Genomic DNA, 40,400 nt, shown 5'->3' with positions numbered 1-40,400 from the left:
CGGGCACCGCCTTGGCAATGGCATCGATGGCGTTGCTGAAATGCATGGACCTTCCCGTGTCAGTGTACCTGACAGGGAAAGGTCTCATGATCAGCTTATTGAAGGTAGGCTTAACTGACTGGCATTAACCCTTCAAGGTGGCGTTTTTTGTCTTGCTTGAACCGGGAGCGATGAGCTGAACAGCCGACCAAGGGGCATTGCCGGCGGTCAGGCGTCCTCGTCGAAGCGGGCCTCGATCAGCGCTGTGACAGCCGCCAGTGCCGCCTCGGCGTCCTCGCCCTCGGCCTGGATCTCGAGGTCACTACCGCAGGGCGCGGCGAGCATCAGCAGCGCCATGACGTTAGCCGCATCGGCACATCGTCCCTGATGGTGAACGGTTATGCTCGCCGTAAAGCACTGGCAACATTGCACCAGCTTGGTCGCTGCACGGGCGTGCAGGCCGCGCTTGTTAATGAGGGTCAGTTCACGTCTGGGCATGGAGGTCAGCGTCCTTGCTGTCCTGTTGGGTCTCGAGCATGGCGGTATGGATGCCGAGTTCGCGGTGGCGAAGCCTGACGCCTGCGTGCTTGGCCGCGAAATGGCGTGCCAGCCGCTCGGCGAGATAGACCGAGCGATGCTGGCCACCGGTGCAGCCGATGGCCACTGTCATATAGCTTCGGTGGCTGGCCTGATAGGCCGGCAGCCAGCGGGTCAGCCAGTCGATGATATCGGTGGCCAGTTGATCGACGTCATCGTATTCCTCGAGAAACTCGATGATCTCCGGATCGCGGCCAGTGGACTGACGAAGCCTGGGATCCCAGTAAGGGTTGGGCAGACAGCGAGCATCGAATACCGTGTCGGCATCCAGTGGTACGCCGCTCTTGAAACCGAAGGACTCGAACGTCAGCGTCATTTCCTGCTCGCGATGTTGAGCCACTTGCTCGGCGATGCGGCCCCGCAGCTCGTGTACCGATAGGCGAGTGGTGTCGATGATGAGATCGGCGAGATCCAGAATCTCGGCAAGAGCCGTTTCTTCGCTGTCGATGGCCTCGGCCAAGGTCATTTGACTGTCGCGCGTCAATGGATGGCGGCGGCGAGTGGCCGAGTAGCGCTCAAGCAGGATCTTGGAGTCGGCGGTCAGGTAGACTACCTGGCACTGGATGCCTCGGGCCTGCAAATCGGCCAGTAGGCTAGGGAAGCGCTCCAGGGCGTGCGGCAAGTTGCGCGCATCAATACTGACGGCGCTTGACGAGCGCCGCGTCGCATCACGCTGCAGCTCGTCGACCAGCGTACCAAGCAGCATGGCTGGCAGATTATCGATCGCGTAGTAGCCCAGGTCCTCCAGGGCTTGCAGGGCAATCGACTTGCCGGAGCCAGAACGGCCGCTGATGATCACGAGCTGCATGAGGTCTCCTGCTTTCCAGGTCAATGAACGTTGGTGATCATGAAGAGGCTATCGTGGATAGGCTGTACTGGTGCGCAAGGCGTTTGTGCGACGTCTAGCCGGCACGACCATCGCTTGTATGGTGGCGTATCGCTTCCAGCAGGATGTCATACAGCTGACGCTGGGTCTCGCTCTTGCGCAGTTGCTGGCGAGTCTCGGCGTCGTTCATGATCGATGCTACCTGGCCAAGAAGCGCCAGGTGAGCGTCATCAGCCTGCTCAGGGACCAGCAGCACGAAAACAAGATCAACGGGGTCGCCATCAATGGCATCGAAGTCTACCGGTTCGCTCAGTTTGAGGAAACTGGCTAGTGGTGCTTTGCAGTGAGGGTTACGAGCATGCGGAATGGCCACACCATGTCCGATGCCCGTGCTGCCTAGCCGCTCTCTGCCCACGAGGCGACTGAACACCTCTTGGCTATCGAGGCTAGGTGTGTTCTGGGCGATGAAGGTGCTGAAAAACTCCAGCACTCGCTTCTTGCTTCCCCCGGGCACGCCGAAAAGGGCGCGCTCGGGGGGCAGGATGGATTCCAACGTCATAATGTCAGCGAACGCTGGCGCCTTGGGCGCGCGCCTGTGCTTTTTCCTTGTGCTTGACAAGCTGGCGGTCAAGCTTGTCGGCGAGGGCGTCAATCGCGGCGTACATGTCGGTGTTTTCGGCGTCGGCATGCAATTCTGCACCGGCTGCATGCAGGGTGCAGGCGGCCTGCTGGCGTTCTTTCTCGATGGACAGGGTGACCTGGACCGTGGTGATGTTGTCGTAGTGACGCTCCAGGCGAGTGAGCTTCTCGTTCACATAGTCGCGCAGTGCATCGGTCAGTTCAACGTGATGGCCGGTGATATTAACTTGCATGGCACGCTCCTTATCCTGCGGTTGGCTAATCGATTGTAACCCTTTTTGGCGCTCTGCATACCCCTTGGCGGAGCGCTTTTCCCTTACACCCACTTTCGGTGTTTTTTTCTCTTTTAGTCAATAGGTTATGCTGCGCAAGCATGATTATTTTGCCGCATCAGGTAAGGCGCTTGCGCTCGCTGGATGGTGGGATGCCCATTGCTTCACGGTACTTGGCAACGGTGCGGCGTGCGACCTGGATGCCGCTATCGGCCAGCAGGTCGACCAGTTTGCTATCGGAAAGGGGTTTGCGGGCAGGCTCGCCACCAATCAGTTTTTTCAGGCGTGCGCGAATCGCGGTGCTGGAGTGGGCATCTCCGCCTTCACCGCCGACCTGGCTCGAGAAGAAGTATTTCAGTTCGAACACGCCGCGTGGCGTATGAATGAACTTCTGGGTGGTGACGCGGGAAATCGTCGATTCATGCATGTCGACCTGTGCGGCGATATCGGCAAGGATCAGGGGCTTCATGGATTCTTCGCCCTTGTCGAGGAAGTCGATCTGGCGCGCCATGATTTCGCGACCCACGCGCAGTAGCGTGTCGTTGCGGCTGGACAGGCTCTTGATCAACCAGCGAGCTTCCTGCAAGTGCTGCTTCATGAAGGTGTTGTCGTCGCTCTTGTCGGCACGCCGGATAAGCGCAGCGTAGTCCGGCTGGATACGCATCTTCGGCAGTGCCTCGGGGTTGAGCTCGATCTGCCAGCCCTCCTGGCTGTGACGGGCGATCAGGTCGGGAATCACGTAGTCGCTGCCGACGCTGTCGAAGGCCTGGCCGGGCCGGGGATCAAGCGAGCGGATCAGTGCAATGACCTGTTCAAGCTGTTCGTCATCCAGTCGCAGCCGCCGTTTGAGCAGCTTGCGATCGTCGCTTGCCAGCGCTTCAAGAAATTGTCGCACCAGGCGTTTGGCCTGGGTGAGCAGAGGCAAGTCGGGCGGGAGGGCGCCAAGCTGGAGCAGTAAGCACTCACGCAGGTCGCGGGCAAATATGCCGGTCGGCTCAAACTGCTGGAGCCGCAGCAGGACCCGTTCAACCTCGCTCGTCTTGAGGCCATCGAGTCCTTGGGCACGCAAACCCTGAGTCAGTTCGTCGAGGCTGCTTTCAAGATAGCCACTCGTCGCCACCGCATCGATCAGGCTCTCGGCAATCTGACGTTCGGTGCCACTGACGTCAGCCATCGCCAGCTGCCAGGCAAGATGGTCGTGGAGATTGAGCCCCGCTGCGTTGCGATCGAGGTCGGGAGCCTCGCCGGACCCGCCGGATGAGGCCATGTCCTGATAGGTGTCTGACCAGTCACTGTCAGTCGACAGTTCGCTGGGAATCTCGGTGGACCAATCGTCCTCTTGTGGCTCGGCGACGTACTGTTCGCCATAGGCCTCATCGAGTTCCAGCATGGGGTTGGATTCCAGTGCCTGCTGGATTTCGTGGCGTAAATCGACGGTCGAGAGTTGCAACAGGGCGATAGCCTGCTGCAGCTGAGGTGTCATGGTCAGCTGGGTGCTGACGCGGAGTTGCAACGAGGGTTTCATGACCATGGCTTATCGCGTGTCAGGCTGAACGGGAATGAATAACTTAGCCCCTGGCCGGAAGCCATGCAAGCCGCCAGGAGAAATTTATTAGCAATAAGCATGCCATTGATAAGATTTTTGTCGCATATTTGGGACTTCCCTGTTGACAGGAGGTGTGGCAGGGGCAGCTTTGATAAGCGACGATGCCGGTACCCTAGAGCGAGTCTATAGCCTGAAATCCTCGCCAAGATAGACATCTCTGACCTTCTGATTGGCGAGGATGGTGTTGGCATCGCCTTCGGCAATGATTTCACCGTCGCCGACGATATAGGCGCCGTCGCAGATATCGAGCGTCTCGCGCACATTATGGTCGGTGATCAGTACGCCAATGCCTCGTTCGCGCAACGCGCGGATGATGGCCTTGATATCAGAAACCGAGATCGGGTCGACACCGGCGAAGGGTTCATCCAGCAGGATGAAGGCTGGTTCAGTGGCAAGGGCGCGGGCGATCTCGACGCGGCGCCGTTCGCCGCCAGACAGGCTCATGCCGATGTTGTCGCGGATATGGGTGATATGGAACTCGGCCAGCAGCTCCTCGGCCCGCGCCTCGCGACCGCGCCGGTCCAGGTCTCTGCGCGTTTCGAGGATGGCCATGATGTTGTCGATGACCGACAGCTTGCGAAAGATTGATGCCTCCTGGGGCAGATAGCCGATACCGGCCAGTGCGCGCTCATGCATCGCGGCGTGGCTCAGGTCCTGATCATCGATGTGCACCGTGCCGGCGTCGGCGCGAACCAGACCGACAATCATGTAAAACGAGGTCGTCTTGCCGGCCCCGTTGGGGCCCAGCAGGCCGATAATCTGGCCTTGGCCGATGGACAGGCTGATGTCCTTGACCACTCGGCGGCGCTTGTAGCTCTTGGCCAGATGGCGAACACTCAGGGTCTTCATGGTAGGCCTTATTGCTGAGGAGTCAGTGTCATGCGCACACGCTGGCCTTGTTCACCACCGCCATCGGCACCGCTGTTGGCTTCGACCACGCGGCGATCAAGATAGTAATCGACCCTGGCGCCTGTGAAGGTGTCCTGGCCCCGGTGAAGCTCTGCCTGACCGATCAGCTCCACCCACCTGTCCTGAACGTGGTAGATGATGGTGCGTCCCCAGCCCTTTGCCAGAGAGGCCTCCGGGCTCGGCTGCTGCTCGATGTAGGCCCGGTTGCCGGTGGCCTCGATGCGCGATACCTCGCCCTCGTCGGTGCGGCTGATCGTGACCTTCTGTCCGGTCAGCTGCATGCTGCCTTGGCGCATATCGACATCACCGGTATAGACGGCGGTGCCTGCCTGATCATCCAGCTCCAGGCGGTCGGCGACGATCTCGATGGGCGCGTTGGCGTCTCCCTCGAGCGCAAGTGTTGGCAATGACGCAAGGCTCAGCAGGGTCGTGAGCAGCAGGCCAAGGGCTCGGCGGTTCAGGTCACGTCGCATCATGGGGCTTGATCCTTTGTGGGGTGGAAGCCGTGTACGTTGCCGGTCAGGCGCATCAGGTCATCATCAAACCATACGTCCAATCTGTCGCCTCGCATGCGTTGGGGAGGCTGGGTAATGCGCGCCTCGCTATCGCTCCAGGCATGATTGGTGACCGTATCAACATGCAGGATCTCGGTATCCAGTTGCCAGCCTTCGCCGGGTGATTCGAGGTGAGCATCGCCACGCAGCACCAGCCGATTGCCTCCAGCGCCCATCGTACCTTGCTGCCCGTTGGCTAGCCACAGGTCACCATCGCCGTCGAGCAGGCGCGCCTTGGGCGTCTCGGCGCGCGTTGAGTCGTCGTCCGGAATGTGTACCAGTCTGGGGGTCACGAGGCGCTGATGGGGGCGTCCCTTTTCATCGAAGCGTGTCAGGGTGACGCCTTCGAGGTAGAAGTCAGGCTCGCCTGCGCTATCTCGGGGTATCGGCCCGGGCGTGCTTGCGTCGCGTTGCTCGATGAAGGTCAGCACGGCACCCAGTATGACCAGCAACAGCGCTAGCCAGATGCGGGGCGAGGGCCGGGGAAGGCGAATGGTCATCAGTTCTGGCCGCGATCCGCGCCGCCCTGCATGGCGCTACTGGCGGTGTACTTGTCGAACACGGCAGGCCAGTGACCCTGAATGTCGAGCAAGGTGTCGCAAATTTCGCGAACGGCGCCATGGCCGCCCCAGCGCTCGGTAACCCAGTCGGCCTCGCGGCGGATATAGGACGGGGCGTTGGGGACCGTGATGCCGAGGCCTGCGCTCTGAATGGCTGCCAGGTCCTGCAGGTCATCGCCGCAGTAGGCGGTCTGGGACAGCTCCAGATGAAGACTTGCGGTCAGTTCACGCAGGGCAATGAGCTTGTCGTCGCGATGCTGGAAGACGTGCTCTATCCCTAAGGCGGCGGCACGCTGGGTGACCATCGGGGATTCCCGACCTGTGATCAACGCGACCTCTACGCCGGCTTGGCGCAACAGTTTGATGCCGTTGCCGTCCTGGGTGTGAAAGGCCTTGATTTCTATGCCATCGGCCTGGAAGTAGAGCCGGCCGTCGGTGAGAACGCCGTCAACATCCAGGGCCAGCAGGCGAATCTGGCAGCCGCGATCGTTAAGTTCGGGCGCAAGCGTGGAATCAGGGGTCATGACCTCTCCTTATATGACGCCGCTTCTCATTAGATCATGCATATGCAGTGCGCCAATGGGGTGGCCTTGTGCGTCAACCACGGCGAGGGCGCTAATGCGGCTGGCTTCCATGATACGCACGGCCTCGGCTGCAAGCACGTCTGCGGTGATGCGTTTGCCGGGCGTGGTCATGACGTCATCGACGTTCAGGGCGTGTAAGTTGCTGTGTTGATCGAGTGTGCGACGCAGGTCGCCATCGGTATAGACGCCGGCCAGCAGGCCATCCGGGGCGACCACACAGGTGAAGCCGAGGCCTTGTCGGGTGATCTCGATCAGGGCATCGCGGAGCGGGCTGCCCAAGGGGACCTGAGGGAGGCGGTCGTCCTGATGCATCAGGTCACCCACTTTGAGGAGCAACCGCCTGCCCAGGCTGCCACCGGGGTGAGACAACGCAAAGTCTTCGGCAGTGAAACCGCGGGCTTCGAGCAGCGCTACGGCGAGTGCGTCGCCAAGCACCAGTGCGGCAGTGGTCGATGCGGTCGGCGCCAGGTCCAGCGGGCAGGCTTCGCGTTCGACGCCGGCATCCAGGTGTGCCTCGGCGTGGTGAGCCAGGGTCGAGCCGGGCCGGCCCGTCATGCTGATCAAAGGGACGCCCATTCGCTTGAGCAACGGCAGCAGGGCGGTAACCTCGGCGGTCTCTCCTGAGTTGGAAAGGGCGACGACGACATCTCCCGGGGTGATCATGCCGAGATCGCCGTGGCTGGCTTCGCCCGGGTGAACGAAAAAGGCTGGTGTGCCGGTGCTTGCGAGTGTCGCGGCGATCTTGCCACCGATATGACCGGACTTGCCCATGCCGGTCACCACGACACGCCCTTGGCAGCCGAGCAAGAGTTCGCAGGCGCGATCGAAGTCACCGTCAATGCGGGTCGCGATTGCCTCGATGGCGTCGCGCTCGATGCCCAGGGTGCGCAGGGCGCTGGCCCGATAAACCGAATCGTTGCTGTCAGTCATGGCGAAATTGTTGCCCGTTGTCAGGTTTCACTCAAGCGCCAGCCACGCTGGATTGCACCAGCAGGCCAAGATAGCCGAGGTAGATCAATGTCAGCAGGGCGCCTGGGATGCGGCCTAGGCTACCGCGACGCTGCCACAGCAGCCAGCAGCCCAGTAGCAGCGTCAAGAGCAGCATGGTGGGGTAATCGCGGCTGATGGCCTGAGCATCGACCAGCCCCGGAGCGATCAGGCCAGGCATCGGCAATACCGCCAGCATGTTGAAGAGATTGGAGCCGATGACATTGCCGATGGCGATGTCGTGGTGGCGCTTGAGGGCGCTTGCCACGCAGGCGGCGAGTTCGGGCAGGCTGGTGCCGATAGCCACGACTGTCAGGCCGATCACCAGTTCGCTGACACCAAAGGCGCTGGCAATCTCGCTGGCGCCCCAAACCAATAGCCGCGAACTTGCCACCAGCAACACAAGCGTGGCCACCAGCCAGACTAGCGCCTTGGGCAGTGCCATATCGGGGATCTCGCCATCCTGTGTCTCGTCGCTGCCACTGCTGGTGTCGGCGCGAAATAGCCACCACAGGCTGAAAACCAGCAGTGCCGCAAGCAGCAGGGCGTCAAACAGGCCGAGCTCGCCATCTGCCAGCGCGTAGCCGGCAATGCCGGTGGCGCCAAGCAATAAGGGGAGCTCGCGCCTTACGATCGAGAAGCGTACGGGTATCGGGGCGATCAGGGCCGTAATGCCAAGCACAAGGCCGATATTGGCGATGTTGGAGCCCAGCGCATTGCCGGTGGCAAGGTCGGGTGTGCCGTCAAGTGAGGCCATGATGGCGACAATGATTTCGGGGGCCGAGGTGCCCAGCGCGACGATCGTCATGCCGATCAGTAACTTGCTCATTCCCACGCGATACGCGGTGGCAGCCGCGGCTCCCACGAAGCGGTCGGCACTCCACAAAAGGCCCACGAAGCCAAGTGCGACGGCAAGCAGGGGTAGCAGCATCATCAAAATGAGTCCGTGTCGATCAGTTAAGAGCGGCCAATTAAACGCGTTGGGGCGCTGCGAATCAAGGTGGGGCCGACAAGCACCAACCTGGGTGCTGGCAGTGTCCGTGATGGTTAATGTACGATGTTCGATAATTTTCGTGTGGAGGTTACGACGCCATGGACGATTCGCCCTTGGTGGTGGTCGAAGGGCTGCGCTTTTCACGTGGTGACAGGGAGATCTTCCAGGGGGTGGATATGACGATCCCCCGAGGCAAGATTACCGCGATCATGGGGCCCAGCGGTTCCGGCAAGACGACCTTGCTCAAGCTTATTGGCGGTCAGTTAACACCGGATGCCGGTCAGGTGGTGATCGGTGGCGAGGACATCCACGCGCAATCGCGCAAGAAGCTTTTCACGTTGCGGCGCAGGATGGGCATGCTCTTCCAGAGTGGCGCGCTGTTCTCGGATCTTAGTGTCTTCGAGAACGTGGCGTTTCCGCTGCGCGTTCACACGGACTTGCCCGAAGCAATGATCCGTGACGTGGTATTGATGAAGCTCGAGGCCGTGGGGTTGCGCGGTGCTCGCGAGCTGATGCCCGCTGAGCTATCCGGCGGTATGGCGCGCCGTGTAGCGCTGGCGCGTGCCCTGGCGTTGGACCCGGAACTGATCTTCTACGATGAGCCTTTCGTTGGTCAGGACCCGATTTCCATGGGGGTGCTGGTCCAGCTGATTCGTCGCGTCAATGATGCCTTGGGGCTTACTGCAGTGGTGGTGTCCCACGATATCAAGGAAACTATGTCGATCGCCGATTACGTCTATGTCATTGCCGATGGCAAGGTGATGGCTCACGGCACGCCCGAGAGGCTGAATGTCGACCAGGATCCTCGCGTCAGCCAGTTCATGCACGGCGAGCCAGATGGTCCGGTGCCATTTCATTATCCGGCTGACGATTTCCACAAAGACATGCTCAACGCGGGAGTGAAGCGATGATCACGCGTATTACTCGCCTCGGGCGCCGCGGCTGTGATCTGGTTGAGGCGCTGGGCCGTGCCGGCATGTTTCTGGGGCAATCTCTGGTCGGTCGCCCCTCCGGAGAAGGGGTCAAGCTGTGGCTTCGTCAGATGCACTTCATCGGCGTGCTGTCGCTTGCCATTATCCTGGTATCGGGGCTTTTCATCGGCATGGTGCTTGCTCTGCAGGGCTATACCATTCTGGTGGATTTCGGTGCCGAGGATGCGCTGGGTCAAATGGTGTCGCTGTCGCTGCTGCGTGAGTTGTCCCCGGTAGTGGCAGCCTTGCTGTTTGCTGGACGTGCAGGCTCGGCACTGACCGCAGAAATCGGCCTGATGAAGGCCACTGAGCAGTTGAGCAGCATGGAAATGATCGGTGTCGACCCGCTCAAGCGAGTCGTGGCACCGCGTCTTTGGGCTGGCTTCGTTTCGCTGCCATTGTTGACTGTCGGCTTCAGTGTCATTGGTATTTGGGGTGGGCACCTGGTGGGCGTTGAGTGGCTTGGCGTCTACGAAGGCTCCTATTGGGGCAACATGCAGGCCAGCGTCGATTTCGTCGATGATATCGGCAACGGCATGCTCAAGAGCCTGGTCTTTGCCCTGGTCGTGACCTGGATTGCCGTGTTCCAGGGGTATGACCTGGTGCCTACCTCGGAAGGCATATCACGCGCTACCACAAGAACGGTGGTGTATTCCTCGCTGGCGGTATTGGGACTGGATTTCGTGCTGACCGCGCTGATGTTTGGAGAAATGGGATGAAGCGCAGCAAGATGATGGAGTTTGGCGTCGGGCTGTTCATGCTGGCTGGAATCCTCGGGGTCATCTTCCTGGGATTGAGCGTGAGCGGGATGGCCTTCAATGGTGGTAAGGAGACCTACACGCTCCAGGCCAATTTCGCCAATATCGGCGGCCTGAAGCCACGTGCAAGGGTCACGATGGCAGGGGTGACCGTGGGTCGGGTAGAAGACGTCGAGCTGGATACAGAATGGTTTGATGCCCGAGTAACCCTGGCCCTGGACAGTCGCCTCGAAGGGCAGTTGTCGCGTGATACCACGGCTGCGATCCTGACTTCCGGGCTGCTCGGTGAGCAGTATATCGGCCTGTCGGTGGGCGGTGATCCCGAGACGCTGGCTGATGGAGATACCATCAGCGATACCCAGTCGGCGCTGGTACTTGAGGAGCTGATCCAGCAATTCGTTGCCAATATGGCCCAAGACTAATCATGACCTGCCTTGAGAGACGATCCATGCGAGCACATTCGACGTTTTCCTTCCATTGGCTGTTGGCTCTGTTGCTATGGGCCTTGATTCTCCCGGCTCAGGCCCAGGCCCAGGCCGATACGCCTCACCAATCCCCCGAGGAGTTGATCCGCGAGAGCATCGACGATCTGATGGGGAAGATAGAAGGCCGTCGCGGCTATTTCTCCGAGAATATCGATGAACTCAAGACGCTTGTCGATGACAGCCTCGATGATGTCGCGGATTTCCGCTATATCGGCGCCAGCGTCATGGGACGGTATTTCCGCAACGCAAGCCCAGAGCAGCGCTCACGCTTCGCCGACGTGTTCCGCCAGACGTTGATCGATACCTACGTCAAGGGGTTGGTGACCTTTGATTACCAAGAGGTGCGGGTGCTCGATCAGCAGCAGGACTCGCGGCAGCCCGATCAGGCCAGTGTCGACATGGAGGTGGTCGCAGAGGATGGCACCGTCTACCCCGTCAGCTATTCGTTGCGCCTGAGTGATGATCAGTGGAAAGTCGTTAACGTGATCGTCAATGGGATCAACCTGGGGCTGACCTTCCGTAATCAATTCGATCAGGCGATGCGTGATAACGACCGTGATTACGACGCGGCCATCAGTGGCTGGTCACCTGATGTTGACGTTAGCGATCAAGGACAGGGTACGTGATCCGTCTATTCGACGAGCAGGGTGTGAACCTTGACGCCTTTGAGGGGGGGCTACAGGTCAGTGGTGACGTGGATTTCGATGTTGCCGCGCCCCTGGCAGCTGCTGGCGCCAAGTGGCTTGCACAACAGCCCGCAGCGACCGAGTTGCACCTTGATCTGCGCGGCATCGATCAGGTCAGTAGCGCCGCTCTGAGCGTGATGCTTGAATGGCTGAGAAGTGCGGGTAAGGCAGGTCTCGAGGTAAAACAAGTGCAGCTTTCTCCGGCTCTTGCCAGGCTTACCGCCCTGGCCGGGTTGGATTCGCTATTGCCCCAGGGTGGGGCCCGCAAGGCTGCCTCAGCCAAGTGATCACCTCATCCAGACCGTGCGGTATGTGCCTTGGCCAAGGTTTCCGGTCAGCATCCTGATCGGGTTTCTTGGTCATGGCGAGCCTGCTCGCCTTATCCGCCATCGCCATTGGCGTTGCTTTTGATTACCATGTGCCCTTTCTTAGTCTCGTGATGCGGTGATGTTTCAGCACCGCACCCTTCCCGTGTTCCCAAGGAGGCATCCCCATGCAACCCCAAGACGTCAAGGCGCTGCTCGAGACGCGTATTGCCGATTGCGATTTCCATATCCAGGGTGAAGGCTGCAATTTTCAGGTCATCGCTGTGGGCGAGGTTTTCACTGGCCTGACGCCCGTCAAACGTCAGCAGCTGATTTACGGTGCGCTCTCCGACGAGATCGCAAGCGGTGCCCTGCATGCCGTCAGCATCAAGACCTACACCCCGGCTCAGTGGCAGACCGCCGCCGAAAATGCCAGCGCCTGATTAACGGACTTTCATGGATAAGCTGATCATTACCGGCAATGGCCCCCTCGATGGTGAAGTGTGGGCCAGTGGAGCCAAGAACTCCGCTCTGCCGATCCTGTGTTCGTCGCTGCTTGCCGAAGGGCCGGTGACGCTTGGCAACCTGCCGCATCTGCAGGACATCACGACTTCCTTAGAGTTACTCGGGCGTATGGGTGTCGAGCTGGTGATGGGTGACAAGATGGCCATCCAGCTCGATGCAACCAAGGTGACCGAGTGTCATGCGCCTTATGATCTGGTCAAGAAGATGCGTGCCTCGATCCTGGTGCTTGGGCCACTGCTGGCACGATTCGGCAAGGCCGATGTGTCGCTGCCGGGTGGTTGTGCCATCGGTTCGCGCCCGGTCGACCTGCATATACGTGGCCTGCAGGCGATGGGGGCCGACATCAATGTCGAGAATGGCTATATCCGCGCTACCGCCCCGGGGGGGCGCCTCAAGGGTGCGACCATCTTCTTCGATGTGGTGACGGTCACCGGTACCGAGAATCTCCTGATGGCGGCGGCCCTTGCCGAAGGCACAACCGTACTCGAGAACGCGGCCAAGGAGCCCGAGATCGTCGATCTGGCTGAATGCCTGATCAAGATGGGGGCGCAAATCCGTGGTCACGGCACTGATACCATCACCATTGAAGGCGTCGAACACCTTCATGGTTGCTATCACGACATCATGCCCGATCGCATCGAGACGGGGACCTTCCTGATCGCGGCTGCGCTAACACGTGGCCGCGTTAAGGTCCGTCGCACGCGTGCCGATATTCTCGAGGCCGTGCTTGCCAAGCTCGAAGAGGCCGGTGGTCATTTAACGACCGGCGAAGACTGGATTGAGCTCGACATGAAGGGCCAGCGGCCGAAGGCGGTCAACGTGCGCACCGCGCCTTATCCGGCCTTTCCCACTGACATGCAGGCGCAGTTCGTGGCCATGAATGCGGTGGCCGAAGGTACCGGTCGAGTGGTCGAGACGATCTTCGAGAATCGCTTCATGCACGTCCAGGAGCTAAACCGCATGGGCGCCAATATTGCCCTTGAAGGCAATACGGCGGTAGTAACCGGTGTCGAAAAGCTTTCCGGTGCGCCGGTAATGGCCACGGATTTGCGCGCCTCGGCCTCGCTGGTGGTAGCGGCGATGATCGCCGAGGGTGAGACTCTGGTCGATCGCATCTATCATATCGACCGCGGTTACGAGTGCATCGAGGAAAAGCTGCAGCTGCTGGGCGGCAAGATTCGTCGCGTACCCGGCTAGTCATCCATGGAATTGTGAACCCCATCATGTCCAAGCAACTGATCCTGGCCCTTTCGAAGGGCCGTATTCTCGACGAGACGCTGCCGCTGCTGGCGGATGCCGGCATCTGGCCCGCCGAAGACCTGAGCAAGAGCCGCAAGCTGCTGTTCGACACCAACTTGCCAGACGTGAAGCTGGTGGTGATCCGTGCGACCGACGTGCCTACCTATGTTCAGCTAGGCGCTGCTGACTTGGGTGTTGCAGGCAAGGACGTGCTGCTTGAGCACGGTGCCGAGGGACTGTACGAGCCGTTGGATCTCGAGATTGCCCGCTGCAAGCTGATGACCGCGGGCATTACCGGGGCCGAGCCGGCGCGCGCGCGTCGTCGCGTGGCCACCAAGTTCGTCTCGGTGGCGCGTCAGTACTATGCCGAGCAGGGTATTCAGGCCGAGGTCATCAAGCTCTATGGCGCGATGGAGCTGGCGCCATTGATGAACCTGGCCGACGAAATTGTCGATATCGTTGATACCGGCAATACCTTGCGCGCAAATGGTATGGAGCCCCGCGAGAAGATCGCCGATATCAGCACGCGACTGGTCGTCAATCAGGCCGCGATGACCATGAAGCATGATCGCCTGAAGCCGTTGCTCAGTCGCTTGCGTGAGGCCGTGGCGAGTCGTCGCGGCTAAGCCCGGTCGGCCAGCGAATGGTTGTCCCTATCGTCAACGCCTTGCATGCCTGTGTCCGCGCCGGCATTGCGCGATAGCGTGAGTATCTCGGCACCATAGGGGCGTGCTGCTTGTCAGCCATTATCTGGCGCCACATGCTAATCGCCCGTCTTCTTATTTCATCGTCTGTGTAGAGAGTATCATGACCGATTCCGTTGCCGCCTCCCTCGACATCTCTCGGCTGTCCACTCAGGCAGCCGACTTCGATGCCCGTCTCGATGCGCTGCTGGCCTGGGAGGGCGTGTCCGACGCCGAGGTGCAGTCGCGAGTGGACGAGATCCTGCGCGGCGTGCGTGAGCGCGGCGATGCGGCGCTCGTCGAGTACACCAACCGTTTCGATCGCCTGTCGGCCAGGGGCATGGACGAGCTGACGCTCGGCGCTGAGCGATTGCGTGAGGCCTTCGAAGGGTTACCGGCCGAGCAGCGCGATGCCCTGGCCGCGGCCGCCGAGCGCGTGCGGCTCTATCACGAGCACCAGAAGCCCGAGTCCTGGCAGTACACCGAGGCCGATGGCACGGTGCTTGGTCAGCAGGTCAGGCCCCTGGATCGCGCCGGCATCTATGTGCCCGGCGGTAAGGCGGCCTACCCGTCTTCGGTATTGATGAACGCCATTCCGGCCCATGTTGCGGGCGTCAATGAGATTGTCATGGTGGTGCCGACCCCGGATGGCATTCTCAACGAACTGGTGCTGGCAGCGGCTCATCTGGCGGGCGTCGATTGGGTCTTCACACTGGGCGGCGCACAGGCGGTGGCGGCGCTGGCCTATGGTACCGAGACAGTGCCGCGGGTCGACAAGATCGTGGGGCCAGGCAATATCTATGTCGCCACCGCCAAGCGGGCCGTGTTTGGTCAGGTGGGTATCGACATGATCGCTGGGCCCTCAGAGATTCTGGTGATCTCCGATGGTGCGACTGACCCCGATTGGCTGGCCATGGATCTCTTTTCCCAGGCCGAGCACGATGAAGATGCTCAGGCGATCTTCGTCAGCTGGGACGCAGCGCATGTGGCGGCGGTCGAGGAGGCCATGGCCCGCCTGCTGCCGGACATGGAGCGTGCGCCGATCATTCGTGACTCACTGGCTGACCGAGGGGCGTTGATTACCTGTCGCGATCGTGACGAGGCTGTCGCCCTGATCAACCGCATCGCGCCTGAGCACCTGGAGCTCTCGCTCGAGGAGCCTGAGGCGCTACTGCCCGATATTCGTCATGCCGGGGCCATCTTCATGGGGCGCTACACCGCCGAGGCTCTGGGGGACTACTGCGCGGGGCCGAATCACGTGTTGCCGACTTCTGGCACGGCGCGTTTTTCTTCGCCTCTGGGTGTCTATGATTTCCAGAAGCGCTCCTCGATCATCCACTGCTCGGCAGATGGGGCTTCGACGCTTGGGCGTACCGCTTCGGTATTGGCGCGAGGCGAGTCGCTGACCGCTCATGCGCGCTCTGCCGAGTATCGCATCAAGGACTAACTCTCCTCCGGGCGGAAGCGCAGGCTCAATCTGCTCCGTGTGCATTACCAGAGACTAAGCTCGTGGGTGATGCGAGTTTAGAACTTCATTAAGCATTCGGTGCCTCATGAGCAGGTCCCGCCTTGGCGGGGCCTTTTTATTTGCGTTTCTCAGCGCCATTAGTGACTGCTTCAAACGTGATGTTGAGGCTCTCTATGCCCGCTTACGCTAGGCGTCTGGTGGTGGCGGACTCATCTCGGCGGTGGGGCGCTCGCCTACTTCGAGATTTACCTCCAGACGTTCGCCGTTGCGCACTAGACTTAGCGGCAGCGTGGTGCCGGGAGTGATGGCCGCGATGTCGGTCATCACTGCCCTTGCGTCTCGGATGGTGCGGTCTTTGACCTTGAGCAGCACATCGCCGGGCTGGATGCCCGCCGCATCGGCAGGGCCGTCGGGAACGACGCCCGAGATCACGATCCCAGCGACAGAGTCCAGCCCAAAGGAAGCGGCAAGCTCAGGCGTCATCTCCTGGGCCTCAATGCCGAGCCAGCCACGAATGACACGGCCTTTGGTGACCAGTTCGTCGAGAATTTCTCGGGCCAGGTTGGCAGGAATGGCGAAGCCGATGCCCTGAGACCCGCCGGAACGAGAGAAGATGGCGGTGTTGATGCCTACCAGTGCGCCTTCGGGGTTGATCAGCGCCCCGCCAGAATTGCCTGGATTGATGGCGGCATCGGTCTGGATGAAATCTTCATAGGCATTCAAGCCCAGATGGCTGCGGCCGGTGGCGCTGACAATTCCCATGGTGACGGTCTGGCCGACTCCGAAAGGGTTGCCGATGGCCAGTGCCACATCGCCTACCGCGGCCTGTGATGAATTGGAAAGGGCGATGACAGGCAGGTCGTCAAGGTCGATTCGCAGTACCGCCAGATCGCTCTCAGGATCGGTGCCGATGACCTTGGCGAGCGTCTCGCGGCCATCGCGCAGCGCGACCTGAATCTGATCGGCGCCGCTGATGACATGATGGTTGGTTAGCACATAGCCCTCATCACTTACGATGACGCCCGACCCCAGACTCGAGAGCATGCGTTGGCGACTGGGCATGTCTTTATCGGAAAACTGCCGAAAGAAGGGGTCCGACATCAGGGGATGCTGTTCACTTTCGACGATGCGCGAGGAATAGATGTTGACGACGGCAGGTGCCGCTCGCTCCACTGCCTCTGAGTAGCTGACCGGGCCGGCATTTCGAGATAGCGCGGGTGCATCACGAACCTCGGGGGCTGGGCGATTGATCTCGGGCGTATCGGTTAGCTGTTGTTCGGGCTCAGGACTGTTGGGTGGCAGCGGGAGGTCAGGCGATTGCCCACCAAGCTGTGGGAAGGCAATCAGCAGAAAAACGGCAAGCAGAATGCCGGCCACGGACGGCCAGACGAGGGGCAGGAGAAAACGACGCATGTGAAATCCTTGTCATCGCTGGCGGTCGCTGGGGGGCGACGCAGCCGGTACAATCGCTGGATTGTACCATTGCTCATGTATCGATGCCCGGAGGACTGAATGATATCTCGCGATACCCTGGTCGCCGCTTGTGATAAGCACTTGCAGGCGGCGCGCTTCAAGGATTACACCGTCAACGGGCTGCAGGTAGAGGGGCGTAGTCGCGTAGCGCGCGTGATGACAGGCGTGACTGCCTGTCAGGCGTTGGTCGATGAGGCGATCGCTTGGCAAGCGGATCTGCTGCTCGTCCATCACGGCTACTTCTGGAAGAACGAGCCGGTCGAGGTGACCGGCATGAAGCGGCGTCGGCTGGCGGCGTTGCTGGCGAACGACATCAACCTGCTGGCGTATCACCTGCCCCTGGATGCTCACCCGTCACTGGGAAACAATGCCTGTCTGGCCGAACGGCTGGGCCTGGTAGTCGATGATTGTGCCGACGGCGAACTGGGGGAGGGGCTTTTATGGTTGGGTCATCCTGGCGAAGCCCTGACCGGCGCGACTGACAACGGTCAGGACCTGGACGAGCGCGCACTGGCGAAGCATGTCAGCAAGCAGCTTGGTCGGGAGCCGCTGCTGATTGAAGGGCATCAGGGGCCGATCAAGCGTGTTGCATGGTGCACAGGTGGCGCTCAGGACATGATTACCGCCGCTCATGCGGCAGGAGCGGATGTCTTTATCTCGGGCGAAATCTCCGAGCGAACTACCCACCTGGCTCGCGAGCTGGGGATCGGCTATCTGGCAGCGGGCCATCACGCGACCGAGCGGTACGGTGTTCAGGCCTTGGGGGAGTGGTTGGCCGCCGAGTATGGCGTTACCCATCGGTTCGTGGATATCGATAACCCGGCCTGAAAAGGGCGTTTCATTGTCTGAAACTGACAGTGCCGGCGCACGTGGCCGGCACTGTCAGTTATTGCTGTTGGTTCAACCGCCAGGCGCGAGTGGGATCAATAGCGCGGCGGCTGGGCGTCAGGCTGTTCTTCGCCACGGCGAAGGCCGAAATCCTCTGACAAGGTGCCACGTCCGCCATCGGCGTAGTCGCGAGGCATGTCGGGTGACTCGCCAGATTCTGCCTCTTCGCTTTCCGGTTGCAAGCGGCGCTTGACCTGCAAGTCTTCGCAGAGCTGCTCGGCGCCTTGTGTGAGTTGTTGCTCCAGTTCGCTGGTTTGGCGTTGAATGCTGGAAACGAGATCGTGCGCACGCACGAAATGATCGTTGAGCGAATCCTTGACCTGGTGAAGTTCGAGTTCCTTCTCGGCCAGACGTTGACGCACTTTCTGATTGCGGGCCACGTTGGCATTGAGGAGATGGTAGCCCAGCGCGCCGATGCCAATGCCTGCAAGGCCGCAGGCCAGCGCCAGGATCCAATCGATATTGCTCTCGTACACGTCGTTCCCCTTAAGATTCTGTCTTCCCGGCACTGGAGCTTCAACACCGGGGTGGCGCGTTGTCGAGGTCGCGACTGGCGCCTCCCTAGGGCCCATTATATGGGGGAGAGCGAGACTCAGGTCAATGCGCGGTCATGGGGATAATGGCTGCTCTGTGCGCTAGACCTCCCAATACGTATAATATTCGCTTTCGATCACCAACGTGCGAGGTAGGCAAGACGCTGATGTGTGCGACAACGACCTCTGCTGGAACTCCAGCGTCCGCTGCGGCGGGAACGCCCCTGGCTCGTTACCAGGCTGATCTTGAGCGCGAGGGATTCGCGTACGATGAAGCTCAGGAGCAGGCCGTTCGTCACCTGCAGCGGCTCTATGATGACTTGCTGGCTATTCCGCAGCGTGCGCCGCGTCCACCTGCCAAAGAGCGTACGGGGCTCAAGTCTCGAGTCGCTGGCCTGTTCGGCGCTAAACAAACGGCATCGCCTTTCGAGGCGGCGCCTGCGGTGAAGGGACTGTACTTCTGGGGCGGTGTGGGTCGCGGTAAGACCTATCTGGTCGATACCTTCTACGAGTCGCTGCCTTTCTCCGAGAAGATGCGCACGCATTTTCATCGCTTCATGCAGCGTGTCCACAATGAGCTTGAGCACTACAAGGGGGAAAAAGACCCGCTGAAGCTGATTGCTGCCAAGTTCGCCCGCGAGGCGCGAGTGATCTGTTTCGACGAGTTCTTCGTCAAGGACATCACGGATGCGATGATTCTTGCCACTCTGCTGGAGTCCCTGTTCGAACATGGCGTGGTGTTGGTCACGACCTCCAACATCGTGCCCTCGGAACTCTACAAGGATGGCCTGCAACGGGCCCGCTTCCTCCCGGCGATCGATCTTCTCGAGCGCCATTGCGAGGTCGTCAACGTCGATTCGGGCATTGATTATCGCCTGCGTGCCTTGGAGCGTGCCGAAATCTTTCACTCTCCGCTGGATGATGAGGCCGACGCAGAGCTCGCGCGCAGCTTTCACGAGATTGCTGGCCATGAGGGCGAGCAGGATGAGCGTATTGAGATCAATCATCGCGTACTTCGTGCACGTCGCTTGCATGACGATGTGGTGTGGTTCGATTTCGCTGAACTCTGCGATGGTCCCCGCAGCCAGAATGACTACATTGAACTGGCTCGCGAGTTTCATACCGTGCTGGTTTCAGGTGTTCCGCGAATGGGGCGGGGGAGTGACGATCAGGCCCGACGCTTTATCAACATGGTCGATGAGTTTTATGACCGCGCGGTGAAGCTGCTGATGTCAGCCGAGGTGCCGGCCGAGTCGCTCTATACCGAAGGTAGCCTTGGTTTCGAGTTCGATCGCACGCTTTCAAGGCTGCAGGAGATGCAATCTCACGACTATTTAGCCCTGCCTCATAAGCCCTGAAATTCTGGCCGAACGCTTAACCTAGTGGTATGAGTCGTGTACACTGCGCGCTCGCTCGAACGTTGTCGGTCGATTTGCCTCTAGAGCAGACGCTCGACAACCAAGAAAAATAGGGATGGTAGGCAGCGTCATCAGACGTTTAGTCCTGCCCCATGCGACAATTGGTGATTCAACCCATGAAGACGTTTTCTGCTAAGCCGCAGTCCGTCGAGCGCGACTGGTATGTCGTCGACGCTACGGACAAGACCCTCGGTCGCCTGGCCACCGAGATTGCTCGCCGCCTTCGCGGTAAGCACAAGCCGGAATACACCCCGCACGTCGACACCGGCGATTACATCGTCGTGGTCAACGCCGAGAAGGTGAAGGTCACCGGCAACAAGGCACAGGCCAAGACCTACTATCGTCACACGGGTTATCCGGGTGGCCTGCGTTCCATGAACTTCGAGAAGATGATTGGTCACGCCCCTGAGCGCGTCATCGAGTTTGCCGTCAAGGGCATGCTGCCGAAGGGCCCGCTGGGCCGTGCCATGTACTCGAAACTCAAGGTCTATGCCGGTACCGAGCATCCGCATGCCGCCCAGCAGCCGCAAGAACTGAACATCTAAGGGGTAGATTGCCATGACTCAACAGTATTACGGTACCGGTCGCCGCAAGACGTCCACCGCGCGCGTCTTCCTCAAGCCGGGCACCGGCAAAATTACCGTCAACAGCCGCGAACTCAATGAGTTCTTTGGTCGTGTCACCGGTCGCATGGTTGTCCGTCAGCCGCTCGAGCTGACCGATACGCTGGATCAGTTCGACGTCTACGTGACGGTCAAGGGCGGTGGCGGCTCGGCTCAAGCCGGCGCCATTCGTCACGGCATCACTCGTGCGCTGATGCAGTACAATGAAGACTTCCGCAAGCCGCTGCGTGAAGCCGGTTACGTCACGCGTGACGCCCGCGAAGTTGAGCGTAAGAAAGTCGGCCTGCGCAAAGCGCGCCGCAGCCCGCAGTTCTCCAAGCGTTAAACGCTTCGAGGCCGCGTCGAAACGCCCAGTCCCTCTCGGGGGCTGGGCGTTTTTTTATAAGCGTTCAATGATTTGAGTCATGTATGCTGTGCCATGAAGGCGATACTGTTGCTTGTTTTCGTGCAGGCGTTTTCCTAACATGAAGTCCATCTTGCCCGCAGGTCGCGGCCGTTTCCGTCGCGGGCAAACAGCGGGTGATGAGATAGAGGGCGTGACAAGATGTCAGACAACGGCGTGAATAAGGGGCGGCGCCGCTTCCTAGTCGGTGCCACTACTGTCGTAGGGGCGGTGGGTGCCGTGGGGATTGCGGTACCTTTCGTATCCTCGTGGCAGCCTAGTGCCAAGGCGCGTGCGGCGGGAGCCCCAGTAGAGGCAGATGCATCCAAGCTTGAGGTTGGCCAGCAGATGACGGTCGAGTGGCGAGGCAAGCCCGTTTGGGTGCTGCGTCGTGAGGATGCCATGATCGAGCAGATCAAGAGCATTGAACCGGCTCGCCTGCGTGACCCTGAGTCTTCGGCGCCACAGCAGCCAAGTTATGTCGACCCGGAGTTACGTTCCATCAAGCCCGAGATTCTTGTGCTTGTGGGTATCTGTACGCATCTTGGCTGCTCGCCTACCTTTAGGCCCGAACCTGGGGTCGCCGATCTCGGCGATGACTGGCCTGGTGGTTATTTCTGCGCCTGTCACGGGTCGCGTTTCGATCTGGCAGGGCGTGTATTCACTGGTGTGCCGGCGCCCTTGAACCTGGAAGTGCCACCGCATCGCTATGCGAATGACAACATCATTGTTGTTGGCGAAGACAAGGGAGCGGCCTGATGGGGAATCCGAATCGCGCCAAGGCGGAAAAGGGCATCATGCGCTGGATTGATGATCGCTTTCCCGCCACTCAGATGTGGGAAGATCATCTGGCCAAGTATTACGCGCCCAAGAATTTCAATTTCTGGTACTTCTTCGGGTCTCTCGCCCTGCTGGTTCTGGTCAATCAGATCCTGACAGGGGTGTGGCTTACCATGAGCTACAATCCCTCCGCAGAAGGGGCCTTTGCGTCGGTCGAGTACATCATGCGAGATGTCGAATTCGGCTGGCTGATTCGCTATATGCACTCGACCGGGGCCACCGCCTTTTTCGTGGTGATCTACCTGCACATGTTCCGTGCATTGCTCTATGGCTCCTATAAGGCGCCACGCGAGCTTGTGTGGATATTCGGCATGACGATTTATCTGGCCTTGATGGCAGAAGCCTTCATGGGCTATCTGCTGCCTTGGGGACAGATGTCCTACTGGGGTGCCCAGGTCATCATTTCTCTGTTCTCGGCCATTCCTGTCGTGGGAGCCGATCTGACCCAGTGGATTCGCGGCGATTTCCTGATTTCAGGCATCACGCTGAATCGCTTCTTTGCCCTGCATGTGGTCGCGCTTCCGATCGTGATCCTCGGACTGGTCGTGCTGCATATCCTGGCGCTTCATGAAGTCGGCTCCAACAATCCTGATGGTGTCGATATCAAGGCCAAGAAGGACGAGACCGGAAAACCGCTGGATGGTATTCCGTTCCATCCTTATTACACGGTCAAGGACATCGTCGGTGTCGCCGTGTTCCTGTTCGTGTTCTGCGTGGTGATTTTCTACTTCCCGGAAGGGGGCGGGTATTTCCTCGAGAAACCCAATTTTGAACCCGCTGACCCACTGAAGACCCCTGACCATATCGCGCCGGTGTGGTACTTCACGCCGTTCTACGCGATGCTGCGAGCCATTACGTTCTCGCTCTTCGGACTGGATTCCAAGTTCCTTGGTGTGATGGTGATGGGGGCGGCGATTGCGATCCTCTTCGTGCTGCCCTGGCTCGACAAGAGTCCGGTACTTTCCATGCGCTACAAGGGGTGGATGTCGAAGACCATGCTGGCGCTGTTAGCCATCAGTTTCGTGGTGCTTGGCGTGCTTGGTGTATTGCCGTCGACGCCAGGCAGAACAATGGTGGCTCAGGCTGCTACAGCGGTGTATTTCGCGTTCTTCTTGCTGATGCCGATTTACACGCGGCTCGAGAAGACTAAACCCGTTCCAGAGAGGGTGACCGGCTAATGAAAAAGCGATTGCTCATATGGCTTGTTGCGTTGCTCCCGGTGACGGGGTTTGCCGCGGGTGGTTCAGCAGTACACCTCGACGAGATGACACCTGATCTGTCAGACAAGGCATCGTTGCAGAATGGCATGAAGCTGTTTACCAACTACTGCATGGGGTGCCATTCGCTGGAGTATCAGCGCTATTCACGGGCGGCCGAGGACCTGGAAATCCCCCAGGACCTGGTCGAAGACAATCTGATCTTCTCAGACAACCTGGCGTTCAACGACCAGATGCGCATCGCCATGCAGGAAGGCGATGCCGAAACCTGGTTTGGTGCCGCGCCGCCGGACCTGACCCTTGAGGCGCGAGTACGAGGCACGGACTGGATCTATACCTATCTGCGCACCTTCTACAAGGATCCGGAGCGTCCGTTGGGGGTGAACAACAAGGTGTTCCCAATGGTAGGCATGCCGAATGCGTTGGAGCCCTTGCAGGGGGTGCAGGAACAGGTCTGTTCCGAGACGGACAGGCCGGTTCCGGGGCATGAGCCAGATCCACTGACGGGCAAGTATCAGTCCTGTGATGTCCTGCAGGTGACTCAGCCCGGGGAGCTGGAGCCGGAAGAATTCGATCAGGCCGTTTATGACCTGACCAACTTTCTTGCCTATGTCGGCGAGCCGTCCAAGCTGCAGGCGCAGTCGCTGGGGCCCAAAGTGTTGATCTTTATCTTCATCTTCGGTGTCATCGCCTATCTGCTCAAGCGTGAGTACTGGCGCGACATTCACTGAGATAGCTCAGTGGCGGTATGAGGGCGCATGGCCAATGGTCATGCGCCCTGTCTATTTTCCATGACCCGCGTCGCGGGTCTCGACGCCTGGAAGCACGGTCAACGTGTTATCATCCAGGCTCGAACTGTTGCGAGGAATGTTACATGGGTGTTGTGGCCAAGCGGTCGTCGATGACCTTCTACTCTGGTAGCGATGATCACTTCAGTCATCGCGTGCGGATCGTGTTGGCAGAAAAAGGGGTTGCCGTCGATATCCTGGAGGTCAAGGAAGACAGTCATCCCGAAGAACTCGCGGATCTCAATCCGTACAATAGCGTGCCGACGTTGTTGGATCGCGATCTAGTGCTTTATGAGTCCAAAGTGATGATGGAGTACCTGGATGAGCGTTTCCCGCATCCGCCTTTGTTGCCGGTCTACCCGGTGGCGCGGGCGCAGAGCCGCCTGTGGATGCATCGCATCGAGCGGGAGTGGTGCCCGTTGATCGAGCAGATCCAGCAGGGCAGCAAGAAAGAGGCCGAAAAAGCACGCAAGGAACTTCGCGAAAGTCTGATTGGTATCTCGCCGATCTTCGAGGATATGCCGTTCTTCATGAGCGAGGAATTCTCGCTGGTGGATTGCTGCCTCGCGCCATTGCTCTGGCGCCTTCCGGCCTTGGATATTGAGCTCCCGGAAAAGCAGGTCAAGCCACTGATGAATTACATGGAACGGACTTTCGAGCGCGAGTCCTTCAAGGCCTCGCTGTCGGAAGCCGAGCGCGAGATGCGTACCTGATACCCCGGCCCGGACCGCGAGGTCCGGACCACAGCCAATGGAGGCCCGAGATGCTATCGAGTCGCCCCTATCTCGCCAGGGCCCTGTATCAGTGGCTCCTGGATAATGACCAGACACCACACATCGTGGTCGACGCCAATCAGCCTGGTGTTGAGGTGCCCGAGCAGTTTGTGCAGAACGGCCAGATAGTTCTGAACGTCGCGCCGCAGGCGGTTGAAGATCTGAGTCTTGAAAATGATGCCATCAGCTTCAGCGCCCGCTTTGGCGGTAAGCCGATGCGGGTGATGGTGCCGATGGATGCCTTGATCGCCCTCTATGCGCGAGAGAATGGTGTCGGCATGGTCTTTGGTCATGAGCCTGTCATGCCGGGTCATGAAGGCGAAGAGACCGCTCCCGAGGATGCTGAGCGCGAGGAGGGCGCACGTGACGAGCGCCCATCCCTGTCGAGCGTTGAGGATACTGGTGACGAGGCCAGTTCTGACGATGAGGATGCACCCAAGGCGCCACCCAAGGGGCGTCCTTCGCTGCGCGTCATCAAGTAAGGTACTGGATGACAGACGCTTCGAGTGTTCTGTAAAAGTAAAACGGCAGGCCGATGGCCTGCCGTTTTTCGTTTGAGAGACGTTGCTCACCACCAAGGGTGGCGATGTTGGCTAGTCGAGGTATTCAAATACCTTGACGATGCGCTGCACGCCCCCGGTTGATGACACCGCGGAGACGATGCGATCACTTTCGGCGCGGGTGACAAGGCCCATCAGATAGACGCTGCCATTCTCCACCACGATCTGCACACGACTTGCGTCGATGCTTTCGTTGGTTGACAGGCTGGTCTTGAGGCGGGTAGCCAGCCAGCCGTCGGAGAGACGCTGGCTTGTGGGGAGATTGGCGGCGACGGTCAGCTGGTTTTGTACCTGGCGGACGTTGCGTACTTGCTCGGCGACGTTGTTGGCCATGGTCTTGAGCTCTTCGCTTGGCACTTGTCCCGTTAACAGCACCACGCCATTGAAGACATCGACATTGACGCGGGCATCAGCCAAGCGAGCGTCGGTCTTGCCCAGATTGACGTTGACCTTGGTCTGAATGCTCTCGTCCTCGACTTTGCTGCCAAGGGTGCGTTCACCGTAGTTCTCGCCAATCGGACCATCGTTGGCGACATTGGCGATGGTGGTGCAGCCACCAAGGCTGAGCGTGAGGGCAAGGAGAAGAATGGAGACGGTACCGTTACGCATGGTGTTCACTCACTTGGGCCGAAGAGTTGTTCGTCGATCAAATCACACAGACAGTGGATGACCAACAGATGGACTTCCTGGATTCTGGCAGTCGACGTTGCAGGTACACGGATTTCGCAGTCCTCCTGGCCAAGCAGAGAGGCCATGTCACCTCCGTCGCGGCCGGTCAGGGCAACAACGGTCATGTCCCGGTCGTGGGCAGCCTGGATAGCCTGCACGACGTTGGCCGAGTTGCCGCTGGTGGAGATGGCCAGCAGTATGTCGCCGGGTTGGCCAAGCGCGCGGATCTGCTTTGAATAGACCTCGTTGTAGCTGTAGTCATTGGCGATCGAGGTCAGGGTCGAGGTGTCTGTCGTCAGTGCGAGGGCCGGTAGGCTCGGGCGCTCGCGTTCGAAGCGATTGAGCAGTTCAGACGAGAAGTGTTGGCTGTCTCCGGCGCTGCCACCGTTGCCGCAGGCCAGTATCTTGCCCTCGCTCACCAGGCACTGGACCATCATCTGGCTGGCTACCTCGATGAAGGGGGGTAACACTTCGCTGGCATAGGTCTTGGTGTCGATGCTTGCGTTAAAGTGTCCGAGAATTCGTGATTGGAAATCCATCTTGGCTTCCTGGTCCTGTAGCGATCAGAACGCTTCGAAGGCGGCCTTGACCCAGAGAAACTCGAGGTTCGGGGCGCTGCCGGTAACGGCGACCACATCGAAGCGGCATGGGCATGATAGCCCGTTGCGGGCGAGATAAAAACGCGCCGCCTTGATGAGGCGGCGTTGCTTGCTGATGGTCACGGTTTCCAGTGGATGGCCGTGGCGGCTGTCACGACGATGGCGGACCTCGACGAACACCAGGGTCTCGCCCTCGCGCATAACCAGGTCCAGTTCACCGCCCTTGGCATGCTGGTTACGCGCCACCGGGGTGAGGCCCCGGGCGATCAGCCAGTCGTTGGCCAGGGCCTCGATGGCAGCACCGCGTGCCCGGGCGTCAGCGGAGCTGGCCATCGCCCAGCTCACTCGTATCCATGTCACTGCCGCTTAAATCGCTGCCTGGCTGGCGGCTCTGCTGGTTGTTGACCGAATCCGTGTCAATCACTCGCTCGCCTTCGGCCTCCAGGGGCGGTTGCGGTCGGCCATCGATGAATTCCGCCCAAGGCAGCTGGCGTTGGATGCGCCCATCGTTCGCTGCACGCAGGGTGCCGGTAGCGCCAAAGAGTTCACTGCCGCCGATGGCCTGCAGCTGAGGGAGCCGTACACCAAGCTCATAGGCGTCGACGCCCATGGCCATCAGTTTGAGAAGCCCAGGGTCGTCGGCTTCAGCGGACAGGGTGCGGTAGCTTGCATAGAAGGGCAGGGCTTCGACGCCGCCGACGGCTGCATCCGGGATCAGCCATGGGATTTCGACAAAGCGCACACCGTTCAAATCGCTATCAGCACGCGGCTGTGGCTGCCCTTCGTACGCCTGGGAGGTGGTGTAGACCGGCAGGTCAGGGCGTTTTTGATACTCAAGAGTGGGAGGGATCTGGCGGGCATAGCTCGGCAAACCGAGTAAAAACAGCATGTCTACCTGGCCGCTCAGGCTGAGCAGGCGCTTGACGCTGTTATTCACCAGCGCCTCTGGGTCGTACTGCATCATATGACCGATTTCGCCGCCCTGATCTTCCCAGGTCTCTCGGAAGGCAGCGCCGACGCGGCGTCCCCAGTCATTATTGGGCACCATGCCCGCAGCGCGGCGGTGGCCGTCACGTGCTGCGCGGATAGCGACCTGGCGGGCTTCATCCTCGACAGAGAGGCCGTACTGGAAGAGATTTTCGGCGACATTGCGCTCGGCGGTCCCGTAGTTCAGGGCAAGGGTTGGCAGCGGCAAGCGCTGACGCTGTTCCAGTTCTTCGACCTTACGCTTGGCAAGCGGCCCGATCACGACTTGCGCTCCGCGCATGGTGGCCTCTGCATAGAGTGTGTCCAGATCTTTCTGGCTTGAGTCCATGAAGTCCAGCGCTGGCGTGGTGACGCCCTGGCGTCCGGCATGGTTGTGGCGGGTCTCGATACCCTGGCGTATCCGTCCGGCCACAGAGGCCAGCGGCCCTGATTCGGGCAGCAGGATGGCGATGCGCTCGACGCGTGTGCCGCGAAGCTCTCGCAGGGCGAGCAGCTCGGAAGGTGGCTTGCGCGCGGCCGGATGGCCACGGTTCGCGTCTCGCCAGTTGGAGAGCTTGCCAAGCAGTCGATCGATATCCCCGCTGCTCTGGCGTTGCAGTTCGAGAAGCGATAGCCAGCCGCTGGTCAGGTTGTTGGCGTCTGAGCGCAGCGTCATCAACTCTTGTGCCGACAGGCGATTGAGCTGCTCCCAGATGGCGTCGTTGGGGATATCGCTGCCGGTGGCGGCCTGTGCTTTCAGCATGGCCTGAGTGGCGGCCAGTGGCTCGCCAAGCATGCCAAGTGCCAGGCCGCGGCGGTAGAGGAGATTGTTGGCAGCATCGCTATCAAGCGTGGCGCCGTCTTCCAGCAGGTCGGTGGCCTTGATGACGCTCTGGGCATCGTCGGCTTCCAGTCCCAGCCGGGATAGCAGCAGTGCCCACTCCTGGCGACGCTCGGCGTTCAAGGCCGTGTCATCTAGCTGAGTGGCGATTTCCCTGGCCTTAGCCGCATCGCCACGACGTGCTAGGATGATGGCCGCTTCCAGGCGGCTATCGGCTGCCTGGCCGGGTGCCTGTTGTTCGGCCTGGGTTAGCAGGTCGTCGGGCGACCGCTCGGTCGACACCAGGCTGGGGCCGGCGCAGCCGCTTATCAGCAGCGCCACTAGCGCTACGGCCAACCAGCCGCGTAACGATGTATTCATGAATCCCTTCCTTAGATAACCCGCTTTCGGAATCGTAATGACAGTTTCGGCTATTGGAACATTGTACGTGGTCGCCACACCGATTGGGAATCTCGACGACCTGTCGCCGAGAGCCCGTGAAGTGCTGGCAGGCGTCGCGGTAATCGCCGCCGAGGATACCCGTCACAGCGGGCGCCTGCTGCGCCACCTGGGGCTTGAGCGGCCCATGCTTTCACTGCATGAGCACAACGAAAGTGGGCGCGTTGCCCAGCTCAAGGCAAGGCTTGCCGCAGGCGACGATGTGGCCTTGATCAGCGATGCCGGTACGCCGCTTATCTGCGACCCGGGTTTCTTGCTGGTGCGTGAGCTGCGAGCGGAGGGGTATCGGGTAGTGCCGATACCCGGTGCCTGTGCTTTTGTCGTTGCCCTTTCTGCGGCGGGCCTGCCCACCGACCGTTTTCTCTTTCAGGGGTTTTTGCCGGCCAAGGGCAGCGGTCGTCGGGGACGTCTGGCGGCCCTTGAGGAGCGAGAGGAAACGCTGATTTTCTATGAATCACCCCATCGCATCCGTGACACGCTGGAGGATATTGCCCAGTGTCTCGGGACGCGTCGTGTGGTGTTGGCCCGGGAGTTGACCAAGACCTTCGAGACGTTTCTTGATGGCGATGCGGCGTCGTTGCTTACGCGCATGGACAAAGACCCCGACCAGGCGCGCGGCGAGTTCGTGGTGATGGTGGCTGGCGCCTCGCCTCGGGCGGATGACGACGAGGCGCTGGTCGAGGCCGAATCGCTTCTCAAGGCGCTGCTATCCGAGGGCGTGGGCGTCAAGCAGGCGGCTGCCATTGCGGTGCGCTTGCTCGGTGGGACCAAGAAGGTCTGGTATGCCAGAGCCCAGGCCCTCAAGGACGAGGGGTAGACCGCGCAGTCATTGCTTGAGGGGGCACGGCTGCGCTGGTATTCTGCGCCGCTGGGAGTCAGCCAGACAGTCGCCGCCGATGGCCTCTTGAGGTCATTGGGGGAGGAAAGTCCGGGCTCCATAGGGCAGAGTGCCAGGTAACGCCTGGGCGGCGTGAGCCGACGGCAAGTGCAGCAGAGAGTAGACCGCCTACGTCTCCTTCGGGAGGCCGGTAAGGGTGAAAGGGTGCGGTAAGAGCGCACCGCGCGCCTGGCAACAGTGCGTGGCACGGTAAACCCCACTCGGAGCAAGACCAAATAGGAACCCATTGGCGTGGCCCGCGTTGGGTTCGGGTAGGTTGCTTGAGGAAGGCGGCGACGCCTTCCCTAGAGGAATGACTGTCCACGACAGAACCCGGCTTATCGGCCGACTCCCTCCCATTCCCCATCATCGGTTGGTCATCGACTGACCAGCCGGTGTTTCCTGTTCGTATCGAGACCTGCATGAGCGCATCTGAGAACCCTGCGGCCCCGTCTTCCTTTCGTCACGAAAGCGTGCTGCTCGACGGGGCGGTCGATGCGCTGCTTGTCGACCCCGCCGGCGCCTATCTGGACGGTACCTTCGGCCGCGGCGGTCACTCCCGCCTGATTCTGTCGCGCCTGGCGCCAGAAGGGCAGCTGTTGGCGATCGACCGTGATCCCCAGGCGCTGGAGGAGGCGGCGGGTATCGATGATGCTCGCTTCGCCATCGAGCGTGGCGAGTTTGCAAGGCTTGGTGAGATCGCGGCAGCGCAAGACCTTCACGGTCGGCTGGCCGGGGTTTTGCTTGATGTGGGCGTGTCATCGCCTCAGCTTGACGACCCCGAACGTGGTTTCAGTTTCCTGCGCGATGGTCCATTGGACATGCGCATGGACCCTGAACACGGAGAGAGTGCTGCCGACTGGCTAGCGCGGGCCAAGGTCGAGGATATTGCCTGGGTCTTCAAGACCTATGGTGAAGAGCGTTTCGCCAAGCGCTTGGCGCGGGCGATCGTCGAGCGCCGTAAGGCGTGCCCTTTCACACGCACCGGGGATCTGGCCGAGGTGATCAAGACGGCACATCCTGCCTGGGAAAAGGGCAAGCATCCGGCCACTCGAGCCTTCCAGGCCCTGCGTATCCACGTCAATGGCGAGCTCGACCAGCTCGATGCCGCCCTTGAAGCCGCGCTGGAGGCCTTGGCACCGGGCGGTCATCTGGTGGTCATCAGTTTTCACTCCCTGGAAGACCGGCGCGTCAAACGCTTCATCCGCGAGCACGTGCGTGGCGATACGCACTTGCCGCGCGGCATGCCGATCCGCGATGATCAGCTCAATCGCCGCCTGGAAGCCGTCGGTAAAGCGCGTCGCGCCAATGCCGCCGAGGTTGATGCCAATCCCCGTGCCCGCAGTGCCGTGATGCGGGTGGCCCGCAAGTTGAAGTAGCCGCGACGCACAAGCAGCTAAGGAGCGACATGAGCCAGGGACGAGTCTGGATGCCGGGCCTTGAGGCGAGCCCTCGCCCAAGCCTGCGTCTGGTGCTAGTGGTGCTGTTGATCATCGCCGCGTTGGCGAGTGCTGTGGCCGTTACCACGACCAGTCATTTGACCCGCGAACAGTACGCCCGCCTTCAGCAACTTGAGCGCGAGCAGAACCAGCTGCAGACCGAGTGGGGGCAGCTCCTCCTCGAGGAGAGCACTTGGTCGAGCCCGGCACGGATCGAAAGGCTTGCCAGTGATCGGTTGGAAATGCACTTGCCGGATATCGAGCGTGTGGAGGTGATTGAGCCATGAGTACGACTCAGCGCCGCTCCGCTACGCCACGTCGTCCGCCTCCCGGCGCACCTTTGGGTGTCTTCCGTTATCGGTTGATGCTGGGGCTGATCCTGCTGGCCTTGTGCCTGCTCGGTGCGCGTATTGTCTACTTGCACGTGATCGACCGCTCCTTCTTGCAGGGACAAGGTGATGCCCGCACCCTTCGCGTGGAACCGATAAGCGCTCACCGGGGCATGATCACCGACCGCAACGGCGAGCCATTGGCCATCTCCACCCCGGTCGTCAGCCTATGGGCGAACCCTGAGGAATTGCCGCCAGATGACATTCAGCGTCTGGTGTTGGCGCGCGCCCTGGATATGGACCTGGACGATCTTAATGCCCGCATTGCGCGTTATTCTGAGCGTGAGTTCATGTATCTGCGTCGTCAGATGACACCCGCCGATGCTCAGGAGATTCTCGACCTCAACCTGCCGGGTATCTATCGTCAGCTCGAATATCGTCGCTATTATCCATCGGGCGAGGCCTCGGCGCAGCTGATTGGCGTGACCAACGTCGATGATCGCGGACAGGAAGGCCTCGAGCTCGCCTACAACAACTATCTGTCCGGGACGCCGGGCAAACGCCGCGTGCTCAAGGATCGTCGCGGTCGCCTGGTGCGCGATCTGCACTTGCTCAAGGAGGCGGACCCGGGTGGCGATCTGGCGCTAGCCATCGATCAGCGGCTGCAGTACATGGCGTATCGAGAACTCAAGGCGACCGTCCAAGAGCGCAATGCTGATGGTGGCACCCTGGTCATGATGGATGCCCGCAGCGGCGAGGTGCTGGCGATGGCCAACCAGCCCTCCTATAACCCCAACAACCGCGCCGGCCTCGAACCAGGCAGCCTGCGTAACCAAGCCATCGTCGATGTCTTCGAGCCCGGCTCGGTGATCAAGCCGCTGGCCATGTCAGCGCTGTTGGAAACCGGCAAGTTTCCGCCCGATACAGTGGTTGATACCTCGCCAGGCTGGATGGTGATCGATGGCTATACCATCAAAGATATCGCCAATTATGGCAAGCTAACGCTCTCTGGGATTCTCGAGCATTCTTCCAATATCGGAATGTCCAAGTTGACCATGCAGCTGGATAAGCCGTTAGTCGCCGAGCGTTACCGAGCACTGGGGTTTGCTCAGTCACCAGGGACCGGCTTCCCGGGAGAAGCCACTGGCAGCGTGCCATCGCCGCAGGTTTGGTCGAGCAGCGCCTGGGCGGCACTGTCCTACGGCTATGGTTTATCAGTCTCGGCTTTGCAGCTCGCCAGCGCCTACACTGCCATCGCCAATCACGGTGAACGCCTGCCACCCTCGCTGTTGCGGCTCGACAATCCTCCACCCGGGGAACCGGTTATTCCTTCTGGGATAGCTGACCGAGTACTCGACATGATGGACCAGGTGGTGGCTCCGGGGACAGGCGCCCGACGTGGCCTGGTGCCAGGCTATCGGGTGGCCGGCAAGACCGGTACAGTGCGCAAAACCGGAGGCTCGGGCTACCAAGAGAATGCCTACCGCTCGCTCTTTGTGGGGATTGCCCCCGTCTCTGACCCGCGTATCGTCACTGTCGTCATGATCGATCACCCCCGAGGGGAGGACTACTATGGCGGTCTGGTCGCGGCGCCGGTGTTCTCGACGGTCGTCGGCAATGCCCTGCGTCTGCTCGATGTGCCGCCTGATCAGAATACGCTTTCATCCGCCGACGCCCCTTGATTCCAGGAGAAACGCATGCAGGTTGAGAATTCGCGCCTCCTAGCCAGCCTAGAGGCCTTCTGGCCCGGCGTCACTGCCGCGCTTGCCGACACACCTGAAGGCCCACGACGGTTGGTACAGGACAGTCGCCTCGTAAGGCAGGGCGATGTCTTCATCGCCCTGCCTGGACTCCATGTCGACGGCCGAGATTACTTGGCTCAAGCGCTTGAGGCCGGTGCTGCGCTGGTGCTTTGTCATGCGGATGCCGATTCACCTTCCCATGCTGAGGCCGCTGACCCGCGGGTGCTGATGCTGAATGGCCTTGCTGACTGCGTGGGGGAACTTGGTCGCAGCGTGTTTCAGGTGCCTGAGAAGCAGCAGCTGATTGGCGTTACCGGCACCAACGGCAAGAGTTCGGTGACCCACTACCTGGCGGCGCTGAGCGAGGCTATTGGCCGCCCCTGTGGGCTCATTGGCACCCTGGGCAGTGGTCGTCCGGGCGCGCTTGTGGAGAGCGGCTTGACCACACCGGGCCCCTTGGCACTGCAGGAGAGTCTGGGTGAGATGGCGGCCCAGGGACTAGACCGAGTGGCCATGGAGGTGTCGTCCCATGCACTCGCTCAGCAGCGCCTTGAGGGGTGCCGGGTGCAGGCGGCGGTCTTTACCAACCTGACCCGTGACCACCTGGACTATCACACCGGGATGGCCGACTACGCCGCCGCCAAGGCAAAGCTTTTCAAGCGCGCGGAGCTCGAGCTCGCCGTGGTCAATGGTGATGACTCTCTGGCACGGTTGATGCTGGCCGGACTGCCCAGGGGGGTCAGGGTGTTGGCGACAGGCGAAGGCGAGGCTACCACTTTTCGCGTTCTCGATTGGGAGCCGCTCCCCGACGGTCAGCGCGCCTTGATCGCGAGCCCCGATGGCGAGTTTGCGCTGGCGCTGTCCCTGATGGGGCGTTTCAACCTCGATAATGTGCTGCTGGCCATGGCCACGCTCTATGGTCTCGGCGAGTCCCTCGAGGATATCAGCGTGGCGGCGGGGCAGTTGGCTCCGGTGCCTGGGCGCATGCAGCCGCTTTCCCGGTCTGGCCAACCAGCGGTGGTGGTTGATTACGCCCACACGCCGGATGCCTTGGACAACGCGCTGATGGCATTGCGAGCGCATCTGGGGGCAGCGGGCCAGCTTTGGTGCCTCTTTGGTTGTGGCGGCGAACGCGATCGCGGCAAGCGGCCGCTGATGGCGCGTGCAGCCGCCGCTCGCGCTGATCGGCTGGTGATTACCGATGACAACCCGCGAGGGGAGGATCCTGCCTCGATTCGGGATGAGGTGTTGGCAGGCCTCGAGCCGGCCGAGCGCGATAGCGCCTGGTGCATCGATGGGCGTCGTGCCGCGATTCGTGCCTGCCTTGAGGCCGCTGGTCCGGAGGATCTGGTGCTGATCGCGGGCAAGGGTCACGAGGCCTATCAGGAGATCGATGGTGTGCGTCATGATTTTTCCGATGCCGACGAAATCGACAAGGTCCTCGATGCCCTCGAGGCGGCAGCGGAGTCACGTTCATGAGTGGTGTGGGCCTTGAGACACTGGGGGAGCTTGCCGAGCTGCTCGGCACTGCCTGCCCGGGTGATTTCTCATCGCCTGTCTTGGGCATCACCACCGATACGCGTGCGCTGACGCCGGGCCAGGTGCTGATAGCATTGGTCGGCGAGCGCTTCGACGCCCACGATTACCTGGCCAAGGCACGTGAGGCCGGGGCACTTGCCGCGGTAGTGTCGCGCCCCGTCGAGGATCCGCTGCCACAGCTCGTGGTGCCCGACACTCGCCTGGCCCTGGGCGTGCTTGCCAAGGCACGCCGCCAGGCCTGGGGTGGCCCCTTGGTTGCTATCACCGGCAACAGCGGCAAGACCACGGTCAAGGAGTTGCTTGCCACTCTGCTGGCGGCAGATGGTAAGGGGCTCGCGACTCGCGGCAACCTCAACAACGACATCGGTGCACCCCTGACCCTGCTGGGGCTGGCTGCCGAGCATCGCCATGCGGTGCTTGAGCTCGGTGCCAACCATGTCGGCGAGATCGCCTGGACGACGTTGCTGGCCGCGCCGCAGGTGGCGGTCATCACTAACGTGACCGGCGCCCATGTCGGTGAGTTTGGTGACACGGGGCGCATCGCTCAGGCCAAGGCCGAAATTCTTGCTGGCCTCGCCGCCGATGGGGTGGCGGTGCTTAATCGCGACGATGTCTTCTATCCGCTATGGTGCCGGCTGGCTGAGCCGCATGAGGTGCTGGATTTCGGCTTCGCGGAGGGAGCCCGGGTCCGTGCAGTCGACCCGGTCTGTGATGGCGAGGGGCGCTATGCGTTTGCGCTTCATGTCGATGGCCGCTCACTGGGGCGTGTTCAGCTTGGCCTGCTTGGCCGGCACAATGTGGCCAATGCTCTGGCTGCTGCCGCAGCCGCTCTCGCCATGGGGCTGGACGAGGCCTCTTTGATGGCGGGTCTGTCGGCAGCGGCGCCGATGCCCGGGCGCCTGATGGTGGTGCCGGGAATCCGCGATTCACGTTTGCTCGACGATACGTATAATGCCAACCCCGGAGCGGTGAAAGCGGCAATAGATCTGCTGGCCGAACTACCGGGCCCCCGCTGGTGCCTGCTGGGGGCCATGGGCGAATTGGGATCGGCGTCCGATCAGTTACATGCCGACATCGGACGTCATGCGCGGGAACGAGGTATCGACTTTCTTGGCACTCTGGGTGCGCCGGCCGTGCCGGCCAGTCAGGCCTTCGGCGAAGGCGGGTGTCATTTCAACGATTGGCAGGCGCTCGCGCGCCATGCCCACAACCATCTTCCGTCCGGGGCCAGTGTACTGGTCAAGGGCTCGCGCAGCGCCGGCATGGAACGCTTGATTGCCGAGCTGCGCCTGGATGCATCAAGGTGAACGCAACCCATGCTGCTTTTTCTCGCCGAAATACTGTCGCACTACAATAACGCCTTCAATGTCTTCGGCTACCTGACCCTGCGCATGATCCTGGGGACATTGACGGCTCTGCTGCTGTGTCTGTGGTTGGGACCGATGATGATTCGCCGCCTGGTCGAGCGCCAGATCGGTCAGGCGGTGCGTGATGACGGTCCCCAGTCACACCTGTCCAAGGCCGGCACGCCGACCATGGGCGGGGCGATGATCCTGATGGCGATGGCCGTCAGTACGCTATTGTGGGGCGATCTGACCAACCATTACGTATGGATCGTGCTTGGCGTCACTCTGGGCTTCGGTGCCATTGGCTGGGTCGATGATTTCCGCAAGGTGGTCGAGAAGAACCCACGTGGCCTGCCAGCGCGGTGGAAGTACTTCTGGCAATCGGTAATCGGGCTGGGAGCTGCGGTGCTGCTCTACCTGACCGCGGCGAGCCCGGTCGAGACCAGTCTGATCGTCCCGCTGTTCAAGGGGGTGGTGATACCGCTGGGGCTGTTCTTCGTGGTGCTGACCTATCTGGTGATCGTGGGTAGCTCCAATGCCGTCAATCTCACCGATGGCCTGGATGGCCTGGCGATCATGCCCACCGTGCTGGTGGCCATGGGGCTCTCCGTATTTGCCTACGCTAGCGGCAACACGGTCTTCGCCGAATACTTGCATATTCCGCTGATTCCCGGCGCCGGCGAGCTGGCGGTGTTCTGCGGTACCATCGCCGGTGCCGGTCTTGGCTTTCTTTGGTTCAACACCTACCCGGCTCAGGTCTTCATGGGCGACGTGGGGGCCCTGGCCCTGGGTGCTGCCCTCGGCGTGGTGGCGGTGATCGTGCGCCAGGAGATCGTGCTGTTCATCATGGGCGGGGTCTTCGTCATGGAAACGGTGTCGGTGATCCTGCAGGTGGCTTCCTACAAGCTTACCGGTCGGCGCATCTTTCGCATGGCGCCCCTTCACCACCACTTCGAGCTCAAGGGCTGGCCCGAGCCGCGGGTCATCGTGCGCTTCTGGATCATTACCGTGGTGCTGGTGCTGATGGGTCTTGCGACGCTGAAGGTTCGCTGATGGTCGCTGTCCCCGAGGGGGTGACGCTGGTGGTGGGGCTTGGCGTATCGGGCCGCGCCATTGCGCGTCATCTGTCGCGACTGGATGTCCCCTTCATGATCGCGGATACGCGTTCGTCACCGCCCGGTCTTGACGAGATTCGAACCCAATACCCTGAGGTGGCGATTCACTGCGGCCCGCTCGATGGCTTGGATATGTCGGCGGCCAGAGAAGTCGTCTTGAGCCCCGGTGTGGATCCCAAGACACCAGGCTTGCCGTCACTTGCGGCTATCGATGATGAGGGCCGGCCGCGCCTGGTTGGCGAAATCGCACTCTTCGTGCGTGCCTGTCGTGCCCCCATTGCCGCCATTACCGGCTCCAACGCCAAATCTACCGTAACCACGCTACTCGGCGAGATGGCCAGCGAGGCCGGTCGCCATGTCGCCGTCGGGGGGAATTTGGGCACGCCGGCGCTGGATTTGTTGGCCGATATGCCCGATGCCGAGCTCTATGTGCTTGAACTATCCAGCTTCCAGCTCGAGACCACGCCCTGGCTGGGTGCCGAGACGGCAGCCTTTCTCAATCTCTGCGATGATCACCTGGATCGTCATGGTGATCTGGCGGGGTATCGCGCCGCAAAGCTTGGCATCTTCCGCGGCGCGGCTCATGGCGTGGTCAACGCCGATGACCCCATGACCTGGCCGGCAACGACTCTACCGGCGCTGGATCGCTTTACCACCCAAGCCCCCGATGAGGGCGACTGGGGCATTGCGGGGCATGATGATGGCCAGGGCGATGTGCCTTGGCTGATGCGTGGCAAGATCCCGTTGATGCCGGCCAGTGCCGTGCGCCTGCCCGGGCGTCACAATCAGGCCAATGCCCTGGCCGCGATGGCCATGGGCGAGCGCTTGGGACTGCCGCTGTCCTCGATGCGCGCCGTGCTCGAGCGCTTTCAGGGGCTTGCCCACCGTGGTGAGCTTGTCGCCAAGGTGAACGATATCGCCTGGATCAATGATTCCAAAGGCACCAATGTCGGGGCGACACTGGCGGCCATCGAAGGCCTGGGGCCGACGCTCGAGGGGCGTTTGGTGCTGCTGGCCGGTGGTGTGGGCAAGGGCGCCGATTTTACGCCCCTGGCGAAACCGCTTTCGCGCTATGCCCGCGAGGTCGTGGTATTTGGTGCCGATGCAAAGCGTCTGGCCACTGCCGTGGAGGAGGGCGTGGCGGTGACCCGGGTCGATGATCTCGTGGCTGCGCTTGTGCGGGCTCGGGCCATTGCTCTGCCGGGCGATGCTGTTCTGTTGTCACCGGCCTGCGCCAGCCTCGATCAGTTTCCTCACTACATGGCCCGCGGTGATGCCTTTCGTGACTGGGTAAGTGAGACGCTGAAGGAGAAGACATGAAGAGGCTGAGCGAACGTCTGTCTACCGCTCACCAGCCTTTCGATGGTTGGCTACTGCTGTCGGCCCTGACCCTGATGCTGGTGGGCTGGGTGATGGTGACATCAGCCTCCACCGAGGTGGCATCGGGGCTTACCGGCAACCCCTTCTATTTTAGCATCCGGCATGGCTTCTTCGTGCTGTTGGCGATTGCGCTTGGCTATGCGGTGCTTTGGGTGCCCATCGGTTGGTGGCGGGTCAATGGCCTCTTGCTGCTGGGGGTGGCCATCTTTCTGCTGGTACTGGTGCTGATTGTCGGTCGTGAGGTCAACGGCAGCACTCGCTGGCTATCCATTCCCGGTGTGCCTGTCAACCTTCAACCCTCCGAGATCGCCAAGCTGTGCCTGATTGCCTATATGGCGGGCTATCTTGAGCGCTTTTTGCCGTTGGTGCGCAAGACCTGGGGGGCTTTCCTGCGGCCGCTGTTGGTCACGGGTGTGCTCGCCGCGCTGCTGATTCTCGAGCCTGACTATGGCTCAGTGGTCGTCATGACCGGCTGTGTGATGGGCATGTTGCTGATGGCCGGTGCGCCGATGTGGCGTTTCCTGTTACTGCTGTTGCTGCTTGCCGCGCTAGGCGCGCTGCTGGCGGTCGCCGAGCCCTACCGCATGGCGCGCCTGACCAGTTTTTCCGACCCCTGGGCGGATCAGTTTGCGAGCGGTTATCAGCTGACTCAGGCACTGATCGCCTATGGCCGTGGGCATTGGTTCGGGCTGGGGCTGGGCAACAGTGTGCAGAAACTCTTCTATCTGCCCGAGGCGCATACCGACTTCGTGTTTGCGGTGATCGCCGAGGAACTCGGGCTGGTGGGTGCCATGGCGGTGGTCGGGCTTTTTGCCCTGCTGGTCATTCGGGCAATGGCGGTAGGGCGGCGTGCGGAACTTGCCAAATTGCCGTTTGCCGCTTATCTCAGCTACGGTATCGCCCTGATCATCGGCGGCCAGGCCTTCATCAATATCGCCGTGAGTACCGGGATGTTGCCGACCAAGGGGCTGACGCTTCCGCTGCTGAGCTATGGCGGTTCGAGCCTGGTGGTCAGTGCCGTCATGGTGGCGCTGTTGCTGCGGGTCGATATCGAGACCCGCCAGGCAGCCCGTCGGTCGCAACCTGCAGCTCCCAAGACGGCGCGCACCAAGACACCGACCCGATCGCAGGGAGAGCGAGCGTGAAAGAATCCAACCTAGAGCGGGTGCTGATCATGGCCGGTGGCACCGGGGGGCACGTGATCCCGGCGCTGTCGCTGGCGCGTGGCCTCGAAGCCCGCGGTGTGCGCGTCGAATGGCTGGGTAGCCCTCGGGGCATCGAAAACCAATTGGTTCCAGAGGCCGGCATCCCCCTGCATCGCATCGATGTGGCTGGTCTGCGCGGTAACGGGGCGGCCGGTTGGCTTTCGACGCCCTGGCGACTAAGCCGTGCCATCTGGCAGGCTCGCGGCGTGATGGCCCGCTTCAACCCCGATCTGGTGGTCGGCATGGGCGGCTTCGCCAGCGGCCCTGGCGGCCTCGCGGCCTGGCTGACGCGTCGTCCGATACTGATCCACGAACAGAATGCTGTGGCTGGCATGACCAACAAGGCCCTCGCGCGCCTTGCGCGGCGGGTCTATGCCGCCTTTCCTGGTGCCTTCCCGCGGGGAGCAGAAGTGATAGGCAACCCCGTGCGCCCCGAGATCGCCGCTCTGGGTGAGACGCCCCGCGAGGAAGCCACGATGAATCACCGGCCGCTGCGCCTGTTGGTGGTGGGGGGTTCTCTGGGGGCCAAGGCGTTGAACGATTACCTGCCTACAGCACTTGCCAAGCTCGCCCCGGAAAAGCGCCCCGAGGTGCGGCACCAGGCCGGCCGTGACAAGGACGCGGCAACTCGTGAGGCGTATGCGGCGCAGGAGGTGACGGCTGAGGTCAGCGCCTTCATCGATGATATGGCCAGCGCATACGACTGGGCGGATCTGGTGGTCTGTCGCGCCGGGGCGCTGACGGTGGCGGAGCTTGCTGCGGCCGCGAAACCGGCGCTGCTGGTGCCTTACCC

The 40,400-nt window shown here is 61.1% G+C and carries 45 protein-coding genes and 1 other RNA gene (1 of these 46 cut by a window edge); 29 read left to right on the top strand and 17 right to left on the bottom strand.

The window, feature by feature from the left end; translation table 11 throughout:
- Window positions 1-207: 207 nt before the first annotated feature.
- The 11 genes from HF027_RS07525 to HF027_RS07475 all read right to left on the bottom strand — a co-directional run bounded on the left by HF027_RS07525 (window position 208) and on the right by HF027_RS07475 (window position 8,447).
- Window positions 208-477 (bottom strand): HPr family phosphocarrier protein, encoded by a 270-nt coding sequence (locus HF027_RS07525; protein WP_168014364.1) that lies wholly within the window; start codon window positions 475-477, stop codon window positions 208-210.
- Entirely contained in the window at window positions 464-1,384 is a 921-nt protein-coding gene (rapZ, locus tag HF027_RS07520; protein WP_168014362.1) for an RNase adapter RapZ, read from the bottom strand. The genes HF027_RS07525 and rapZ overlap by 14 nt, the downstream gene beginning before the upstream one ends.
- Window positions 1,385-1,478: 94 nt before the next feature.
- On the bottom strand, window positions 1,479-1,961 hold the full coding sequence (ptsN, locus tag HF027_RS07515; RefSeq protein ID WP_168014360.1) for a PTS IIA-like nitrogen regulatory protein PtsN: 483 nt from the start codon (window positions 1,959-1,961) through the stop codon (window positions 1,479-1,481).
- Window positions 1,962-1,965: 4 nt separating this feature from the next.
- A complete protein-coding gene (gene hpf, locus HF027_RS07510) occupies window positions 1,966-2,274 on the bottom strand; it encodes a ribosome hibernation-promoting factor, HPF/YfiA family (protein ID WP_136255331.1) in 309 nt (102 codons plus the stop codon).
- A gap of 157 nt (window positions 2,275-2,431) precedes the next feature.
- Window positions 2,432-3,844, bottom strand: a complete 1,413-nt coding sequence (locus HF027_RS07505; protein WP_168014358.1) for an RNA polymerase factor sigma-54 — start codon at window positions 3,842-3,844, stop codon at window positions 2,432-2,434.
- A gap of 198 nt (window positions 3,845-4,042) precedes the next feature.
- A complete protein-coding gene (gene lptB, locus HF027_RS07500; RefSeq protein WP_168014356.1) occupies window positions 4,043-4,768 on the bottom strand; it encodes an LPS export ABC transporter ATP-binding protein in 726 nt (241 codons plus the stop codon).
- An 8-nt stretch (window positions 4,769-4,776) separates the two neighbouring features.
- The gene (lptA, locus tag HF027_RS07495; RefSeq protein WP_168014354.1) at window positions 4,777-5,304 is read right to left on the bottom strand and encodes a lipopolysaccharide transport periplasmic protein LptA; all 528 of its coding nucleotides are present in this window, start codon (window positions 5,302-5,304) and stop codon (window positions 4,777-4,779) included.
- Window positions 5,301-5,882: an LPS export ABC transporter periplasmic protein LptC gene (gene lptC / locus HF027_RS07490; RefSeq protein WP_168014352.1), complete on the bottom strand. Its 582-nt coding sequence runs from the start codon at window positions 5,880-5,882 to the stop codon at window positions 5,301-5,303. The genes lptA and lptC overlap by 4 nt, the downstream gene beginning before the upstream one ends.
- Complete coding sequence (locus HF027_RS07485) at window positions 5,882-6,466, bottom strand: KdsC family phosphatase (protein WP_168014350.1); 585 nt, start codon at window positions 6,464-6,466, stop codon at window positions 5,882-5,884. The genes lptC and HF027_RS07485 overlap by 1 nt, the downstream gene beginning before the upstream one ends.
- Before the next feature lie 9 nt (window positions 6,467-6,475).
- Window positions 6,476-7,456 carry a KpsF/GutQ family sugar-phosphate isomerase gene (locus HF027_RS07480; RefSeq protein WP_168014348.1) on the bottom strand — a complete coding sequence of 327 codons (981 nt, stop codon included), beginning with the start codon at window positions 7,454-7,456 and terminating at the stop codon, window positions 6,476-6,478.
- Window positions 7,457-7,487: 31 nt separating this feature from the next.
- Entirely contained in the window at window positions 7,488-8,447 is a 960-nt protein-coding gene (locus tag HF027_RS07475) for a calcium/sodium antiporter (RefSeq protein WP_342448733.1), read from the bottom strand.
- Window positions 8,448-8,605: 158 nt separating this feature from the next.
- On the opposite strand from HF027_RS07475, the gene HF027_RS07470 reads away from it, so the two are divergent.
- The 9 genes from HF027_RS07470 (at window position 8,606) to hisD (ending at window position 15,606) form a co-directional block, all read left to right on the top strand.
- Entirely contained in the window at window positions 8,606-9,418 is an 813-nt protein-coding gene (locus tag HF027_RS07470; protein WP_168014346.1) for an ATP-binding cassette domain-containing protein, read from the top strand.
- Entirely contained in the window at window positions 9,415-10,197 is a 783-nt protein-coding gene (mlaE, locus tag HF027_RS07465) for a lipid asymmetry maintenance ABC transporter permease subunit MlaE (protein WP_168014344.1), read from the top strand. The genes HF027_RS07470 and mlaE overlap by 4 nt, the downstream gene beginning before the upstream one ends.
- On the top strand, window positions 10,194-10,658 hold the full coding sequence (gene mlaD, locus HF027_RS07460) for an outer membrane lipid asymmetry maintenance protein MlaD (protein ID WP_136255340.1): 465 nt from the start codon (window positions 10,194-10,196) through the stop codon (window positions 10,656-10,658). The genes mlaE and mlaD overlap by 4 nt, the downstream gene beginning before the upstream one ends.
- 26 nt (window positions 10,659-10,684) lie before the next feature.
- Window positions 10,685-11,347, top strand: coding sequence for an MlaC/ttg2D family ABC transporter substrate-binding protein (locus HF027_RS07455; protein WP_168014342.1), 663 nt, complete (start codon window positions 10,685-10,687; stop codon window positions 11,345-11,347).
- Entirely contained in the window at window positions 11,344-11,694 is a 351-nt protein-coding gene (locus HF027_RS07450) for an STAS domain-containing protein (protein WP_168014340.1), read from the top strand. The genes HF027_RS07455 and HF027_RS07450 overlap by 4 nt, the downstream gene beginning before the upstream one ends.
- Before the next feature lie 206 nt (window positions 11,695-11,900).
- Window positions 11,901-12,155, top strand: a complete 255-nt coding sequence (locus tag HF027_RS07445) for a BolA family protein (protein ID WP_136255343.1) — start codon at window positions 11,901-11,903, stop codon at window positions 12,153-12,155.
- A 13-nt stretch (window positions 12,156-12,168) separates the two neighbouring features.
- Window positions 12,169-13,434 (top strand): UDP-N-acetylglucosamine 1-carboxyvinyltransferase, encoded by a 1,266-nt coding sequence (gene murA / locus HF027_RS07440; protein WP_168014338.1) that lies wholly within the window; start codon window positions 12,169-12,171, stop codon window positions 13,432-13,434.
- A 26-nt stretch (window positions 13,435-13,460) separates the two neighbouring features.
- Entirely contained in the window at window positions 13,461-14,102 is a 642-nt protein-coding gene (gene hisG / locus HF027_RS07435) for an ATP phosphoribosyltransferase (protein ID WP_136255345.1), read from the top strand.
- Between the two features lie 181 nt (window positions 14,103-14,283).
- Window positions 14,284-15,606 carry a histidinol dehydrogenase gene (gene hisD / locus HF027_RS07430; RefSeq protein WP_168014336.1) on the top strand — a complete coding sequence of 441 codons (1,323 nt, stop codon included), beginning with the start codon at window positions 14,284-14,286 and terminating at the stop codon, window positions 15,604-15,606.
- A gap of 207 nt (window positions 15,607-15,813) precedes the next feature.
- Here the strand turns inward: hisD and HF027_RS07425 are convergent, their stop codons facing one another.
- A complete protein-coding gene (locus HF027_RS07425) occupies window positions 15,814-17,040 on the bottom strand; it encodes a Do family serine endopeptidase (protein WP_168014334.1) in 1,227 nt (408 codons plus the stop codon).
- Window positions 17,041-17,139: 99 nt separating this feature from the next.
- Between HF027_RS07425 and HF027_RS07420 the strand changes: the two genes are divergently transcribed.
- Window positions 17,140-17,928 carry a Nif3-like dinuclear metal center hexameric protein gene (locus HF027_RS07420; protein ID WP_168014332.1) on the top strand — a complete coding sequence of 263 codons (789 nt, stop codon included), beginning with the start codon at window positions 17,140-17,142 and terminating at the stop codon, window positions 17,926-17,928.
- A 95-nt stretch (window positions 17,929-18,023) separates the two neighbouring features.
- On the opposite strand, the gene HF027_RS07415 is transcribed toward HF027_RS07420, so the two are convergent.
- The gene (locus tag HF027_RS07415) at window positions 18,024-18,464 is read right to left on the bottom strand and encodes a Z-ring associated ZapG family protein (RefSeq protein WP_168014330.1); all 441 of its coding nucleotides are present in this window, start codon (window positions 18,462-18,464) and stop codon (window positions 18,024-18,026) included.
- Between the two features lie 224 nt (window positions 18,465-18,688).
- Here HF027_RS07415 and zapE point away from each other — a divergent pair, with 224 nt between their 5' ends.
- The 8 genes from zapE (at window position 18,689) to HF027_RS07375 (ending at window position 25,044) form a co-directional block, all read left to right on the top strand.
- Window positions 18,689-19,879, top strand: a complete 1,191-nt coding sequence (gene zapE / locus HF027_RS07410) for a cell division protein ZapE (RefSeq protein ID WP_168014328.1) — start codon at window positions 18,689-18,691, stop codon at window positions 19,877-19,879.
- A gap of 176 nt (window positions 19,880-20,055) precedes the next feature.
- Window positions 20,056-20,484, top strand: coding sequence for a 50S ribosomal protein L13 (gene rplM / locus HF027_RS07405; RefSeq protein WP_136255351.1), 429 nt, complete (start codon window positions 20,056-20,058; stop codon window positions 20,482-20,484).
- Between the two features lie 13 nt (window positions 20,485-20,497).
- Window positions 20,498-20,887 carry a 30S ribosomal protein S9 gene (rpsI, locus tag HF027_RS07400; RefSeq protein WP_168014326.1) on the top strand — a complete coding sequence of 130 codons (390 nt, stop codon included), beginning with the start codon at window positions 20,498-20,500 and terminating at the stop codon, window positions 20,885-20,887.
- Window positions 20,888-21,106: 219 nt separating this feature from the next.
- Window positions 21,107-21,703, top strand: a complete 597-nt coding sequence (gene petA, locus HF027_RS07395; RefSeq protein ID WP_168014324.1) for a ubiquinol-cytochrome c reductase iron-sulfur subunit — start codon at window positions 21,107-21,109, stop codon at window positions 21,701-21,703.
- Entirely contained in the window at window positions 21,703-22,962 is a 1,260-nt protein-coding gene (locus tag HF027_RS07390) for a cytochrome b (RefSeq protein ID WP_168014320.1), read from the top strand. Before petA ends, HF027_RS07390 begins: the two co-directional genes overlap by 1 nt.
- Window positions 22,962-23,732, top strand: coding sequence for a cytochrome c1 (locus HF027_RS07385; RefSeq protein WP_168014318.1), 771 nt, complete (start codon window positions 22,962-22,964; stop codon window positions 23,730-23,732). The genes HF027_RS07390 and HF027_RS07385 overlap by 1 nt, the downstream gene beginning before the upstream one ends.
- A 143-nt stretch (window positions 23,733-23,875) precedes the next feature.
- Window positions 23,876-24,502 carry a stringent starvation protein SspA gene (gene sspA, locus HF027_RS07380; RefSeq protein ID WP_168014316.1) on the top strand — a complete coding sequence of 209 codons (627 nt, stop codon included), beginning with the start codon at window positions 23,876-23,878 and terminating at the stop codon, window positions 24,500-24,502.
- 50 nt (window positions 24,503-24,552) lie between these two features.
- A complete protein-coding gene (locus HF027_RS07375) occupies window positions 24,553-25,044 on the top strand; it encodes a ClpXP protease specificity-enhancing factor (RefSeq protein ID WP_168014314.1) in 492 nt (163 codons plus the stop codon).
- A gap of 111 nt (window positions 25,045-25,155) precedes the next feature.
- Here HF027_RS07375 and HF027_RS07370 read toward each other — a convergent pair whose 3' ends face one another.
- The 4 genes from HF027_RS07370 to HF027_RS07355 are packed head-to-tail and all read right to left on the bottom strand — an operon-like array spanning window position 25,156 to window position 28,557.
- Entirely contained in the window at window positions 25,156-25,731 is a 576-nt protein-coding gene (locus tag HF027_RS07370) for a BON domain-containing protein (protein ID WP_168014312.1), read from the bottom strand.
- Window positions 25,732-25,736: 5 nt separating this feature from the next.
- A complete protein-coding gene (locus HF027_RS07365; RefSeq protein ID WP_136255359.1) occupies window positions 25,737-26,330 on the bottom strand; it encodes a phosphoheptose isomerase in 594 nt (197 codons plus the stop codon).
- A 24-nt stretch (window positions 26,331-26,354) separates the two neighbouring features.
- The gene (locus HF027_RS07360) at window positions 26,355-26,723 is read right to left on the bottom strand and encodes a YraN family protein (protein ID WP_168014310.1); all 369 of its coding nucleotides are present in this window, start codon (window positions 26,721-26,723) and stop codon (window positions 26,355-26,357) included.
- The gene (locus HF027_RS07355) at window positions 26,707-28,557 is read right to left on the bottom strand and encodes a penicillin-binding protein activator (RefSeq protein ID WP_168014308.1); all 1,851 of its coding nucleotides are present in this window, start codon (window positions 28,555-28,557) and stop codon (window positions 26,707-26,709) included. The genes HF027_RS07360 and HF027_RS07355 overlap by 17 nt, the downstream gene beginning before the upstream one ends.
- A gap of 37 nt (window positions 28,558-28,594) precedes the next feature.
- On the opposite strand from HF027_RS07355, the gene rsmI reads away from it, so the two are divergent.
- From rsmI to murG, 11 genes are all read left to right on the top strand, one after another.
- A complete protein-coding gene (gene rsmI, locus HF027_RS07350) occupies window positions 28,595-29,452 on the top strand; it encodes a 16S rRNA (cytidine(1402)-2'-O)-methyltransferase (protein ID WP_168014306.1) in 858 nt (285 codons plus the stop codon).
- 54 nt (window positions 29,453-29,506) lie between these two features.
- Window positions 29,507-29,869: RNase P RNA component class A (gene rnpB, locus HF027_RS07345), an RNA gene on the top strand.
- A gap of 65 nt (window positions 29,870-29,934) precedes the next feature.
- Window positions 29,935-30,891: a 16S rRNA (cytosine(1402)-N(4))-methyltransferase RsmH gene (gene rsmH / locus HF027_RS07340; RefSeq protein WP_168014304.1), complete on the top strand. Its 957-nt coding sequence runs from the start codon at window positions 29,935-29,937 to the stop codon at window positions 30,889-30,891.
- Window positions 30,892-30,920: 29 nt separating this feature from the next.
- A complete protein-coding gene (gene ftsL, locus HF027_RS07335; protein WP_168014302.1) occupies window positions 30,921-31,238 on the top strand; it encodes a cell division protein FtsL in 318 nt (105 codons plus the stop codon).
- Window positions 31,235-32,962 (top strand): peptidoglycan D,D-transpeptidase FtsI family protein, encoded by a 1,728-nt coding sequence (locus HF027_RS07330; protein WP_168014300.1) that lies wholly within the window; start codon window positions 31,235-31,237, stop codon window positions 32,960-32,962. Before ftsL ends, HF027_RS07330 begins: the two co-directional genes overlap by 4 nt.
- Window positions 32,963-32,977: 15 nt before the next feature.
- Window positions 32,978-34,501: a UDP-N-acetylmuramoyl-L-alanyl-D-glutamate--2,6-diaminopimelate ligase gene (locus tag HF027_RS07325; protein WP_168014299.1), complete on the top strand. Its 1,524-nt coding sequence runs from the start codon at window positions 32,978-32,980 to the stop codon at window positions 34,499-34,501.
- Window positions 34,498-35,868 (top strand): UDP-N-acetylmuramoyl-tripeptide--D-alanyl-D-alanine ligase, encoded by a 1,371-nt coding sequence (locus HF027_RS07320; protein ID WP_168014297.1) that lies wholly within the window; start codon window positions 34,498-34,500, stop codon window positions 35,866-35,868. The genes HF027_RS07325 and HF027_RS07320 overlap by 4 nt, the downstream gene beginning before the upstream one ends.
- Window positions 35,869-35,877: 9 nt before the next feature.
- Window positions 35,878-36,960 (top strand): phospho-N-acetylmuramoyl-pentapeptide-transferase, encoded by a 1,083-nt coding sequence (gene mraY, locus HF027_RS07315; RefSeq protein WP_168014295.1) that lies wholly within the window; start codon window positions 35,878-35,880, stop codon window positions 36,958-36,960.
- A complete protein-coding gene (gene murD, locus HF027_RS07310; RefSeq protein ID WP_168014293.1) occupies window positions 36,960-38,342 on the top strand; it encodes a UDP-N-acetylmuramoyl-L-alanine--D-glutamate ligase in 1,383 nt (460 codons plus the stop codon). The genes mraY and murD overlap by 1 nt, the downstream gene beginning before the upstream one ends.
- Entirely contained in the window at window positions 38,339-39,547 is a 1,209-nt protein-coding gene (gene ftsW / locus HF027_RS07305) for a putative lipid II flippase FtsW (RefSeq protein ID WP_168014291.1), read from the top strand. The genes murD and ftsW overlap by 4 nt, the downstream gene beginning before the upstream one ends.
- Before the next feature lie 29 nt (window positions 39,548-39,576).
- Window positions 39,577-40,400, top strand: the 5' portion of a protein-coding gene (gene murG / locus HF027_RS07300) for an undecaprenyldiphospho-muramoylpentapeptide beta-N-acetylglucosaminyltransferase (RefSeq protein ID WP_245184586.1). 235 nt of this gene lie beyond the right edge of the window; only the first 824 of its 1,059 coding nucleotides appear in the window; the start codon lies at window positions 39,577-39,579; the stop codon falls past the right edge of the window.

This window comes from Halomonas salinarum (assembly GCF_012062845.1).
GTDB classification, from domain to species: Bacteria; Pseudomonadota; Gammaproteobacteria; order Pseudomonadales; family Halomonadaceae; genus Onishia; species Onishia salinarum.
The sequence above is the reverse complement of the archived record's forward strand: the minus strand, read 5'-3'. Positions and strand labels throughout refer to the sequence as shown.

Excerpts from the sequence above, each read along its gene's own strand:
- HF027_RS07360 (WP_168014310.1), bottom strand. The coding sequence starts at position 26,723 with ATGGCCAGCTCCGCTGACGCCCGGGCACGCGGTGCTGCCATCGAGGCC.
- HF027_RS07505 (WP_168014358.1), bottom strand. The coding sequence starts at position 3,844 with ATGGTCATGAAACCCTCGTTGCAACTCCGCGTCAGCACCCAGCTGACC.
- HF027_RS07445 (WP_136255343.1), top strand. The coding sequence starts at position 11,901 with ATGCAACCCCAAGACGTCAAGGCGCTGCTCGAGACGCGTATTGCCGAT.
- ftsL (WP_168014302.1), top strand. The coding sequence starts at position 30,921 with ATGAGCCAGGGACGAGTCTGGATGCCGGGCCTTGAGGCGAGCCCTCGC.
- rapZ (WP_168014362.1), bottom strand. The coding sequence starts at position 1,384 with ATGCAGCTCGTGATCATCAGCGGCCGTTCTGGCTCCGGCAAGTCGATT.
- HF027_RS07385 (WP_168014318.1), top strand. The coding sequence starts at position 22,962 with ATGAAAAAGCGATTGCTCATATGGCTTGTTGCGTTGCTCCCGGTGACG.
- HF027_RS07390 (WP_168014320.1), top strand. The coding sequence starts at position 21,703 with ATGGGGAATCCGAATCGCGCCAAGGCGGAAAAGGGCATCATGCGCTGG.
- HF027_RS07420 (WP_168014332.1), top strand. The coding sequence starts at position 17,140 with ATGATATCTCGCGATACCCTGGTCGCCGCTTGTGATAAGCACTTGCAG.
- rpsI (WP_168014326.1), top strand. The coding sequence starts at position 20,498 with ATGACTCAACAGTATTACGGTACCGGTCGCCGCAAGACGTCCACCGCG.
- petA (WP_168014324.1), top strand. The coding sequence starts at position 21,107 with ATGTCAGACAACGGCGTGAATAAGGGGCGGCGCCGCTTCCTAGTCGGT.
- ftsW (WP_168014291.1), top strand. The coding sequence starts at position 38,339 with ATGAAGAGGCTGAGCGAACGTCTGTCTACCGCTCACCAGCCTTTCGAT.
- HF027_RS07485 (WP_168014350.1), bottom strand. The coding sequence starts at position 6,466 with ATGACCCCTGATTCCACGCTTGCGCCCGAACTTAACGATCGCGGCTGC.
- HF027_RS07355 (WP_168014308.1), bottom strand. The coding sequence starts at position 28,557 with ATGAATACATCGTTACGCGGCTGGTTGGCCGTAGCGCTAGTGGCGCTG.
- HF027_RS07330 (WP_168014300.1), top strand. The coding sequence starts at position 31,235 with ATGAGTACGACTCAGCGCCGCTCCGCTACGCCACGTCGTCCGCCTCCC.
- HF027_RS07480 (WP_168014348.1), bottom strand. The coding sequence starts at position 7,456 with ATGACTGACAGCAACGATTCGGTTTATCGGGCCAGCGCCCTGCGCACC.
- rsmI (WP_168014306.1), top strand. The coding sequence starts at position 28,595 with ATGACAGTTTCGGCTATTGGAACATTGTACGTGGTCGCCACACCGATT.
- hisG (WP_136255345.1), top strand. The coding sequence starts at position 13,461 with ATGTCCAAGCAACTGATCCTGGCCCTTTCGAAGGGCCGTATTCTCGAC.
- HF027_RS07370 (WP_168014312.1), bottom strand. The coding sequence starts at position 25,731 with ATGCGTAACGGTACCGTCTCCATTCTTCTCCTTGCCCTCACGCTCAGC.
- mlaE (WP_168014344.1), top strand. The coding sequence starts at position 9,415 with ATGATCACGCGTATTACTCGCCTCGGGCGCCGCGGCTGTGATCTGGTT.
- hpf (WP_136255331.1), bottom strand. The coding sequence starts at position 2,274 with ATGCAAGTTAATATCACCGGCCATCACGTTGAACTGACCGATGCACTG.
- sspA (WP_168014316.1), top strand. The coding sequence starts at position 23,876 with ATGGGTGTTGTGGCCAAGCGGTCGTCGATGACCTTCTACTCTGGTAGC.
- zapE (WP_168014328.1), top strand. The coding sequence starts at position 18,689 with ATGTGTGCGACAACGACCTCTGCTGGAACTCCAGCGTCCGCTGCGGCG.
- murD (WP_168014293.1), top strand. The coding sequence starts at position 36,960 with ATGGTCGCTGTCCCCGAGGGGGTGACGCTGGTGGTGGGGCTTGGCGTA.
- lptA (WP_168014354.1), bottom strand. The coding sequence starts at position 5,304 with ATGATGCGACGTGACCTGAACCGCCGAGCCCTTGGCCTGCTGCTCACG.
- HF027_RS07425 (WP_168014334.1), bottom strand. The coding sequence starts at position 17,040 with ATGCGTCGTTTTCTCCTGCCCCTCGTCTGGCCGTCCGTGGCCGGCATT.
- HF027_RS07325 (WP_168014299.1), top strand. The coding sequence starts at position 32,978 with ATGCAGGTTGAGAATTCGCGCCTCCTAGCCAGCCTAGAGGCCTTCTGG.
- HF027_RS07525 (WP_168014364.1), bottom strand. The coding sequence starts at position 477 with ATGCCCAGACGTGAACTGACCCTCATTAACAAGCGCGGCCTGCACGCC.
- HF027_RS07475 (WP_342448733.1), bottom strand. The coding sequence starts at position 8,447 with ATGATGCTGCTACCCCTGCTTGCCGTCGCACTTGGCTTCGTGGGCCTT.
- hisD (WP_168014336.1), top strand. The coding sequence starts at position 14,284 with ATGACCGATTCCGTTGCCGCCTCCCTCGACATCTCTCGGCTGTCCACT.
- rsmH (WP_168014304.1), top strand. The coding sequence starts at position 29,935 with ATGAGCGCATCTGAGAACCCTGCGGCCCCGTCTTCCTTTCGTCACGAA.
- mlaD (WP_136255340.1), top strand. The coding sequence starts at position 10,194 with ATGAAGCGCAGCAAGATGATGGAGTTTGGCGTCGGGCTGTTCATGCTG.
- HF027_RS07365 (WP_136255359.1), bottom strand. The coding sequence starts at position 26,330 with ATGGATTTCCAATCACGAATTCTCGGACACTTTAACGCAAGCATCGAC.
- HF027_RS07470 (WP_168014346.1), top strand. The coding sequence starts at position 8,606 with ATGGACGATTCGCCCTTGGTGGTGGTCGAAGGGCTGCGCTTTTCACGT.
- murA (WP_168014338.1), top strand. The coding sequence starts at position 12,169 with ATGGATAAGCTGATCATTACCGGCAATGGCCCCCTCGATGGTGAAGTG.
- ptsN (WP_168014360.1), bottom strand. The coding sequence starts at position 1,961 with ATGACGTTGGAATCCATCCTGCCCCCCGAGCGCGCCCTTTTCGGCGTG.
- rplM (WP_136255351.1), top strand. The coding sequence starts at position 20,056 with ATGAAGACGTTTTCTGCTAAGCCGCAGTCCGTCGAGCGCGACTGGTAT.
- mraY (WP_168014295.1), top strand. The coding sequence starts at position 35,878 with ATGCTGCTTTTTCTCGCCGAAATACTGTCGCACTACAATAACGCCTTC.
- HF027_RS07455 (WP_168014342.1), top strand. The coding sequence starts at position 10,685 with ATGCGAGCACATTCGACGTTTTCCTTCCATTGGCTGTTGGCTCTGTTG.
- lptC (WP_168014352.1), bottom strand. The coding sequence starts at position 5,882 with ATGACCATTCGCCTTCCCCGGCCCTCGCCCCGCATCTGGCTAGCGCTG.
- HF027_RS07375 (WP_168014314.1), top strand. The coding sequence starts at position 24,553 with ATGCTATCGAGTCGCCCCTATCTCGCCAGGGCCCTGTATCAGTGGCTC.
- HF027_RS07320 (WP_168014297.1), top strand. The coding sequence starts at position 34,498 with ATGAGTGGTGTGGGCCTTGAGACACTGGGGGAGCTTGCCGAGCTGCTC.
- lptB (WP_168014356.1), bottom strand. The coding sequence starts at position 4,768 with ATGAAGACCCTGAGTGTTCGCCATCTGGCCAAGAGCTACAAGCGCCGC.